Origin of the sequence: Cryobacterium sp. MDB1-18-1, assembly GCF_004402735.1 — a bacterium.
In the GTDB taxonomy this organism is placed as follows: Bacteria; Actinomycetota; Actinomycetes; order Actinomycetales; family Microbacteriaceae; genus Cryobacterium; species Cryobacterium glucosi.
In genome coordinates this window covers 1-56705 of record NZ_SOFR01000004.1, presented here as the reverse complement: position 1 = coordinate 56705, position 56705 = coordinate 1, and the positions used below count along the sequence as shown (strand labels likewise).

Genomic DNA, 56705 nt, shown 5'->3' with positions numbered 1-56705 from the left:
CTGGGCCTCGGCTCCCGCCGGGTCGAGCCGGCCCGATGCTCCGGAGGCTCCGGAGGCACCGGAGACTCCGGCGGCCGCCGCGCGCCAGTCCGCGAGGAGCTGCGCCTGCCGCTCCTGCCACGCCACCTTCTCCGCGGCGCTCATCCCGCGCCACCAGGCGTCGCCGCTCGCCCAGGCCGCGGCTCCCCAGCGCTGTTCGACCTCCTCCCTGTGTTCCGTGGGATCGAATCCGTCGAACATGTTCTCTGCCATGAGTTGTTCCTTTCTGTTCAGGGTGGTGATGGTGTCCTCGACCGAGCCGATCTGGCGATCGAGGCGGTCACGCTCGCCGCGCAGCCAGGCGAGGTGCGCGCCGAGGGCGCGGGCGGCATCCGTTTCGTGGTCGAGCACCTCGCGAATGGCGGGCAGCCCGAGCCCGAGGGCGCGCAGCATCAGGATGCGCTGCAGGCGCACGAGCGCCGCCGCGTCGTAGTAGCGGTAGCCGTTGGCGCCGATCCGACTCGGCGGGAGCAACCCGAGGTCACCGTAGTGCCGCAGCGTGCGGCTCGTCGTCGACGCGAGCCGCGCGATCTCCTGGATCGACCAGTCCATGTCCACTCCCCGTCCGTTGTGTTCTCCACGATAATTCTTGACGTTGCGTCAAGGTCAAGCGGGCTCCCGAATCCGATTCGGTACCATGTGGCATGCACGACACGACCGAGGCAACGGATGCCGCGGCGCGGCCCCGCGCGCGCCTGGCACTCCGGCTCGTGCCCGCGGCCCTGGTCTCTGCGTCCGCGGTGCTGCTCTTCGGACTGCACACGCCGGTCTCGATCCCCGCGGGCTACCTGCTTCTCGGACTCGCCCTCGCGACGGCCCTCGTCATCGACCGCCCGCTCGCCCGCGACCTCGCCCTCATCGCCCTCGGCCTGCTCCTGATCAGCACCATCTCGCTCGCGGCCAACATCGACTACCCGAACATGGCGCTGATGGGGGCCGTGCTCACGCTCGCGGTACTCCTGCCGTACCTGGTCTCGCGCTACCTCTACCGCGAGCGGGCGATCCGGTTCCCGATCCGCACCGGGCGACCCTGGACATCCGCAGCGCTCGGGTACCTCGTCGTCGTGATCGCGCTCGGCTATGCGATTCTGCCGACCTATTTCATCCGCTCCGGCGCCTTTCACAACTGGCCGACCGTCACCGCGCCGGACGAGATCGGGCGGCTCTTCGTTGGCGTCGGTTTCGTCGGAATCTGGGACGAGCTCTTCTTCATCTGCACCGTGTTCGCCCTGCTGCGTCGGCACTTCCCGGACTGGCTCGCGAACCTGCTCCAGGCGGTGATCTTCACCTCGTTCCTCTGGGAACTCGGCTACCGCAGCTGGGGCCCGCTGATCACCTTCCCCTTCGCACTCCTGCAGGGCTTCACCTTCGCGCTGACCAGGTCACTCGGCTACGTCATCGTCGTGCACCTGCTCTTCGACCTCGTCGTCTTCCTCGTGATCGTGCACGCACACACCCCGGCCTGGCTGCCGATCTTCCTCTACTGACGCGCACCCGCCCGCCCGCGCGCGCCCGCGCCCGCGACCGGAAAGGTGCTCGGGGGTTGCGCACCGCCGAAACGCGATATATCGTGAATCACACCAGACGCGATATAACGCGAAAAAGTTTCCGGCGTCCGCAACGGACGCCCACAGAAGGAGCACACAATGGCACTCGAAAAATGGCTGGTCGCCCCCGGGCAGACCCGGGTGATCGACGTCGAACTCGTCAACCGGCTCAAGGTCGGGCTGATCGGCGGCAAGGTCGACATCATCGGCCACGACGAACCGTTCACCCGCGTCGAGGTGCACAGCGTCAGCGGCAAGGACCTCCGCATCTCCCTCGACGGAGACACCCTCGAGGTCGACCACCCGCAGCTGCGCTGGGACAACTTCATCGAGGTCTTCGCCTCCTTCCGCGGCAGCGCCCGGGCGGACGTGAGCATCACCGTCCCGCGCGACGTCGCCCTCAAGCTCGGCGTCGTCTCGGCCGGCGCGCTCATCACGGGCCTCCGCAGCGACCTCAAGCTCAACACCGTCTCCGGTGACCTCGTCGTCGACGGCGTCACGGGCGACATCGAAGTCAACGCGATCAACGGCGAGATCTCGGTCAGCAACCACTCCGGCGACATCACCACGCACACCGTTTCCGGCGATGTCACCGCGAGCGGCAGCATCCGCCGGTTCAGCGTCGACGGCGTCGCGAGCAACGTGTTCCTCGACCTCGAGGGCTCACCGGACACCGTCAACACGAACACCGTGAGCGGCAACCTCACCGCACGCGTCGAGGCCGGCCTCCCGATCAAGTACCACCTCAACACCATCTCGGGGGTCCTCCAGCTCGACGACCAGACCGTGAAGGGCACCCTCGGCAAGGGCTACGAGTCGAGTACGGGCGTGCTCGCGGGCAGCTGGCTCGAACTGCACGCGAACTCCGTCTCCGGTGACATCTCGATCGTCCGGCGTCCGGCCGCGGCGGCGGATGCCCCGGCGAGCGCCCCGAGCGCAGCCGCCGGGTTCGAAGCGCCGGGCGAGGCCCCGGCGGACACCGCAACGGGGGCCTCGGCATGACTCCCGTCTTCGCCCACGGCAGCCTGCGGCTCTACCTGCTGAGCCTGCTCGCCGAGCAGCCGCGGCACGGTTACGAGCTGATCCAGGCGCTCAGCGACCGGTTCGGCGGCACGTATATCCCGAGCGCGGGCACGATCTACCCGCGACTGGCCAAGCTCGAGGAGGAGGGCCTCGTCACGAAGTCGACGGACGGCCGCAAGACCGTCTACGAGATCACCGACGCCGGACGCGCCGAGCTCCTCGCGCGCGGGGGCGACCTCGACGCACTCGAGGACGAGGTCACCGACTCGGTGCGCCGGCTGGCAGACGAGGTCCGGTCCGGGGTCGCCGCGGCGATGACGAGCCTGCGCACCGATCTCGCAGCTGCCGCCAGGCGGGCCAGGGACGACGCGGGCTTCGGAGCGGGCGGCCGGGCACGTGGGGGTTCGAGTCCCACCACCGGTTCCGCCGTTCCGGGCACGGCCGCGGGTGCCGATGCCAGTGCCAGTGCGAGCTACCCGGGCGCGGACGGCCCAGCGGATACCGCCGGTTCCGCCGGCGCGAGCGCGGGCTCGGCGGCTCCAGGCGGCCAGACCCCGCCGGCCGGGACCACGTCGGGCACCTCGACGGACCGTCGCCTCGAGTCCAATCGCGCCCTGCACGAGGCCGATCTCGTGCTCAACGAGTTCCGCCAGCAACTCCGCGCGGACCTGCGCAAGCAGGCCGTGCACGCCCGGGTGCCCGCCGCGACCGTCTCGGACCTGCGCGCCCGCCTCGCCGAGGTGCGCGCCGGCATCCTGGACGCCCTGCCCCGCTGACCCCCGCCTCGCCCGTCCGCGAGAGCGTACTTTTGGCCCTTAAACCAGTGTCTTAAGGGCCAAAATCGTACTCTCGCGGAAGGGTACGCACGTTTCTGGGGAAGGGTCGGGGGCGGCGTGCGGGATCAGGGGGCTGCGGGGGCGGGGTGGTGGATCTGGGTGCGTTCGCCCGAGCGGTCGATCTCGTGCCGGCTCATCAGCTCGCCGCAGATCGGGCAGGTCGCCTCGGCGCGCTCCGCCTGCTTCTGCTCGGTCGTCTCCGTCGTATACGGGCCGAGCGGCGGCGGCCCGATCCAGGGCAGCAGCGTGCGATTCAGCCAGGACACGGCGCCCGCGAGGCCGTGTTCGCCCGACGGCCTGTCGTCAGAATCGCCCGGTTCGCCGGTTCCTCGTCTCGATGCGCGTGTCATAATGGTTAGTGTACTAATCAATTACGATTAGTGCACTAATCAATTCCGTCGAGACGGTCGCGACGGGGAACAGCAGAGGCGCGGGACCAACCGATGACAGACGATTCCCCGGGCACGACCGGTTCCGCGACAGTGCCCGCGTCCGCGCCCGACCTGCTCCGCCTCGAGGACCAGGTCTGCTTCGCCCTCGCGATCGCGTCCCGCAGTGTGATCTCGGTGTACCGGCCGATCCTCGAGCCGTACGGCCTCACGCATCCGCAGTACCTCGTGCTGCTCGCCCTCTGGGAACGCAGCCCGCGTTCGGTCTCTGACCTCAGCGCCGAGCTGCGCCTCGAACCCGCGACCCTCTCCCCGCTGCTGAAGCGCCTCGAGACCGCCGGCCTCGTCGGCCGCAGTCGCAATGCGCACGACGTACGTGTGCTCGACATCACGCTGACGGATGCCGGTCGAGCACTCCGCGAGGACGCCCTCACGATCCCGCCGCGCATCATCGACAAGCTCGGCATGAGCCTGGATGAGCTCACCGCGCTGCGAACCTCGCTCTGGCGGGTGATCGACGCGGCACAGTCCCCCTGACCCGCGAAAGCGGGTGAATCGTCGCTTTCGCTGCGGCATACCGACGATTCACCCGCTTTCGCGGAAGGTGGGGATGCGCGGGGTGCGGGAAGCGGGGGTAACCCAACTCGCGGGCGGCTCGGCTTATTCCCGGAAGTTTGACAGTCGTGTCCAACGGAGTAGTGTCATCCCTCGTGACACCAGACGGCTCCCAAGCGCCAGAAACTCGCTCCGCGAAGCGGTGGATCATCGGCGAACCACTCTCGACCGAGCATCTCGAGGGTCAGCTGCTGCCCAAGCACCTCGCCCTGCCGATCTTCGCGAGCGACCCGCTGTCGAGCGTCGCGTACGCCCCGCAGGAACTCCTGATGATCCTGACCCTCGGCGGGCTCGCCTTCCTGAGCTTCGCGCCCTGGGTCGCGGCCTGCGTCGTGCTCCTGCTGGTCGTCGTCGTCGCGTCCTACCGGCAGCTGATCAAGGCGTACCCCTCCGGTGGCGGGGACTACGAGGTCGCCTCCAAGAACCTCGGCGAACGCGCAGGCCTGCTCGTCGCATCCGCCCTGCTCGTCGACTACGTGATGACCGTCGTCGTCTCGGTCGCGAGCGGCGTGGACAACATCATCTCGGCCGTGCCGCAACTCGTGAACTTCCGGGTCGAACTCGCCGTCTTCTTCGTCGTGATGCTCGCCGCCGTCAACCTGCGCGGCGTGCGCGAGTCGAGCAAGGCCTTCGCCTTCCCGACCTACCTGTTCATCGCGAGCGTGATCCTGATGGTCGTCGTCGGCCTCGTGCGGGTCATCTTCGGTGATGCGCCCGTCGCGGAGTCCGCGAGCTACGGCGTGCACGCCGAAAACCTTGCCCAGTCGGCGTTCATCCTGCTGCTGTTGCGCTCCTTCGCGAGCGGATGCTCCGCCCTGACCGGCGTCGAAGCGATCGCCAACGGTGTTCCGGCCTTCAAACACCCGAAGGTCAAGAACGCCCAGCGCACCCTCGTGCTGATGGGCGGCATCGCGATCGTGATGTTCATCGGCCTCACGACCCTCGCGCTGATCGCGAAGGTGCACTACGCGGAGAACCCCTGCGACCTGATCGGCTGGGCCGAGTGCGCCACGTCGCCGCAGCGAAGCCTGATCGCCCAGATCGCCGCGGCGACCTTCGGGAACAACTCGATCATGTTCTTCGTGCTGCAGGCCGCGACCGCCGCCGTGCTGCTGCTCGCCGCGAACACGGCGTTCAACGGCTTCCCGCTGCTCGGCTCGGTGCTCGCGAAGGACTCCTACGCACCGAAGTCGCTCAGCACCCGTGGCGACCGGCTGATCTACTCGAACGGCGTCGTACTCCTCGCCCTCTTCGCCTGCCTGATCCTGGTCGTCTTCCAGGCCAACCTGACGGTGCTGATCCAGCTGTACATCATCGGCGTCTTCGTATCCTTCACCCTCGGCCAGACCGGCATGGTCAAGCACTGGCTCACCCTGCTCAAGACGAACCCGCCGAACCGGGCCTCGATCATCACGAGCCTCTCGATCAACGGCTTCGGCGCCGCCCTGACCGGCGTGGTGCTCATCGTCGTGACGATCACCAAGTTCACCCACGGCGCCTGGCTCGTCTTCGTGATGATGCCGGTTCTGTTCACCCTGATGCTCGGCGTGAACCGCTACTACCGGGACGTCGCCAAGGAGATCGAAGTCGACCCTGACACGACCTTCGGCTCCACCGGTGACCACGCGATCGTGCTCGTCGGTAAGATGCAGAAGCCCGTGCTCAAGGCACTCGACTACGCGATCGCCGCCCGGCACGAGGGCATCGAGGCCGTGCACATCTCGATCGACGAAGAAGAGACCAAACAGTTGCAGCGCGACTGGGTCCGGCAGAACATCCAGGTGCCGCTGCGCATCGTCGAGTCTCCGTACCGGGACATCAGCTGGCCGTTGATCAGCTACATCAAGGAGCGCCGCGCCGCGCACGGCTCCGAGGTCGTCACCATCTACACCCCGATCTACATCGTCGGGCACTGGTGGGAGAACCTGCTGCACAACCACAAGGCCCGTCGCCTCCGCCAGAAGCTGATGCTCGTGCACGGTGTCACGATCGCGCTCGTGCCCTGGCTGCTCGACTCCTCCGAACTCATCTACGGCCGCCGGTCCCGCCCGATCCCGGGCCAGGACCGTCGCGGCGAGCCGGTGCGCCCGCGCCCGATCCCCCGGCGCCCGCTCGCCCCGGCGACCTCTGCTCTCGAGATCCAGGCCGCTGCCGCTGCGGCGGCAGCGGCGAAGAACGGCTCGGGTGCGGCATCCGCTGCCGGAGCCTCTGGCAAGGCGGGAGCCGCCGCGGGTCGCCCCGGGCAGCCCGCCCGCCCCGGCGCCCGGCGCCGGAAGCGCAAATAACCCGGTGCGGAACGCACTGGCCGTGTTCGCCGGCGGCATCATCGGCACGGCCCTGCGGCTCGGCATCGACCGTGCGCTGCCGCACAGCGACACCCAGTTCCCGACCAGCACCCTGATCATCAACACCGTCGGGGCGTTCGTACTCGGCTGGCTTGTCGCCGGCCTCTGGACCCGCCCCGCGGTTCCGGCCTGGCTCAAGCTCCTGCTCGGCCCTGGCGTGCTGGGCGCCTTCACGACGTTCTCGGCCGTGATGGTGTCCCTCGTCTCCCTCGGCGCGGCCTCGTCGTGGCCGCTCGCTGGGCTGTACCTGCTGGCGACGTTGCTGCTGGGGTTCCCGGCGGCCGCGCTCGGCGTCTGGCTCGGCGGGCGCATCCGTCACCACCCCGCAGCGGATGCAGGGGCCCGTTCATGAACGCCCTCGTCTTCGCCGCCGTGGTCGCCGGCGGCGGTGCGGCAGCCGTGGTGCGGTACTTCGTATCGCGCGCCCTCCCGGTGGGACCGGGCCGCCTGCCGATCGGCGTGCTGATCGTCAACGTGGCCGGGGCGCTGATCGGCGGCGTGATCCTCGGGCTCGCCGAGCGCGCCGCGCTCAGCAGCGACCTCCGGCTCGTGCTCCTGACCGGGGTCTGCGGCGGCCTGACGACGTTCAGCACCTGGAGCGTCGAGACGATCGACCTCGCACTCAAGGGCCGCTGGCGCTCGGCCGTGCTCAACCTCGTCGGCACCCTGCTTCTCGGCATCGCGGTCTGCGCCGCCGGCTACCTCCTCGCCCGCTGACCCTGCCCCCTCCCGACTCCCGCCCACGTCGCACCCGCCGTCAGGGAGGGTGCTCCGGGGCGAGCAGGAGGGCGGGTCAGAGCAGGGCGACGACCTGGCGGGCGATCACCCGGCCGGCCCGGTGCGCGCCGACCGTGCTCGCCTGCGGCCCGTACCCGGCGAGGAAGATCCTCGGGTCGGTCCAGCTCGCCCCTGATCCGACGACGAGCCCGCCGCCCTTGGCGCGGAGTTTCAGCGGGGCCAGGTGCCGCACCTCCGGACGGAACCCGGTCGCCCAGATGATCACGTCCGCTTCCGTGAAGCTGCCATCGGCCCAGCGCACCCCGGTCGGCTCGATGCTCGCGAACATCGGCCGGGCGGTGAGCACCCCGCGCTCGATCCCCGCGGCGATCCGGCGACTCACGGGCACGCCGGTCCCGCTCACGATGCTCGGCAGCGCGCGACCGGACCGGGCGGCCTCGTCCTGGGCGGCGACCGCGGCCGACGCCCCCTCGAGGTCGAGCTGATCGGTGTGCACCCAGTCGATCGGGCGCCGTGAGGCCCAGGTCAGTTCGGCGGCGACGTGTTCGAGCTCGAGCAGGAACCCGATGGCGGATGTCCCGCCGCCGACGACGACGACCCTCCGGCCGGCGAAATCCTCGGCCGCCCGGTAGCCCGAGGTGTGCAGCTGCTGTCCGGCGAAACTCGCTGCTCCCGGATAGTGCGGCACGAACGGGGCGCCCCAGGTTCCTGAGGCGTTGACGAGCAGGCGGGCGGTCGTCTCGTGGTCGCCGAACCCAGGCGACGCGCTTCGGATCACGAGGTCGGCACTGCGATTGAACACGGCGGTGACAGTGACGGGTCGAACGACCCTGAGGTCGAAGTGCTCCTCGTACCTGCGGTAGTACTCGGTGACGACGTCCCTGGCGGGGCGGTCACGGTCGGCCGTCGCAAAGCTCAGGCCGAGTTCGCTCATGCCGGGCAGGTCGTTCACCCGGTGCGCCGACCCGAGACGGAGTCCCGCCCAGCGGTGCTGCCACGCGCCGCCCGCGTCCGGGCCGCGGTCGAAGAGCACGAAGTCGCGCCCCGGGATCAGCTCGAATTTGCGCAGGTAGTAGGCGACCGCGAGGCCGGCTTGCCCCGCTCCGACGATGACGACGGGAACGCTCGCGTCACTCGACATCGCGTCCCCCCTCTTCACCAGCGTACGTCCGGCGTAAGATCACTGTGTGCGCCGCGGTTCGCCCTCCGAGCCACAAGCGGGCCTTCAGGCCCACCATGCTAAACTAGCGCCTAGTTTTCACCATTCCGTTCGGCAACTCCCGGGTGACTCATTCCTCACCTGGCCTGGCATCGTTAGGGGGTCTCGCATGGGGCGCGGCCGTCAAAAAGCAAAGCACACCAAGGTCGCCCGTGAGCTGAAGTATTTCAGCCCGGACACCAACTACAACGCGCTCGAACGCGAGCTCACGGGGCATCCCGTGGACGACGAGCGTCTCGACGAGGATCTGGCCAAGTGGCCGGAGTACGAGCCGGGTACCTCCGAGGAACCCGACCGATACGTCGACACCTACGCGACCGAAGACGAGCAGAAGCGCGCCTGACCGCCGTTCCCTGTACCGGGCGCCACTCTCGGCGCCCGTTTTGTCTGTGCAGGCATCCGCACCGCGCTGACCGCGCGGTACCCAGCGAGTTGGCAGCATTCGCTCATAGGCGCTGCGCGAAAGTGACCTTTCCGGTCGAGATTTCCCGGTCTACCGGTCGCTCTCGACCGGAAAGGTAACCCTCGGCACCGGCGGATGCCGCGGCGGATGCCGCGGCGCGGGCGCGTCAGGCCGCGTAGCCGCCGACCAGGCGCACAGCGCCGCCGTTGACGCCCTTGGCACCCTGCACGAAGCCGGTGAGGTCGTGCGGGGCCGTGGACACGCGTCCGGCGACCCAGGCCGGGATGCCGTCGGCCGCGAGGCTCGCGATGACCGAGGACGCGGCATCCGCTGCGACGACGGCGAACATGCCGACGCCGAGGTTCCAGGTGCCTTCAGAACTCTCCAGGGTGCTGCCCGTGAAGGCGCTCAGCACCCGGAACACGGGGGCGGGCGACCAGGTCGACCTGTCCACTTCGACCCACGCGCCGATCGGGAGGACCCTGGCGAGGTTCGCGGCGATGCCGCCGCCCGTGACGTGGCTGAGCGAGTGCACCGCGCCGGCGAGTTCGGGGTCGGCGAGCACGCTCAGCAGCGGTCCGGTGTAGAGCCGGGTCGGCTCGAGGAGTACTTCGCCGACGACCCCGCCGAGTTCGCCGGACGTGTCGGTGTAGCCGATGCCCCGTTCGGCGAGGATGTGCCGGACGAGCGAGAAGCCGTTGGAGTGCAGGCCGGAGGAGGCGAGCGCGACGACGACGTCACCCGCGCGAACGCGCTCGGCGCCGAGCACCTGGTCGCCCTCGACGACGCCGGTGGCCGCTCCCGCGACGTCGTAGTCGTCGGGGCCGAGGAGCCCCGGGTGCTCCGCGGTTTCTCCGCCGATGAGGGCGGTGCCGGTCTCGGCGCAGGCGCGGGCGATGCCGCCGACGATCTCGGCGATGCGCTCGGGCACGACCCGGCCGCAGGCGATGTAGTCGGTCATGAAGAGCGGGCGGGCGCCGACCACGACGATGTCGTCGACGACCATGCCGACGAGGTCCTGGCCGATGGTGTCGTGCTTGTCGATGGCCTGGGCGATCGCGACCTTGGTGCCGACGCCGTCGGTCGAGGTCGCGAGCAACGGGCGCTTGTACGCGGTGAGGAACGAGGCGTCGTAGAGCCCGGCGAAACCGCCGAAACCGCCGAGCACCTCTGCGCCGTGGGTGCGCGAGACGGCCGCCTTCATCAACGAGACGGCGAGGTCACCCGCCTCGGTGTCGACTCCGGCTGCCGCGTACGATGCGTTGCTCATTCTTGTCTTCCTGGATCGCCGATCATGAACTGTCCCTGGGTGCCGCGCACGGGGGTTCGCGTGCTCGCCCGCATCGAAGCCGGGTCGAGGAGCGGTTCGTATTCCGCGTCGGGGCCCGGGTCGCATCCGTCTGATGTGCGGGAGGCCTCTGCTGCGGCGACGGATGCGTCGCTCGCGACGACCGGCGAGCCTGCGGACGCCGTCGACCGCGTCGAATCGGTCGACCCGACCGGGGCGGTGCGCTCGAGCAGGTTCTTGCCGAGGTGCAGGGCGTCGGGCAGCGGGATCGGGTAGACGCCCGTGAAGCACGCGGTGCAGAGCCGCTCGCGCGGCTGCTCGGTCGCGGCGATCATGCCCTCAGGCGAGAGGTAGCCGAGGGAGTCGGCGCCGATGGCCTGGCGCACCTCGTCGACACCGAGGCCGGTCGCGATGAGTTCGGCCCGGGAGGCGAAGTCGATGCCGTAGAAGCACGGCCAGGTGATCGGCGGGCTCGAGATGCGCACGTGCACCTCGGCGGCGCCGGCCTCGCGGAGCATGCTGACCAGGGCGCGCTGGGTGTTGCCGCGCACGATCGAGTCGTCGACGACGATGAGGCGCTTGCCCTTGATCACGGCCTTGAGCGGGTTGAGCTTGAGCTTGATGCCACGCTGGCGGATCGTCTCTGACGGCTGGATGAACGTACGGCCGACGTAGGAGTTCTTGACGAGGCCCTGGCCGAACGGGATCCCGGATGCCTGGGCGTAGCCGATCGCGGCCGGGGTGCCGGACTCGGGGGTCGGGATCACGAGGTCGGCCTCGACGGGGTACTCGGCGGCGAGGCGGCGGCCCATCTCGACCCTGGCCTCGTGCACGCCGCGGCCGGCGATCGTGGTGTCCGGCCTGGCGAGGTAGACGTACTCGAAGACGCAGCCGGCGGGCTTGGACTCGGCGAACCGCTGCGAGCGGAGGCCGTTCTCGTCGATCGTGATGAGCTCGCCGGGTTCGACCTCGCGGACGAAGCTCGCCCCGACGATGTCGAGGGCAGCGGTCTCCGAGGCGACGACCCAGCCGCGCTCGAGCCGGCCGAGGACGAGCGGGCGCACGCCCTGGGGGTCGCGGGCGGCGTAGAGGGTGGTTTCGTCCATGAAGACGAGGCAGTAGGCGCCTCGCAGGCGCGGGAGCACCTCGAGCGCGGTGGCCTCGAGGGTGTGGTCGAGGTCCCCGGTGAAGAGGGCGGTGATGACGGCGGTGTCCGTGGTGTTGCCGCGGGCGAGTTCGCCCTCGACCTTCGGGTAGCGCTCGTGCACGAGCTGGAGCAGCTCGGCCGTGTTGGTCAGGTTGCCGTTGTGGCCGAGGGCGACGGTTCCGCTCGAGGTACGGCCGAGGGTCGGCTGGGCGTTCTGCCAGCTCGAGGATCCCGTTGTCGAATAGCGGGTGTGCCCGACCGCGATGTGACCGATGAGGGTGCTCAGCGCCGCCTCGTTGAAGACCTGGGCGACGAGGCCCATGTCCTTGTAGATCAGGATCTTGCTGCCGTCGCTCGTCGCGATTCCGGCCGATTCCTGGCCGCGGTGCTGCAGGGCGTACAGCCCGAAGTAGCTGAGCTTGGCCACCTCTTCACCGGGAGCCCACACGCCGAAGACGCCACAGGCATCCTGTGGCCCCTTCTCGCCCTGCAAGAGATCGTGACCGAGAAGTCCGTCGCCACCAGCCAAATCGATGCCTCTTAACTATCTTTACAGCGTATTGGCGCTGGATGTTGGGGGGTCGTCTGCCTCGGAGGGAGCGTTCGTCTCGCTCACGCCGTAGACGCCCAGTCTATCGACGACGATCGTCTGGACCGAGCGAACGGTGAATCGGTCGATCACGATCGCCACGAGCGCACCGAGCGCGAGGCCTACGACGACCCCGACGAGGAGGAGGAATCCGAAGACCTGGAGGAGTCCGAATTCGGCCGTCTGGGGGAAGCCGACGGTGAGGATCAGCGCGGTGACCGCCCCGAGGACGGCGCCGACGATCATGAAGTTGAGGTAGCGCGGGGAGCGACGTACGGTCGCCGCGGCCTGGCCGACGAGGACTTCGGGGACGGCCGCGCCCGGGGCGGGCTGCACGGGGGCGATGTCGTTCCCTGGCTGCTCGGTTGCGCTCATGGGGACATTCTCGCACGCGCGCCCCGGGAGTGCGCCGGGAGCCGGCACGGGGCGGGACGTGGCGCGGGTGCGACACTGGACGGGTGAACAGGATTGCGGTGCTCGGAAGCGCGAACATGGACCTCGTCGTGCGCCAGCCGCGACTTCCCCGGCCGGGCGAGACGATCTTCGGCCACGACTTCGCCCTTGTGCCCGGGGGTAAGGGACTCAACCAGGCGGTCGCTGCCGCCCGGCAGGGTGGCGCTGTCGACTTCCTCGGCGCGGTCGGACGCGATGCCTACGGGACGGAACTCCGGGCGCTGCTCGTGGCCGAAGGCATCCGCGTGGACGGTCTCGACACAGTCGACGGGCCGACAGGCACCGCGCACATCACGGTGCTCGATTCCGGCGAGAACTCGATCGTCGTCGTCTCCGGCGCGAACGCCGCCGTGACGGTACTCGACCCGGGGCAGCGCGCGGTGATCGCGGCGGCGGACTTCCTCGTGCTGCAGTGCGAGCTTCCGGTGTCAGCGCTCGTTGAGGGGCTCGCGGTCGCTCGGGCGTCGGGCACGTTCACGGTTTTCACGCCCGCTCCGGTCGTGCCGCTGCCTGCGGCGTTCCTCGCGGGCGTCGACCTGGTCGTGGCCAACCGTCTCGAGGCCGAGGAGCTCACGGGTGAAGCGGATGCCGCGCGCGCGGCAGAATCCCTGAGCGCGCGCCGCGGCTGGGCGATCGTCACCCTCGGCGACGAGGGGTGCGTTGTCGCCCGCGGCGGCGTCGCACTCGGGCTCGCGCCGGCCCGGCCGGTGCGCCCCGTGGACACCACCGGGGCCGGGGACACCTTCGTCGGCGCGCTCGTCGCCCGGCTCGCCGAGGGTTCCAGGGGTGCTGTGGCTGCTGCAGGTGCTGAAGTGGCTCCGGATGCCGCGGTCACGGGCGCCGCGGAATCCGGTACCGGGGGTGCTCGCGTCGGGGTTTCGGAGGAGGCGATGATCGACGCCATCCGCTGGGCGACGGTCGCGGCATCCGTTTCGGTCACCCGGGCCGGCGCGACGGCATCGATGCCGACCCGGGCCGAGGTGGCCGCGATCCTCGCCTGACCCCCTCGCGAGAAACGCGGGAGGCGCGGTTACGGGGTGAGGCGCAGCGGCAGGTGCGCGGCGAGGTCGGCGCGCTGTCCGCTCGCGTGGATGCGCCCACTCGCGAGACCGTCGGACCAGGCGAGCTCGCCGGTCGCGAGGGCGAGCCAGGTCGCGGCATCCGTTTCGACGACGTTGGGCGGGGTGCCCCGGGTATGCCGGGGGCCCGCGATGCACTGCACGGCGCCGAACGGCGGAACGCGCACCTCGAGGGTGTTGCCGTTGGCCTCTTCGGAGAGCAACTGCAGGGTGTAGCGCACGGCGAGCGCACGGATGTCCCTGCTCGCGCCCGCCGGGTCCGCCGCGTAGCCGCGCACCGCGGCGCGGCCCACCCCGTCGTCGATCCTCGCCTTGGCCATCCCCCCATTCTGCCGGTTTCCCGGCCAGGGACGCCCCGCGCCTAGTGGCCTAACTCCAGTGACCGGCATCCGGTAGCCTGAACCGGTGAGAATTCTGGTCCTCGGTTCCGGTGCCCGCGAGCACGCCATCATCACCGCGCTGCTCCGCGAGGAGCCCCGCCACGAGGTCGTCGCCGCGCCCGGCAACGCCGGCATCGCCGCCGCGGTGCCCGTCGTCGCCCTCGACCCGAACGTGCCCGGCGCCGTCACGGAGTACGCGATCGAGCACGGCGTCGACCTCGTCGTCATCGGCCCGGAGGCTCCCCTCGTCGCCGGCGTCGCCGATGCGCTGCGTGCGCAGGGCATCCCGGTGTTCGGCCCCGGCCGCGCCGCCGCGGCCCTCGAAGGCAGCAAGACCTTCGCCAAGCGCATCATGGACGAGGCCGGCGTCCCGACCGGCCGCGCCGAGCGCGCCGGCACCCTCGCCGAGGCGACCAGCGCCCTGGACGCCTTCGGGGCGCCATACGTCGTCAAGGCCGACGGCCTCGCCGCCGGCAAGGGCGTGCTCGTCACCGAGGACCGCCTCGCCGCCCTCGCCCACGCAGAATACTGGCTACAGCACGGCGGCGTGCTCATCGAGGAGTTCCTCGCCGGCCAGGAGGTCTCCCTGTTCTTCCTGAGCGACGGCCACACCGTGCTGCCGCTCTCCCCCGCGCAGGACTACAAGCGCCTCGCCGACGGCGACCTCGGCCCGAACACCGGCGGCATGGGCGCATACTCGCCGCTGCCCTGGCTCGACGCCGGCTTCGGCAGCGAACAGGCCTTCGTCGACGAGGTCCTCGATACGATCGCCCTGCCGACCGTCCGCAGGCTCGCCGCCGAGGACACCCCCTTCATCGGGCTGCTCTACTGCGGGCTGATTCTGACGGATGCCGGCATCCGGGTCATCGAGTTCAACGCGCGTTTCGGTGACCCCGAGACCCAGGTCGTGCTGCCCCGGCTGTTGACCCCGCTCGCGGGGCTGCTGCTCGCGGCGTCCACCGGCGGGCTCGGCGGGATGGCGCGGCCGGTGTTCTCGGCAGAGTCCTGCGTGACCGTCGTGCTGGCGAGCGAGAACTACCCGGAGACCCCGGTCACGGGGCGGGCGATCACAGGGCTCGATGCCGCATCCGCCGTCGACGGCGTCACGGTCGCGCACGCCGCGACGGCCCTCGTCGACGGAAGACTCGTCTCCACCGGCGGCCGGGTGCTGAGCGTTGTCGCGCTCGGCGACGGGTTCGCCGAGGCCCGCAGCCGCGTGTATGCCGCCCTCGCCGAGATCGCCCTCGAGGGTGCGCAGTTCCGCACGGACATCGCCGCCCGCGTCGTCGCCTGACCTGTAGCTCCGCGAAACGGCCTCCCCGCAGGCACGGCCGGAGGGGCGGGTTTGGCGCGCGGGCGGGCCGGTGCGGGAGAATGGGGCCGTGACCGCACTCGACCAGCCGACCGCATCCACCCCTCTCGACCTCCCGGGCTGGCGCCACGCCTATTCCGGCAAGGTCCGCGACCTGTACGTCCCGGCCGATCCGGCAGCGGATGCCGCAGCCCCCGACCTGAACGCCGCCTCCCGCGTGCTCGTGGTCGCGAGCGATCGCGTCAGCGCCTTCGACCACGTGCTCGAGCCCGGTATCCCGGGCAAGGGCGTGCTGCTCACGACGCTCAGCCTCTGGTGGTTCGGGCAGCTCGCCGGGATTCCCAACCACCTGCTGGCGAATACTGCCACCGCTGGTACAGACGACGCCGCGGGCATCCCGGCCGCCGCCGCGGGCCGCGCCATGCTCTGCAGGACCCTCGACATGTTCCCGATCGAGTGCGTCGTGCGCGGCTACCTCACCGGCTCGGGCTGGAAGGAATACCAGGCCAGCCAGACGGTCTGCGGCCTGCCGCTCCCGGCGGGGCTGCAGAACGGCGACCGCCTGCCCGAACCGATCTACACGCCCGCGTGGAAGGCCCCGATGGGCGAGCATGACGAGAACATCTCCTTCGAGCGCACCGTCGAGCTCGTCGGCGCCGACGTCGCCGCCGAGCTGCGCCGCCTCTCCCTCGAGATCTTCCGCCGGGCATCCGTCATCGCCGAACAGAACGGGGTGATCCTCGCAGACACCAAGTTCGAGTTCGGCGCCGACCGGGCGACCGGAGAGATCACCCTCGCCGACGAGGTGCTGACGAGCGACTCGAGCCGCTACTGGGACGCCGTACTCTGGCAGACCGGCACGACCCCCGAACAGCGGATGTCCAGCTTCGACAAGCAGATCGTCCGCGACTGGCTGAGCGCGCACTGGGACCAGACCGGCACACCCCCGGCGCTCCCGGAGGACATCATCGAGCGCACCGCCGCCCGCTACCGCGAACTGCTCACCCGGCTCGCCGGGGACACCCCTGTCGCCTGACCGACGCGCGCGGTCACAGGACTCGGCGCCCGGCGCCGCCGAATGTTACGCTCCCGACATGCGAATCAAGATGTGCAGCGTCCACGTGAAAGACCCCGCCACCGCGTTCGATTTCTACACGTCCGTCCTCGGATTCGAGAAGCTTCTGGCCATGCCGGAGCACCAGCTGTACATCGTCAAGTCCACGGAGGACCCGGACGGCGTCGGCCTCCTGCTCGAGCCGAGCGACAACAAGGTCGCCGCGAAGTACGCCCAGGGCATCCGTGCCCTCGGCCTGCCCGCGATCGTCTTCGGCAGCCCCGACGTCCGCGCCGAATACGAGCGCCTCGGCCGTCTCGGCGTGCAGTTCACGAGCGAACCGTACACGGATGCCTTCGGCACCTCCGTCCTCTTCGACGACACCTGCGGCAACCTGATCCAGCTGCACCAGGACTGACTTCCCCCGCCCGTCGTGGGCGGAATACCGGGGCGGGGGCATCCGTTGACGCAGGTGTGACCAGATCTGCATCAGAACTCCTGCCCGCGGCGACCGGAATGGGCGCCGTCACCCTGCGCGTCGGCAACCTCGACCGCATGATCGCGTACTACCGCGACGCCGTCACGCTGAGCCCGCTCAGCCAGGACGGCCCCATCGCCGTGATGGGGCGCGGCACGACCCCGATCGTGATCCTCCAGCACGCGCCGGAACTCGCAGCCCCCGAGCCCCGCTCGAGCGGCCTGTTCCACACCGCGATCCTGTTCGAGACCCAGGCGCAGCTCGCCGCGGCGGTCTACTCGGTCGCAACGAAGCATCCGGGCACCTTCACCGGCAGCGCCGATCACCTCGTCAGCCAGGCGTTCTACTTCACCGACCCCGAGGGCAACGGTATCGAGCTCTACTGGGACCGCGACCGCACCGAGTGGAGCTGGGCCCACGGCCAGGTCGAGATGGCCACCCTCGCCCTCGACCCCAACGTCTTCATCGGCGAGCACCTCACCGAGGAGGGCGTGTCCGATCCCGGTGCAGGCAACGCCATCGTGGGTCACGTGCACCTCTCCGTCGGCGACGTGCCCACCGCCCGCGCCTTCTACGTCGACCGGCTCGGCTTCGAGGCGACCGCGAACTTCGGCCCGTCCGCGCTCTTCGTCTCGGCCGGCGGGTACCACCACCACATGGCGATGAACACCTGGAACAGCGCCGGCTCGGGCAGGCGCCGCCTCGCCCTCGGCCTCGGCGAGGTCGACATCGTGCTGCCCGGTGCCGACGGCCTCGGTGCGCTCACCGAGCGGATGTCCCACTTCGGCATCGCGACCCGGCACGACGGGCAGACCCTCGGCTTCGACGACCCCTGGGGCAACCAGATCGTGGTGCGCACGGCGCTCCCCGCCTGACGAAGGCGGGCGCGCGGCCTACTGCTGGGGCTCGACCGGCGGATGCGCGCGGTCGCGACCCCAGAACTCGTCGAGCAGGTCGGCGGTCGCCTCCGGATTCTCGAGCTGCGGCGAGTGCGCGGCCTCCGGGATGATCGCATACCGGGCATCGAGCAGGCCGGCCATGCTCGCCTGCCAGTCCTGCGGCCAGGCCGGGTCGTCGACTCCGTGCGCGACGAGGGTGTCGAGACCGGTCGCGAGCAGCTCGCCGGTGGTGTCGTTCTCGTCGCTGAGGATCGCTGCCGCACCGAGCAGCTGGTCGTCGCTCGTTGCCCCCATCCGCAGACGGCGGAACGCTTCGTCGGCGGTCAGGGCTGCGTCCGGAAGACCGACGGTGTGCGGGTTGTCCTCGTTCCACCACGCCGCCGAACCGCGCTCGCGGACGATCGCCGCCTCGCGCTCCATCCGCCCCGCCCAGCCGTGCGGACCGGAGCAGAGCAGGGTGACGTCGAGGAAAGCCCCCGGCGCCAGGATCGCCGCGGCCCGGGTGACGACCCCGCCGAAACTGTGGCCGAGCAGGTGCACGGGTTCGCCGCCGCCGACGAGTGCGGCCACGGCGACGACGTCCCTGGCGAAAGCTTCGAGCGTGTAGTTCTCGGCGCCGGCGGGGGCCGCGGAGTCCGCCTGCCCGCGCTGGCTGTACGACCAGGCGTCCCAGCCGCGCTCGGCGAGCAGCGGCAGGAAGCCGCCGAAGTCCTCCTTCGAACCGGTGAAACCCGGCACGAGCAGCACGACACCGCGAGCGGATGCCTCCGGCCGCGCATGCAGGCCGTCACGCGCCCGACGGGAAGGTCGATGCCGACGTTGGCGACCGCATCCGCCAGCGGGACCGGCAGGGTGCCGAACCGCGGGACCCCTGGCCACCCGTCGAACGACCCGGCGGACGACCCGGCGGACGGGCTCGTACGGGCCTCGGCCGAATGCCGCCCGGTCACGGACGGGCCGGCGGACGGGCCGGCAGTCGGGTCGATCGTGCTCATGGTGCGCTCCATTCCGGCCTGACGGCCGGGCTGCCGCCGTGCTGCCGCGGATTCCCAGCCTAGGCGACGCTGGTCAGGACGGGAGGGTGCCCTCCGAGCTTTCGCGGAGCAGGACCTTCACGGGCAGGCGCGCCGTGATCGGCGGCTGGTCGGGGTGCTCGATCCGGCTGAGCATCGCCCGGATCGCCGTCCGCCCGAGCTCGACCATCGGCTGGTACACCGTCGTGAGCCGCGGGGTCGACAGGCGGCCGGTCTCGATGCCGTCGAAGCCGGTCACGATCACGTCCTCCGGCACCCGCACGCCCGCCGGCACGAGCACGTCGAGCATGCCGAGCGCGGTCCGGTCGTTCGCGCAGACGAGGGCCCGCGGCATCCGCCCGGTGGTGAGCAGCGTTTCGGCGAGCCGGCGGGCACGGATGCGGGAGAAGTCGCCCTGCAGGATCGTCGCGGCGGCGGGGTCGAGGCCCGCCCCCTCGAGAGCTTCGACGAAGCCCTGGTACCGCTCGGAGCTGTCGGGTGAGTCGGCGGGGCCGGCGACGAAGGCGAGGTCGGTGGTGTCGCCGCTCTCCAGGAGGTGCGCGGTGAGCGCCCGCATGCCTTCCCGGTTGCTGACGCTGACGTGGTCGAAGTCCATCTCGGCGCATCGGCGCGGGCCGCCGATCAGTACGACGGGGATCCGCCGCGAGACGTGCTTGAGGAGTTCGTCAGGGACGCTGCCGGCGAGCACGGCCACCGCGTCGACCCGCCCGGCGATGTCCCGCAACATGTCGGCGGGATTGGCATCCCTGCCGACGCCGACCATGAGGGCGAAACCGTGGCGCCAGGCCTCGCGCTCGCTGCCGCGCAGCACCCCGTCGAAGGAGAGGTTCGGCGGGGCGACCTCGCTGCCGCCGGCCCTGTCGACGACCATCGTGACCGACAGGTCCTGCACGAACGGGGCTTCTCCCCGGTCGTCCTCGTCGTCGATGCCGGGGAAGAACAGGCCGAGGACGCCGGTGCGCTGGGCCGCGAGGCACCGTGCACTGGCGCTCGGCACGTAGCCGAGGGCCTGCACGGAGTCGAGGACCCGCTCCCGGGTCGACTCGCGCACGTCATGCGGACGGCGCAGCACCCGGGACACCGTCGCGATCGACACCGCCGCGTGGGCGGCTACGTCGTAGACGGTCGCAATCTTCACTCAGCGTCCGGAACCGGCACCGGATGCCGCGCGCTTGGCGCGCCGGGTGAGCCCGTGCACCGCGGCCTGGAACTCGCGGGCGGCGAGCGGCCGGCCGGGCAGCCGGGGCCGGTCCGTGGCCGGCAGCCGCAGGCCGTCGAGCACGATCGCAAGCTGCCTGCGCCACTGGCCGGTGTGGCCGCCGCCGTGCGTGCCGAGGGAACCGACCATGGTGACCAGAACCGCGAGATCGACCGCGTCGACATCCGCCCGGAGTGCACCGTCCTTCTTGGCGCGGGCGACGAGGCCGGCGATCACGGCCTGGAACTCGGTGCCCTTGCCGCTGCCCGGGTCGATGACCTCCATGCGCTTGAGAATGTGCGGGAGCGCCGGATCGGCGACAAGCCACTCGGCGACACGCTCCATGTAGAGCTCGATGCCGGCCCAGGCCGTCGGAGCAGCGGCGATCTCATCGCGGACGGTCGCGAGTTCGGCAAGCGCGATGTCGTAAAGAGCGCGCACGAGGTCGTCCCTGGTCGGGAAGTTTCGGTAGAGCGTGGCCACGCCGACGTCTGCGCGGCGGGCGATCTCCTCGAGCGAGGCGTCGACCCCGTTCTGCGCGATGAGAGCCCGCGCCTCGACGATCAGGCGCTCTCGGTTCTGCCGGGCGTCGCGCCGACGCGGTTGAGCGCCGTCCTGCGGGGTCGGTTCGGACGAAGTCATGGAGACGATTGTAAGTCCCCCAGCTATGACGAGTCGGAGGGAATCCTCCACGTCGCCTGTGCCTGCGCCCGGAATCCCTCGTCCGGGATAGAATCTCGCCGGAGAACCGGGTCTCACATGCGAACCCGTGAATCTCGCCGGAGAACCGCAGTGGTCCGACCGACGGCCCGCAGCATCCCTGAGAACCGAGGACTCCCGATGACGCCTCCCCCCGATCCGAGCCGCACCGCCGGCGAGGGCACGGATGCCCACCTCGTCTTCGCCCGCCGGATGGACCGGATCGACGGGCTGGCCCACTACCGTCGGCAGTTCGTGGGCACCGAAGCCGGCACAGCGGCGGGTGCCGCGGCCGATCCGTTCGTCTACCTCGACGGCAATTCGCTCGGCCGGCCGACCCTCGCGAGTGTCGGGCGGATCACCGAGTTCCTGACCCACAACTGGGGAACCCGGCTGATCCGCGGCTGGGACGAGGAGTGGATGGAGCTTCCGTTCCGGATCGGCGACGAACTCGGGCGGGTCGCGCTCGGCGCGGCGCCTGGCCAGGTCTTCATCGGCGACTCGACGACCGTACTGCTCTATAAGCTCGCCCGGGCCGCGGTGGACTACCGCAGGGTCGGCTCCGAACCGGCGCGCACCGAGATCGTGCTCGACACCGACAACTTCCCCACCGACCGGTACCTGATCGAGGGCATCGCCGCCGAGCGCGGCCTGACCCTGCACTGGATCCACTCGGATCCCGCAGGCGGGGTCTCACTCGACCAGGTGCGCGCGGCGATCGGCCAGCAGACGGCGCTCGTGCTGCTCAGCCACGTCGCCTACCGCTCCGGGTTCCTCGCCGACATGCGCCGGATCACCGCGGCGGCGCACTCTGTCGGCGCCCTCGTGCTCTGGGACCTCAGCCACTCTGTCGGCTCCGTTCCCGTCGAGCTGGACCTCTGCGACGTCGACCTCGCCGTCGGCTGCTCGTACAAGTACCTGAACGGCGGGCCGGGGGCGCCTGCCTTCGGCTACGTGCGCCGCGACCTCCAGGACGTGCTCACCCAGCCGATCCAGGGCTGGATGGGCACGAAGGACGTGTTCACGATGGGGCCGGGGTATCACCCGGCCGACGGCATCCGCCGGTTTCAGAGCGGGACGCCGCCGGTCGTCGGCATGCTCGCGATGCAGGACACGATCGCGATGATCGGCGAAGCGGGCATCGAGGAGGTGCGGGCCAAGTCGGTCGCGCTCACCGAATTCGCGATCACCCTCGTCGACGAGTGGCTCGTACCGCTCGGCGTGCGGCTCACGTCGCCGCGCGACCACACCCACCGCGGCGGCCACGTCACGGTCAACCACCCGGCGATGCGGCAAGTCACGACGACACTCTGGGAACACGACGTCATCCCCGATTTCCGCGGGCCGGAGGGCTTGCGGATCGGGCTGTCGCCGCTCAGCACGAGCTTCGTCGAGACGCTCGAGGGGGTCGCGGCGATCCGCGACGTGCTGCGCGGGGTCCTGCTCGGGCAGGCGGGCCTCGCGCCGGGGACCGGGATCGCGGCGGGGTTCGGGCAGAGTGGCCCCGGCAACGGGCGGTAACAGCCGACCCGGGCCCGGGCCGTGTGGACTGTAGAATCGAGGCATCCACGCCCCCGACGTCTCGGAGTGAACCATGCCAACCATCGTCGTTGAAGTTATGCCCAAGGCCGAGCTGCTCGACCCGCAGGGAAAAGCCGTCGCCGGCGTCCTCGGCCGCCTCGGCAAGACCCGCTTCACGAGCGTTCGCCTCGGCAAGCGTTTTGAACTCACCGTCGACGGGCCCGTCGACGAGGCCGTGCTCGCCGAAGTGCGCGAACTCGCCGACTCCGTGCTCTCCAACGCCGTGATCGAAGACGTCGTCGGCATCCACGTCGTGGGCGCAGACAGCACAGTCGGGGTCTCCGCCTGATGCGCATCGGCGTCGTCACCTTCCCCGGATCGCTCGACGACCGTGACGCGCAGCGCGCGATCCGGATCGCGGGCGCCGAACCCGTCGCGCTCTGGCACGGCGAGCACGACCTCCGCGGTGTCGACGCGATCGTGCTGCCCGGCGGCTTCAGCTACGGCGACTACCTGCGCGCGGGCGCGATCGCGAGCCTCTCGCCGATCATGGCCGAGGTCATCGACGCCGCGAACAGCGGCATGCCGGTGCTCGGTATCTGCAACGGTTTCCAGATGCTCACCGAGGCGCACCTGCTCGAGGGCGGGCTGATCCGCAACGACCACGGCTCGTTCATCTGCCGCGACCAGCAGCTGCGCGTCGAGAACACCGACACCGTCTGGACCAGCGGCTTCGCGAGCGGCCAGGAGATCACCATCCCCCTGAAGAACGGCGAGGGCGGCTTCATCGCCTCCGCCGAGACCCTCGCAGAGCTCGAAGGCGAAGGCCGCGTCGTGGTGCGCTACGTCGGACTGAACCCGAACGGCTCCCTCAACGACATCGCCGGCATCACCAACGCCCGCGGCAACGTCGTCGGCCTGATGCCGCACCCCGAACACGCGGTCGAGGCCGGCTTCGGTCCCGACACCGCGTCCGCGATGCGCAGCGGCACCGACGGGCTCACGTTCTTCACCTCGGCGATCGAGCGGATGCTCGCGAGCGCGTAACCCGCACCCCGCAACGCCCGGTCCCGCAACGCCCGGTCCCACAACACCCGGTCCCGCGAAAGCGGGTGAATCGTCGTTTCCAGTGCCGCAGAACGACGATTCACCCGCTTTCGCGAACAGGGGCCTCGGTTTAGACGGCGGCGGATGCTTCCCACAGGTTGATGCCGGCGTCGACGGCGTGAGCGTCGATCGCGTCGAGCTCCGCGGCGGTGAACTCCAGGTTCTCCACGGCGGCGACGTTGGCCTCGAGCTGCGCGACCGAGGACGCCCCGATCAGCGCCGACGTCACCTCCGGGCGCCGCAGCACCCAGGCGAGGGCGAGCTGGGCGAGCGACTGCCCGCGCTCCCCGGCGATATCGGTGAGGGCACGGATGTGGACGAGCGTCTCGTCGCTGACCATGTCGCGTTTCATCGACCCGGCCCGCGCCGCCCGCGAGTCCGCGGGCACCCCGTGCAGGTACCGGTCGGTGAGCAGTCCCTGGGCGAGCGGAGAGAACGCGATGCAGCCGACGCCGAGGTCTTCGAGGGTGATCAGCAGGTCGTCCTCGACCCAGCGGTTGAACATCGAGTACGAGGGCTGGTGGATGAGCAGCGGCGTGCCGAGGTCGGCGAGGATCGCCGCGGCCTGCCGGGTGCGCTCTGGCGAGTACGAGGAGATCCCGGCGTAGAGGGCACGGCCGCTCGTGACGGCGGTGTGCAGCGCGCCCATGGTCTCCTCGAGCGGGGTGTCCGGGTCGGCGCGGTGCGAGTAGAACACGTCGACGTAATCGAGGCCCATCCGGCCGAGCGACTGGTCGAGGCTCGCGAGCAGCGACTTGCGGGATCCCCATTCGCCGTACGGGCCCGCCCACATGTCGTAGCCGGCCTTGGTCGAGATGACGAGTTCGTCGCGGTGCGGCCGGAAGTCCTGCTTCAGGTGAATCCCGAAGTTGCTCTCGGCGCTGCCGTACGGCGGGCCGTAGTTGTTGGCGAGGTCGAAGTGCGTCACGCCGAGGTCGAAGGCGCGGCGCAGGATCGCTCGCTGCGTCTCGAGCGGGGTGACCCCGCCGAAGTTCTGCCACAGCCCGAGCGAAACGGCCGGGAGCTTGAGGCCGCTCTTCCCGGTGCGGCGGTAGGGCATGGACTCGTATCTGGTGTCAGCCGGAAGGTAGGTCATCCCTTCATCGTGCCACGGTGCATCCGCTCGCGCAGGGGGTGCCCGCCGCGGAGGTCAGGACCCACCCTGTGCGTTGCCTCTTACAACGGATGCCGACGGTCCAGCAGCCGGAGCTGGGCCGCGGATCCGGTGAGCTCGCGTGCCACGAGGGCAGCAGCGCCGGCCTCCGGGTGACGCCCCAGTCTGCGGAGCAGCTCGGCCCGGGTCGCGTGGAACCAGAAGTAGTCGTCGAGGCCGCCGATCCGGTCGACCACGGCGAGCGCCGCGGCCGGGTCGCCGCTCTCGGCGAGGGCGGCCGCCCGGTTCAGCCGCACGACCGGGCTCGGGTCGAGGGCGAGCAGCACGTCGTACCAGGCGATGATGGCGTCCCAGTCGGTGGTCGCGGCATCCGCGGCCAGGGCGTGGCAGGCGGCGATCGCGGCCGTGACCGCGAACCGCTCCGGGCGGATGCTGCTGCCGCGGATCGCGGACGCGGCGAGCTCGATGCCTTCCGCGACGCGGGAGCGATCCCAGAGACTCCGGTCCTGGTCGGCCAGGAGGACGATGTCGCCGTCGCCGTCGAACCGGGCGCGTAATCGGGAGTGCTGGAGCAGCATCGTCGCGAGGAGTCCCTCGAGCACGGGTTCGCCCGGCATCAGCTCGACGAGCAGCCGCCCCAGCCGGATCGCTTCCTCTGCAACGGATGCGCCGGGCGGCCCGGATGGCGCGGTCGGCGGGGGCAGCGCAGCCGAGCCGGGCGGCGCCTGCGAGCCGGGCGGCACGGAGGACTCAGGCCGCGCCGACACGGGGGCAGGGGCATCCGCCGACCGGGAAGCGTAGCCCTCCGTGAACAGCAGGAACACGGTCGTCGCGACCGCGCCGAGCCGGCCGGGCAGTTCCCCCGCGTCGGGCACGCGGTAGCGGATGCCGGCGTCGGCGATCTTGCGTCGCGCCCGGGTGAGGCGCTTGGCCATCGTCGCCTCTGAAACGAGGAGCGCCCGGGCGACCTCTGCGACGCTCAAACCGCAGAGCACGTGCAGGCTGAGCGCAACCTGGGCCTCCTGCGCGAGCGCCGGATGGCAGCAGGTGAAGATCAGCCGGAGCTGGTCGTCGCGGACGATGCCGGGCGGGGTCTCGTCGGGTGCCCGTTGCACGGCCAGGATGATCGCCTCTCGTTCCTTGTTCGGCCGCGCGCCCTCCCGCCGGAGCAGGTCGATCACCCGCCGCTTGGCCGCAAGGGTGAGCCACGCGCGCGGATTCGGCGGCACGCCGAGTCGACGCCAGGTCTCCAGGGCGCTGATGGCGGCGTCCTGGACGGCGTCCTCGGCGAGGGCCAGATCACCGGTCAGACGGATGACGGTGGCCAGCACCCGGCGCCGCTCCGCGACCAGGAGCGCGGCGAGGGCCCCGGCCGGGTCGGTGCCACCGGCATCCGTCGCCGTCATCACATCAGGGTCGGGACCGTCGGACGCACCTCGACGACGCCGTTCCAGGCGGCGGGGATCGCGGCCGCGTGCCGGATCGCCTCGTCGAGGCTGTCGCACTCGAGCAGGTAGAAGCCGGTCAGGGCCTCTTTGGTCTCGGCGTACGGGCCGTCGCCGATCACGACGTCGCCGCCCTTGCCGCCGGTGACCCGCACGGTCGTCGCGGTCTGGGTCGGGTAGAGCGCGGCACCGCCGCGGATCACCGCCTCGGCATCGCGGCCGAAATCGCGGTACTCCTGCATCTCTGCCGCCTGCTCCGGGGCGGTCCAGTCGACGTCACGGGTGTAGGTCAGGGCAACATAGCTGGGCATGGTGACTCCTTCATCGGGGATTTCATCGAATGACCCATCGGGAACGGTGGGATCTACTCTAGGAACGAACGGGGCGGTCCCGAAAGGACATCGGCGGCCGAATCTCCGACAACTGTTCCCGCTGCGGTGAGAGCGGGATCGGAACGGGGGGTGCAGGGGAGGCAACCGGTAGACTGGGCGCGCCAAGCATCCGCTATCTCTGGGAGAACGCCACGTGACCGCAGTTACCACCACCCCCTCCCGCGGCATCGCCGACACCGTCGCGAACGCGATCGCCACCCCGGACAAGGACCAGCCCTTCGGCGCCCTCGGGCTGACCGAGGGCGAGTACCAGGAGATCCGCACGATCCTCGGCCGCCGCCCCACGAGCGGCGAGCTCGCGATGTACTCGGTGATGTGGAGCGAGCACTGCTCATACAAGAGCTCGAAGAAGTACCTGCGCCAGTTCGGCGACAAGGTCTCCCCCGCCATGAAGAAGAACCTCATGGTCGGCATGGGCGAGAACGCGGGTGTGCTCGACGTCGGCGAGGGCTGGGCCGTCACCTTCAAGATCGAGTCGCACAACCACCCCTCCTACATCGAGCCGTTCCAGGGCGCCGCGACCGGCGTCGGCGGCATCGTGCGCGACATCATCTCGATGGGCGCCCGCCCGGTCGCCGTGATGGACGCCCTCCGCTTCGGCCGCATCGACGACCCGGACACGGCGCGCGTCGTGCACGGCGTCGTGTCCGGCATCTCGTTCTACGGCAACTGCCTCGGCCTGCCGAACATCGGCGGCGAGACCTGGTTCGACTCGGTCTACCAGGGCAACCCGCTCGTCAACGCGCTCTCGGTCGGCGTGCTCCGCCACGAGGACCTGCACCTCGCCAACGCCCGCGGCGTGGGCAACAAGGTCGTGCTCTTCGGGGCCCGCACCGGCGGAGACGGCATCGGCGGGGCATCCATTCTCGCCTCGGACACCTTCAGCGCCGACGGCCCGACCAAGCGCCCCGCGGTGCAGGTCGGCGACCCCTTCGCCGAGAAGGTGCTCATCGAGTGCTGCCTCGAACTGTTCCGCGACAAGCTCGTCGAGGGCATCCAGGACCTCGGCGCGGCCGGCATCAGCTGCGCGACCTCGGAACTCGCCTCGAACGGCGACGGCGGCATGTACATCCAGCTCGAAAAGGTGCTGCTGCGCGACCCGACGCTCACCGCCGAGGAGATCCTGATGAGCGAGAGCCAGGAGCGGATGATGGCCGTCGTCACGCCGGAGAAGCTCGAGGGCTTCCTCGCGATGACCGCCAAATGGGACGTCGAGACGAGCGTGCTCGGCGAGGTCACCGACACCGGCCGGCTCGTCATCGACTGGAACGGCGAAGAGATCGTCAACGTCGACCCGCGCACGGTCGCGATCGACGGCCCGGTCTACGACCGCCCGGTCGCCTACCCGACCTGGATCGACGCGCTGCAGGCCGACTCGGCCTCGGCTCTGCCCCGGTCGACGGATGCCGCGGACCTGCGCGCGCAGTTCCTCTCGCTGCTGGGCTCGCCCAACCTCGCAGACCCCAGCTGGATCACCGACCAGTACGACCGCTACGTGCTCGGTAACACCGCGCTCTCCTTCCCCGACGACGCCGGCATGATCCGCATCGACGAGGAGTCTGGCCTCGGCTTCGTCATCGCGACCGACGCCAACGGCCGCTACTGCCAGCTCGACCCGTACCGCGGCGCCCAGCTCGCCCTCGCCGAGGCGTACCGCAACGTCGCAGCGACCGGAGCGGTGCCGGTCGGCATCAGCGACTGCCTCAACTTCGGCTCCCCCGAGAACCCCGAGGTCATGTGGCAGTTCGAACGCGCCGTCACGGCCCTCGCCGACGGATGCCTCGAGCTCGAGATCCCCGTCACCGGCGGCAACGTGTCGTTCTACAACCAGACCGGCGACCAGCCGATCTACCCGACGCCCGTCGTCGCCGTGCTCGGCGTGATCGACGACGTCGCCCGCCGCGTGCCGAGCGGCTGGCAGGACGACGGCCACAACATCTACCTGCTCGGCATCACCCGCGAGGAACTCGACGGCTCGGCCTGGGCCGATGTCGTGCACGGGCACCTCGGCGGTATGCCGCCGGTCGTCGACCTTCCCGGTGAGGCGCGGCTGGCCGGCCTGCTCAACGCGGCGTCGATCGAGGCGCTCATCGACAGCGCACACGACCTGTCTTCCGGCGGGCTCGCGCAGACTCTCGCCGAGGCCGTGCTCCGGTTCGGGGTCGGAGCCCGCGTGTGGCTCGGCGACATCTGCGAGCGGGACGGGATCGACGCATCCGTCGCCCTGTTCTCGGAGTCGGCCGGCCGCGTCATCGTCTCGGTGCCGCGCGAGGACGACGTGAAGTTCCTCGGCCTCTGCGAGGGCCGCAACTACCCGGTGCTGCGCATCGGCGTCACCGACAACACCCTCGATGCCCTCGAGATCCAGGACGTCTTCACGGTCTCCCTCGCCGACCTCCGCTCCCGCCACAGCTCCACCCTCCCCGCCCACTTCGCCTAGCCCGGGCCTCCCGCCCCCGCCGCTCCCCCGGGAACGGGCGTGTGGTGCGCGAGAGTACGAAAATGGCCCCTTCACGACATCCGAAGGGGCCATTTTCGTACTCTCGCGGTCCCTGGCCGCCGGACTGTGGATAGAACGCGCGCTCGTTCGTGGGAATCGGCATCATCGGGGGATGAAACGACGTCGCGAACTTCCCCCCGCGTTGCGTGGCCGACACTTCACCACCCGCAGTGGACGCCACGAGGGCGTATCGCGGAAGCGAATGAGGGGCGCGGACCTTGAGCAGCCGTTTCACGGCATCCGCTCACCACGATTGGGACCAGCAACGATCGCGACGCTCATAGCGGCATACTCCGAGCGGATGTCGACGGCCCAGTTCTTCAGTCACGTGACGGCAGCGCACCTGCACGGTCTTCCCCTCCCCCGGAGGTTCGCGACGTCCGGCGTCATTCATATCTGCGTCGACGACCCGGCGGAACGGCAGAGAGTGAGAGGGACCGTCGCGCACCACGCGCGACCAGGCACCGTACGCCTGGTCGATATCGGCGGTTATCGCGTGGCCGCACCGGTCGATGTCTGGCGCCAGCTCTCTGCCGTGCTCAATCTGGATGAACTCATTGTGATGGGAGACGCCCTGGTCGGAGGGAGGCGACCCCTCGCGACCATGGCCGAGCTGCGTACCGGCGTGGCGCGTCACGCAGGCAAGCGCGGCGCACGGCGGCTCAGAGAAGCGCTCGACTGGGTCCGCCCCGGCGTGCTCTCACCGCGGGAAACCGAGATCCGGCTCCTCCTGGTGCGGGCCGGCCTTCCCGAGCCGGAAGTGAACGCTCCCCTAACGGATAGGTCGGGACGGAGGATTGCGACGGGCGACCTCGTCTACCGGGAATATCGAGTGCTCGTTGAGTACGACGGCGAGCAGCATCGAACGGACGAAGAGCAGTATCACTGGGACATCGATCGGCTCGATGCGATCATGGAAGCCGACTGGCGGGTGGTTCGCCTGAACAAGACACATCTTCGACTCAAGAGCGCGTCGGCCGTGCGCAAGGTCGACACCGCACTTCGGGACCGCGGCTGGCGCCCCTGACCCATCCGGCCGTCGCATTCGCGCCGACCCAGCCCCCGGCATCCCTCACCCCTCCCGCGAGAGCGGAGAAACGGCCCCTTGGTGCGCCCTATGAGGGCACAATTCGTACTCTCGCGGCTGGGCGCCGCACTGACGGGTTCGCGAGAGCGGAGAAATGGCCCCTTAGCCGACCGCGAAGGGGCACAATTCGTACTCTCGCGGCTGGCTGCAGACGGCACGGGTCGTCAGGCGGCAGGGTACAGGCGGGAGGGTCAGAGGGGGAAGGGGAGGGACAGGAGGGACTCGGTGCGGGACCAGAGGTGGGCCGCGACCTGCGGGTCGAGGCTCGTGGTCGTGGGGCGCTGACGAGTAGGCAGGCCGCGGGTCAGGAAACGGGGGCCGTAGTACTCGCCGCCGCGGGCATCCGTGTCGAGGGTCGCGCGCACCGTCGGCCAGGCGCCGCGGTCCTTGCCCTGGGCGCCGATCAGGCCCTGCAGGTTGTCGGCGAAACGCTGCGGCCGGCTCGGCTCGTTGACCCCGCGGATGCCCGGCGTCAGCCCCGACACCGAGTAACCGGGGTGCGCAACGAGGCTCTGCACCCCGCCGGGGCCGCCGAGTCCGGCACGCCGGAGCCGCCGGTCGAGCTCGAAGCCGAACACCTGCATCGCGATCTTCGACTGCGCGTACGCGACCCAGCCGCTGTACCCCGTCTCGAGCTGCAGGTTGTCCAGGCGCGAGGCGACGAGCCGCGTCGCGAGCGAGCCGAGCGCGACGACCCGGCTGCCTGGCGTGCGCAACAGGGCAGGCAGGGTGAGCGCGGTGAGGTGAAAGTGCCCGAGGTAGTTCGTCTCGAGCACGATCTCGTTGCCGGCCGCGCTCGACTCGCGGGTCCGGGGCGGGTGCACGATGCCGGCGTTGAGCACGAGTCCGTCGAGGCGGGGCAGCTCGAGCAGCAGCACGGCGGCCGCGCGCACACTGTCGGCGTCGGCGACGTCGAGGTTGATCGTCGAAACGGATGCCCCGGGTACCCGTCCGCGGATGGCCGCGATCGCGGCATCCGCCTTCACGGGATTGCGGCAGGCCAGCACGACGTGCGCACCGGTCGCGGCGAGTTGTTCGCTTGTGAAATAGCCGAGGCCGGCGTTGGCGCCGGTGACGACGAAGGTCTTGCCGGACTGGTCGGGGAGGTGGCGCGGGTCCCAGCTCACGACGCCGGGCCTGCGGGTTCCGCAGTCGCAGGCGCCGGTGCACCGATCGCCGAATCGGGCATGACCCCGATGGCAGCGCCGGGTGCCTGCCCGTCTCCTACGCCCGGCTGGCCGCCCGCGATCGCCACGTGATGGTGGATGACCTCGGCGACGATGAAGTTGAGGAACTTCTCGGCGAAACCGGGGTCGAGCCTGGCCTCCTCGGCGAGCGCGCGCAGCCGCTGGATCTGTTGCAGCTCCCGCGCGGGGTCTGCGGCGGGGAGACCGTGCCTGGCCTTGAGTCGTCCGACCTGCTGGGTGAACTTGAAGCGCTCAGCGAGCATGTGGATAAGGGCGGCATCGATGTTGTCGATGCTCTGGCGGATGCCGTTCAATTCGTCGATCGCATCCCGCCCCGCACCGGCGGGCAATTCCTCGTGTTCGGCCATGACTGAACGATACCGTGCGCACCCCGGCGCGAAAGCGGGTGAATCGTCGTTATGGCTGCCGCAGACCGACGATTCACCCGCTTTCGCGGGCAGTGGTCACGCGGCTAGGCGAGGGCGCGGCGAGGCAGGGGCAAGCGGATGCGCTTCTGCGCGAGCAGGATGCCGAGCAGCACGAGGAGCGCGCCCAACGGCTCGTTCCAGGACAGCGTCTCGCCGAGCAGCAGCACCCCGAGCACGACGCCGACGACGGGCGTCACGTACGTCACCGTCGACGCGTTCGTCGGGCCCCAGGCGCGGAGCACGTTGATGTTCCAGATGTAGGCGAGCCCGGTGCCGAGGGCGCCGAGAGTGAGCAGGCTCAGGACGATCGCCGGGTTGAGCGACACCGGGTGCCAGGCCAGCACCGGCGTGAGCAGCAGCATGATCGCCCCGCCGAGCCCGATGTTGAGGAACGCGAACGTCGCCCCCGCGATCGGCCGCCCGCTCAGGAACCGGCGGGTGTACCCGAACGTGAAGCCGTAACACACCGCCGCGCCGAGGCAGGCGAGCTGGCCCCAGAGGTCCCCGGTGAGCGCCGCGTAGCGCCACGGCCCGATGATCACGAGCACGCCGGCGATGCCGACGACCACCCCGAGCACCTGCCCGCGCCCGAGCCGTTCGACGCGGAAGGCGAGGGTCGCCATCAGGGCCGTCATGATCGGTGTCACGGCGTTGTAGATGCTCGCGAGGCTCGAGGACACGTACTGCTCGGCCCACGCGAAGAGGAGATGCGGCACGACGCATCCGCTCACCGCGATCACGAGGAAGTGCAGCCACACGGCCGCTTCGCGCGGCAACACGGGGCCGTTGTTCACCCGGGGCCGGGTGATGAGCACGATCAGGCCGAGGGTGAGGCCGCCGAGCACGAGGCGCGACCAGGCGACCTGCCCGAAGCTCACTCCGGCGAGGGCGACCTTCATGAACAGGAAGCTCGAGCCCCAGACGACGCCCATGCCGAGGAACTGCAGCGCGACGACGGCGCGACGAGCAGGCTCGGCGGGAGCGGGTACTGCAGAAGTGGGGGCGTCGCGCGGGGCGGTGCTATCGGTCACCTGCCGACTGTAACGTGTGCGGCCGTCGGCGTCGGCCCCCTCTGAGCGCAACGTCTGGAACCCGCCGGTGAATGGCAGCATCCGCTCGTTCGAAGCGGCGCGCGACGACGTGAGACGACAAGAGACGACAAGAGCGGATGCGCCCCGCGCATCCGCTCTTGTCGGTTCAGACCCTTGCGGCCCGGCTCAGCTCAGCTCTCAGTTGATCAGGTCGTGGCGGGACACGATCGCTTCGCGGCCGGGGCCGACGCCGATCGCGGAGATGCGGGCGCCGCTCATCTTCTCGAGCGCGAGCACGTAGTCCTGGGCGTTCCGCGGCAGCTCCTCGAAGGTGCGGACGCCGGTGATGTCCTCGGTCCAGCCGGGGAAGTCCTCGTAGATGGGCTTCGCGTGGTGGAAGTCGGACTGCGAGACGGGCACCTCGTCGTGGCGGACGCCGTCGACGCTGTACGCGACGCAGACCGGGATGGCGGCGAGGCCGGTGAGCACGTCGAGCTTGGTGAGCACGAAGTCGGTGACCCCGTTGATGCGGGCCGTGTAGCGGGCGACGGGTGCGTCGTACCAGCCGCAGCGGCGCGGGCGGCCGGTCGTGGTGCCGAACTCGAAGCCCTTGGCGCGCAGGAACTCGCCGGATTCATCGAAGAGCTCTGTCGGGAACGGGCCGGCGCCGACGCGGGTCGTGTACGCCTTGACGACGGCGAGGACGCGGTCGATCCGGTTCGGGCCGATGCCGGATCCCGTGACCGCACCGCCGGACGTCGCGTTCGAGGACGTGACGAACGGGTACGTGCCGTGGTCGACATCCAGCATCGTGGCCTGGCCGCCCTCGAAGAGCACGGTCTTGCCCGCAGTGAGCGCCTGGTGCAGGAGCAGCGCGGTGTCTGCGACCATCGGGCGGAGGCGCTCGGCGTAGCTGAGCAGGTCGGTCACGATCTCGTCGACCGAGATCGCGCGACGGTTGTAGACCTTGACGAGCAGGTGGTTCTTCTGGGCGAGGGCGCCCTCGACCTTCTGGCGGAGGATGTTCTCGTCGAAGAGGTCCTGCACGCGGATGCCGACCCGGTTGATCTTGTCGGCATAGGTCGGGCCGATGCCGCGACCGGTCGTGCCGATCTGGCGCTTGCCGAGGAAGCGCTCGGTGACCTTGTCGACCGTGCGGTGGTACTGGGTGATGATGTGCGCGTTGGCGCTCACCTTCAGCCGGGAGACGTCGACGCCGCGGGAGATCAGCGCGTCGAGCTCCTCGAAGAGCACCTCGATGTCGACGACGACGCCGTTCGCGATGATCGGCGTGACGCCGGGGGTCAGGATGCCGGAGGGCAGCAGGTGCAGCGCGTACTTCTCGCCATCGATCACCACGGTGTGCCCGGCGTTGTTGCCGCCGTTGAACTTGACGACGTAGTCGACGCGGCTACCGAGGAGGTCGGTGGCCTTACCCTTGCCCTCGTCGCCCCACTGGGCTCCGACCAAAACGATCGCTGGCATTAGTTCTCTCCTCGGATGAAAAACGCCTCGGTGATCGGGGCCGGGTCATCGGCCCGGTAGCCGTCTGGCGTGATGGTTTCCTGGTCGATGCGCGCGATCGCGGTCGGATCGGCGTCGTTCAGGAAGACGGTGAGGCGGTCGAACTCGTCCTGCTCGTTGATCTCGGCGGCGGAGCGGCGCAACGCATACAGGGCGCGCAGCACCCCGCGGTTGGGCTCGTGGGTCCACGGGATCGGGCCGTGTCCGCGCCAGCCGGCCTTGCGGAGGGCGTCGAGGCCGCGGTGGTAGCCGACGCGGGCGAAGGCATAGGCCTCGATGGTGCGGCCTTCGAGGTGGGCGACATCCGCCAGCACCGCCCAGGCCAGGGAGGACGTCGGGTGCGCGGCGACGAGGGACGGCAACGCGTGGCTTTCGGTACTCCGGAGCGCCGCGATCACCTCCGGTTCCGCGGGAAGGAGGGTCTCGGGCTGGTCGATCAAGTTTTCGCCGGTCACACTCGATCCTAACGCGGTGAGCACTCTGAGCCCCACGGAACCTGCCGCCACCCCCGGGCTGATGCCCGGAAATGTCCCGGTTTCGCCATCGCGTCGCCGCGGCCGGGAGTGCGACCCGGAGTGCGACCGGGTGCGGGATCAGGCGAGCAGGCCGCCCGAGAGCGACTCGAGGATGGCCCCGGAGACCTCGTCGCGGTCGCGGTCGGGATCGAACACCAGCCATTCGAGGCCTGCCATGAGCACGGCGCCGAAGACGCTCGACGCCATCAACCCGCTCGTTCCCGCTGCCGCCGTGGCCGGACGGGCCTCGGCGATCGCCTCCGCGAAGACGGCGAGGGCCTCGTGCCGCAGGGCGAAGAGGGTCTTCTGCCAGGCCCTGTCGGTGCGGAAGATCTCGGCCGCCATGAGCTTGGCGAGTCCCGCGTTCGACTCGATCAGGTCGAGGAGCACCGCGATCAGCGCGACGAGCGCCTCCCGCCCGTGCAGCCCGTCACGCGCCGCCCGGAGGGAGTCGGAGAGCGAGCCGACCCCCTCCTCCAGCAGCGCCTCGAAGAGCTTGTCCTTCGAGCTGAAGTTGTAGTACAGGCTGCCCTTGGCGACGTGAGCGAGCTCGGCAACGTCGTCCATCGTGGTGCCGGTGATCCCGCGGGTGGCGGCCAGCTCCAGCGCGGCGTCCAGGATCGCCCGTTTTGTTCCCGTCGCACGTGGCATAGTCGGTCCCTTCGTCGCACTCGGTTCGGGTCGCAACCCTAGATGGTCAGTTCCGGGTGCAGCCGGGTGATCGTCCACATCCGCTGCCGAGACGCGCTCCAGGCGCTGATCGCGATCGAGCCGACCAGGATGCCTACGAGAACGAGCACGGAAAGCCACAGTCTAGAGTCGATCCCGCCCGTGATGAGCTGCCGCAGCCCGGTGACGACGTAGGAAGCGGGCATCCACGGGTGCAGGATCTGGAAGAACTCCGGCGTCGTCTCGACGGGATAGGTCCCGCCGGAGGAGCTGAGCTGCAGCATGAGCAGCACCAGGCTGATCACGCGGCCTGCCGCCGTGCCGAACAGGATGATGAACATCTGCTGCAGCGCCAGGAACGCGAGCGTTGTGAGGTAGATGAACGCGGACATGCCCAGCCAGTGCGCCGGGGTCAGCCCGATGCCGTAGACGAGCACCAGGACCATGATGATGACCTGGCTCAACCCGATCGCCATGGCCGGCAGGAAACCGGTCATCGTGGCACGCAGGCCCGAGGCGGCGCTGGCGAGCGCGCGGGTCGGCAGGGCACGCAGGATGAGCCAGGTGATGAGTGCACCGACGAAGGTGGCCAGGGCGAGGAAGAAGGGCGCGAAGCCCTCGCCGAAGCTGTCCGAGGCATTCTCCCACCGTTGATTGAGGTCGACGGGGTTCGCGATCACCGCGGCCTTCTCGGAGATCTGCGCGTCGGTGAGGCTGGGCGCGTCCGCGGCTCCGGTCGCGAGGGCATCGGCCAGGGTGTGGCTGCCGTCGGCGAGTTGCACGGTGCCGGACTGCAGGGCGGTGCCGCCCGCGACGAGCTGGCTGCTGCCGTCGACGAGGGTGCCGGTTCCGGCGGCGAGGCTGTCCGCACCGGTGGCGAGCGTGGCCGACCCGGTCGCGGCGGTGGCCGCGCCGGTGGCCAGCTGGCCTGCTCCGGAGGCGAGGGCCGCCGATCCGGAGGCCACCTGCGCCGATCCGGCTGCCACCTGGGCGGCCCCGGGTGCGCCGGCGGTCAGCGCGTCGGAGAGCGTCCCCATGCCGGTGGCGAAGTTTCCGCTCAGCGTCGCGTATCCCGAAACCTGGGTGGCGGCGCCCTGCGTCTTCGTGTTGAGGGTGTCGGCTCCGGTCGCGAGCTTCGTCACGGTCGGCAGGAACGCGGATGCCGGCGTGCCGGCCGGGGCAGCGGCCATGGCCGCCTCCAGTTTCGCGAGGCCGTCGTCGAGGTCCTTCGTCCCGGTTGCGAGTTGTCCGGTTCCCGTCGCGATCGAGGTCGCCCCCGCGGCGAGCTGGTCTGAGGAGTCCGAGAGGGTGGCTGCCCCCGTGGCCGCCGAGGCGAGTCCATCGGACACCTTCTGGGTCCCCGCGGCGACAGTCGACGCGCCGTCGGAGAGCTTCAGCGAGGAAGAGGAGAGCGTTGCCGCGCCCGAGGACAGCGTGCCTATCCCCGCGGCCAGCGTCGACGATCCGTCGGCCACCTGTGCCGCGCCGTCGTCAAGGGTGGACGCGCCGGCGGAGAGGTCGTTCAGCCCGGCGACGAGAGTGCCTGTGCCGGATTCGGCCGTGCTGAGGCCGTCTGCGAGCGTTCCGGCACCGGCCGCGGCGGTGCGGATGCCGTCACCGGCCTTGTTCACGGCCACGAGCATCGTGTTGACGGTCTGGTCCCCGATGTTCAGGGACACGGCGTCCCGCAGCTGGATCATGGCCTGCTTGCCGAGGGTGGAGGCGAGGAAACTGTTGCTGTCGTTGTAGTCGACGAGCACCTCGGCAGCGGTCGGGGTGTCTGTGCCTGCGGAGATCGCATCCGTGGAGAAGTCTGCGGGGATGGTGACGGAGAAGTAGTAGTCGCCGTCGGTCACCCCGGTGGCGGCGTCGGCCGCGCTGGTTTCGACCCAGCCCAGGTCGTGACCGTCGAGGAGCTTGCCGACGAGGTCGTTGCCCGCGGTCACGTCCGTGCCGTCACGGACGGCGCCCGTGTCGGAGTTGACGAGGGCGACCGGGAGCTTGCTGAGGTCCTTGTCCGGCGCCCAGAAGGCCCACAGGTAGAGGGCGCCGTAGATCAGGGGAATGAACATCAACACGACGAGCGCGATCTTGGGCAGGGTGCCCTTGCCGAATCGGCGCAGTTCGGTGCCCGTGGATAGGAAGGCGAACATCTAGCGAATCTCCTGGTTCATGTACTGGACGGTCGGTTCGAGTCCGAGTTCCGCCCACATTTCGTAGTCCGGTGCGATGGCCGAGGCGATCACGGGAGTGCCGGCTGCGACGATCGCGCCGAGCCGGGCCCAGAGCAGGCGGCGTGCCTCCGGGGAGTGCACCTGCTCGACCTGGTCGAAGAACAGCACGCTGGGCCGGCTCATCATGGCCAGCGACGCGCGGAGGAGCACCATCTCGACCTCGTCGAGGTCCCAGATCATCGTGCTCGCGGCCGGAACCGGGATGTCACCGAAGACCGGCGCGCAGATGCGGACGACCTCGGCGTCGTCGACCGCCCGGATGAAGGACCACCAGGGGGCGAGCCAGGCGTGGCGCTCGCGGATGGCCGCCCCGACGGTGACCGACTCTTCGAGGGAGTCGATGCCGTGGAACCCGGACACGCCGGTGCGGCGCTGGACCCGGCGGGCGCGGCGGGGAAGGTCTTCGCCGAGCACCGACAAGGTTCCGGAGGTTGGCCGCATCCGCCCGGCGAGGGTGAGGAGCAGGCTCGTGCGCCCACTGCCGGCCGGGCCGCAGATGACCGTGAGGCCGTCGTCGGCGCTGAAGCTGATCGGCCCGTAGACCAGGCCTCGTTTGTAACTGACAGTCAGTTCGTCCGCTACCAGTGTCGCCTGCACGTCGTTCCTTTCGTGGCGGTACTCGTTTTGTACCGACTAGTCAGTATAGATCCGTCGAACGCCCCGCGCAAGCAGGTCCGGCTTCGTCCACCTCGATCACCCGACGACCCCGCGTCTGACCAGAACTGACTAGTCAGTAAAAATCACGTGCTGGTGAATTAGAGTGGCCTCAGTCCCAGCGCCGCGATGCCTATTCCTTCCCCCCGGAACCCGTGCCGACGTCGTATGGGTTTCCTCTCACCTCCGGAGGCGCTCGCATGCGCGTTAACCTCTCGTCCGTCACCAAGGGCCCGAGAGACTCTGCCCTTCCGTCGACGACCCTGGAATTCAGCAGTGGCGCGGTCGCCTTCGCCCGGGCCGAGACCGAACGCCGTCCCACGGTCCTCGGCCTCATCGCCTCCGGCCGGATGCGCCCGGACAGCGGGACCGTCACGATCGACGGTCACACCGACTACGCCGCAATGCGTCGCCAGATCGCTCTCGTCGACGCCCTCGGCGTCTCGGAGCCCGCCGCGGACGTCATGGTCGAAGACGTCGTCGCCGAAGAGCTCATGTTCGCCGGCCTCCGTCGCAAGTCCACCCAGCACCTGCTCGCCGGGCTCGGCCTCGCCGACCGGGCGCGGAGCGACATGGGCGACCTCGCGCCCGACGACCGCATCCGATTGTTGACCGAACTGGCCGTGCTGCGCGACGGCGTGCTGGGGCTTGTGCTCACCTCTCCCGACCGCCACGGCGGCGATCCGCTCGGCTGGTGGGACATCGCCGGTGGACTGGCGGCGCGTGGCTATGCGGTGCTCGTCATCGCCGGCGACGCCTCGGCGCACGCCATCGCTGACCTCGAGCTCGCCAACCTGGAGCCGGACGGCATGCTGCCCGCCGGACTCACCCGCTTCCCCGTCACCATCCCCGGAGCCGATGTCCTGTGAAAGTTTTCGCCATGATTCGCGCCGAACTGGCGCGACTGACCGCAACCGTGATGTCCCGGGTCGCCCTCGCCGCCCTGCTGCTCGTGCCCGTGCTCTACGGCGGCCTGTACCTGTGGGCCAACCAGGACCCGTATGCGGGTCTCGACCGCGTGCCGGTCGCCCTCGTCGTCGCCGACACGGGGACGGTCATCGACGATGTGAGCCACAACTACGGCGACGACATCGCAACGCAGCTCACCGACGCCGGAGCCTTCCAATGGCACCGTGTCTCCGCGGCCACGGCCGCGGCCGGCGTCGCCGACGCGAGCTATGACTTCAGCGTGACCATTCCGGCCGACTTCTCCGAGGGCATCGCATCCTCGGCCACGTCGACACCGCGGAAGTCGGTGATCACCCTCACCACGAACGACACGAACAGCTATCTCGCTTCGACGATCGGCGGCCAGGCCGCGACGAAGATCCGGGAGGCCATCGTCTCGAAGGTCAATGAGGAAGCGGCCGACCGGCTCCTGATCGGCTTGTCCGACGTGCGCTCGAGCCTCGTCACGGCCGCGGACGGCGCGACCAAGCTGACGGATGGCGCGACGACCGCATCCGACGGGAGCGCAAGCCTCGCAACCGGTGCCGCCCAGCTCTCCAGCGGCGTGGGCGTGCTCGCCTCCGGCCTCGGCCAGCTCGCGACCGGAACGAGCCAGCTCTCGAGCGGGGCAACGAGCCTTGCCACCGGGACTGCGACGCTCGCGACCGGCGCCAGCCAGGTGTCTGCAGGGGCGACGAAGGTCTCCGGCGGCGCTGCAGACCTCGCGGCCGGAACGAAGAAGCTTGCCGACGGGACAGTCCCGCTCTCCACAGGAGCGGCCTCCGTGTCGGCAGGGACCAAGGCGCTGCTTGAGAAGGGCGTGCCTGCCCTTTCCGCGGCTACTGGCGATGCAGTCACGACACTTAACGCGACGACGACGACAGCTCTCGAATCGAGTCTGACCGCTATCAGGACACAGCTGACGTCGGCCAATCTCAGCACCGCCGATGTTGACGCTGCGCTCCTCCAGTTGACAACCGTCACTACCGGTATGAAGACCGCCAGCGCGCAGGCAGCCGGAGTCCAGGCCGGCCTCGACGGCCTCATCACGAAGGACGGAAAGCTCACGGCCCTCAACGCGGGTGCGGGTGGCGTCGCCACCGGCGCGGCAACCGTCGCTGCCGGCGCCGCCGCCGCCGCAACCGGTGCGGCAACCCTCGCCGCCGGCGCCGCGCAGACGGCCGCCGGTGCAAGCAACGTCGCGAGCGGCGCGACCGACGCCGCTACAGGGGCCGCAACGCTTGCGGCCGGGGCCGGAACGGTCAACGACGGTGCAGCATCCGCCGCCACCGGCGCGAGTACCGCGGCGACCGGCGCCGAAAGCATTGCGACCGGCGCGACGAGCCTCAACAGCGGGCTCGTCACCCTGCAGTCCGGCGCGGGCGTACTGCGCGACGGCCTCGCGAACGGGGTGACGAGCATCCCGAATTCGGACGCCCAGACCCGCACCCTGCAGGGCTCGACGATCGCCGACCCGGTGTCGCTCACGACCGCTGCCGTCACCTCCGCCGGGACCTACGGCGCCGGCATGGCCCCGTTCTTCGCAAGCCTCGCCGGCTGGATCGGCATCTACGCGCTGTTCCTGATCGTGAAACCGGTGTCACGCAGGGCGATCACGGCCCTGCACTCCCCGCTCAAGATCACCCTCGCCGGCTGGCTCACCCCCGGCCTCCTCGGCCTCGTGCAGATGGCGGCGCTGTTCGGCATCCTCGCCGGAATCCTGCACTTCGAGGTGCACAACCCGGTCGGCACCTACGGGATGATGGGGCTCGCCGCCCTCGCGTTCGCGGCGATCATCCTCGCGCTCAACGTGTGGCTCGGCAGCGTCGGCCAGTTCGTCGGCCTCGTGCTCATGGTGATCCAGCTCGTCACCGCCGGCGGGACCTTCCCGTGGCAGACCCTGCCGGCGCCGCTCGCCTGGCTGCACCACGTGGTGCCGATGAGTTACGCGGTCGACGGCATCCGCCAGTTGATGTACGGCGGCAACCCGGCCACGGCCTGGGCGGATGCCGGGGTGCTGCTCCTCTGGGTCGTCGGCGGCCTCGTGCTGGCCGCGGTCGGGGTGACCCGGATGACGCACTTCCGCACCCTGCGCGACCTGCGCCCCAGCCTGATCGGCTGACCGGCTGACCGGCCGGCTCAGTGGGTCGAGAGGGTCGACCAGCGGAGCAGCGCGGCGGCCCCGCTCCCGCCGGGCAGCTCCCCCGGCGACACCACGACCACGCGCGCGTCGGTGAGCAACGCGGCACGGACGAGCGCGTCTGCGGCAGGCACGGCTCCGAGAACGGCCGCGCCGAGGGCATCCGCTTCGGTCGACGCCACCCAGGGCTCACGGTCGAGCGCGAGCAGGGTCGCCTCGGGCAGCGCTCCCGAAGCGAGCAGCAGCACCTCGACCTGGCCCTGCTGCAGCTCACGCACGACGGCGGCGAAGTCGGCTTCGGCGAGGCCTTCGTCGCGCCCGGTGTCGAGACGTTCGAGGGCGTCGTACTCGTCCTGGGCGAGGATCGCGGCAAGGTGCCGGTCGAGGTCGGCTTCGAGCTCAACGGTCGTTGCGCCGCCGGGGCGGGTGTTCGTCGGCACCACGGCGAGGATGTCCCTGCTCGCGGGGGCGAGCTGGGCGACCAGCAGTTGCCGCGCGCGCACGTCCCCGGTGAGCATCAGGAGCTCCGCACCGCTCGTGCGCACCATTTCGTCGATCGCGTCGGCGATCTGGCCCTCGTTGCGCTTCCAGATCTCCTCGGTGTCGCGCTGGTACCGCGAGTTGGACAGGAATCCTCCCTGCACCTTGGTGATGTACTCGGTGTCGCCCTCGATCTCCTCCTCGGCGACCGCGCCGGTGCGGCTGAGCCGGAACTGCCGGATCTCGCCGCCGTCGCGCCCGACCTCGGCGATGATGTAGGTCAGGTCGCGCGGACGCTGGATGAGCAGCGGCAGCAGGCACGGCACCGGCCCGTGCGAGACGATCAGCTCGCCGAGCGGTTCACCGGGCAACAGCTCGTCGAGTTCGATGAGGCCGTCCCGCACCACGAGCAGCCGACTCACCTTGCCCGGCCTGCCGGGCGGTTCCTCGATCCGGTCGATCACGACGTCGGCGTCGGCCTCGGGGGCACCGGCATCGGCCAGTGCCTCGCGCACGGAGCGATGGCGCAGGCTCGAGGTGCGTCTCGGATCCTCACGATCCTGGGTGACGTCGACGTAAACGGTGGATGCGCTTCCGGGCCGGCGGTAAAGCTCCGCGAGGCCCTCGTTTCCAAAGTCAGCCATTGACCCGGGTCCCTTCTCGCTACCCGGGTTCCCCACATGCGGGAACCCTGTCTCGTCACGGTAGACCCGCCCCCGTGTACCCACAAGACACCCGGCATCCGCTCGCGAAAGCGGGTGAATCGTCGGTCTGGGCAGGCGGAACCGACGATTCACCCGCTTTCGCGGACGGACTTCGGGGCTAGACGGGGCTTTGCTGGTGCAGGGCCACGCACCAGCCGCCGTTCTGGAACACGTAGGTGGTCGCGGCGGACGTCTCGACGGTTTCGTCGCCGCGGCGGGTGACGAGCCGGTAGACGAGGATGCCCGCGCGATCGTTGATCCGGATCACGGCGGGGTCGTGCAGCTCGTAGCTGTCGAGCGGTGCGAGGGCCTCGAAGAACGCGGCCACCGCGTCCCTGGCGACCACGTTCCCCGGGAGCACCAACAGGGCATCGCGCGTCATTGTGCGCCAGTAGTAGTCCCCGGCGCGGCGGGCAAGGATCGCGTCCCAGCCCTCGTGCTCTTCGTGCAGCAGGCGGGCGGGCAGATCGTCAGTGATCGCAGTCATACTGCAACGCTAGCCCCTATTCGGCACGCTGGGCGCGGCGTCGGCGACTCGTGAGGACGAGCGCGGCACCGAGCAGGAGAGCGAGGAGGGCGAGCAGGGCGAGGAGCTCAACCGGAAGGTCGATTCCGGTGTGCGCGAGGGCCTTCAGAACGGTCGCGGAGTCGCTCGCCTGGGCCGCCGGGGCGGCCGGGTCGGCGTAGAGGCTGTGCGCGGTGACCGTGTTGACCACGGTCGGGAACGCAGTGGCCAGCACGGACACCGTGATCGTGACCGTGCGGGTCGCCCCGACGGCCAGCGCGCCGGCGAAGGTGCACGTGACCAGCGCCGCGTCGGACCCAGCGGCGCAGGTCACGGCGTCGCCGTGGCCGGAGACGTAGCTGAGCCCGGCCGGGAGCACGTCGACCACGGTGAATCCACCCGGGTCTGCCGTGGCTCCGGTGTTCGTGACCGCGACGAGGTAGTCCAGGTTCGATCCGATGATGGCCTGCCCGGTGTGGTGCTTCGTCACGGCGAGACTCACCAGCGGGGCGACGACGAGCGGATCGGTCGCCGAGTTGTTTGCCGGGTCCGGGTCGGGGGTGACCGCGGTGACGGCGGCGGCGTTCGTGACCGTCGGGAACGACCGTGCGTCGACGAGGGCGTTCAGGACGAGGGTCGGCGCGTCCGCGCCGGGGGCGACGGGCGTCGCGAGGGCGCACGAGACATCCGTCGAGCCGACGGGGGTCGACGCCGCAGCCGAGCACGACCACGCCGGGTCACTACCCGCGCTGTCGACCCAGGTGAGCCCGACCGGGAGGGTGTCGACCACCCGGACCCCGACGGCGCTGGACGGTCCCGCGTTGGAGACAGTGAGGGTGAAGGGGGTCGGAGCGCCGATCGCGCCTGAGCCGAAGTGGGTCTTCACGAGGGACAGGTCGGCGCTGCGGGCGAAGAGCACCCGCACGGGGCTCGGGTTGTTGACGAGCGTGGACTCCGTTGTCGGTGTCGCGGCGATCGCGGGGTTGTCGAGCGTGACGGCACCGAGAGTCGGGTCAGTGCTCACCGTGATCGAGAGCGCGGTCGCCGTGCCGCCGGCGGCGAGGCCGGTGCTGCCGTCACCGAGGGTGCAGGTGACGACCTGCGGGGCGCTGGCGGCAACGGCACTCGCGACACAGGTCCAGCCCACCGTGTTCGAACGGAACCGGAGCCCGGCCGGCAGGGTGTCGGTGATCGTGATCGGACCGATGGCGTCCGAGGTGCCGACGTTACGCAGCGCGAAGTCGAAGACGACGTCAGCGCCCGCGAGGGGGGTCGCCGTCGCGGTCGACTGGTTCAGCTCGAGGTCGGCGATCGCGACAACGGTCACGGGCACGGTGTCGGTGTCGGTGCGGGCGGATGAGCGGCTGTCGGTCCAGCCGACGGTCGCGGTGTTGACCGCGCGGGTGCCGTCAGGCACCGCTGCGGCAACGGATGCCGTGACACTGATCACGGAGTTCGTCACGCCGAGCTGGGCGCGGGTGCAGCTGAGGCTGGCCAGGACGCAGGTCCAGCCGGCACCGCTGATCGCGGTGGCGGTGAAACCGGCCGGCAGAGTGTCGGCGACCGTGAGCGCATCCGCGGTCGACGGACCGGCGTTGGTGACCGTCAGGGCGTAGCCGATGCTGCCACCGGCGGTGACGGTGCGAGCGGACGGCACGATCGTCTTGACGATCGTGACGTCGGCGTGCGTGGTCACGTCGGTCGGGTCGCTCGCGGTGTTGGGGTGCGCGTTCGGCGTTGGCTCGTCGAGGACCCCGGTCACGTCCGCGACGTTGGTGAAGCCGGCGGGCCCGGCGTTCGCCGGGATGCCGACGGTCACGGAGACGACGCCTGCCGTGGCTCCCACGGGAAGGATGCTCGTGCTCGTGCACGTCACATCCTGTCCGACGGGTGCAGCGCAGGTCCAGTCGGCGCCACCGTCCGCGCCCTGGGCGACCAGCCCTGCCGGGATGTGGTCGGTCACGACGGTGCCTGCCGGGGCGTCCGACGGACCGTAGTTGGTCACCGAGAGGGAGTACGTCAGGTCGGTGCCTGCCGTCACGGCGCCGGCGGGGTGGGTCTTGGTGATTCCCAGATCGGCCTTGCCGATCAGTCCCGTGTTCGTGTTGTCGCTCGCGTCGGGGGCGTTGTCTGCTCCTGCGGTCGCGGTGTTGACGACGGAACCGGTGAGGCCGCTCGGCACCGCGACCACGACGTCGACGGTCTGGGTGGCCCCGGCGCCGGGCTTCAGGGTGCCCGTGAGGACGCACCCGATGGTCGAGGGAGTGGTGCTGGTCTCGGTGCAGGTCCAGGCGCCGGGGGTACCGGCCGTGAGCCGCACGAAGGTCAGGCCGTTGGGCAGCGCGTCAGCGATCCGCACGTTACGGGCGTCGGCGCGGCCGGTGTTCGCGACGACGAAGCGGTAGGTCGCATCCGTTCCGGGCACGAGCTGGGCATCCTGCAGGGTCTTCGCGATCGAGAGCGTTGTTGCGCTCCCGACCGGGGTCGTCGGTGCGGAGCTGTTATTGGCCGGGTTCGGGTCGGGCGTCGTCCCGGTGACGGCAACCGTGTTGGTGAGGCTGCCGGTGAAGTCGGAGTCGATCGTGGCGGTCACGGTCAGGCGCGAGGTCGCGGAGAGCGCGAGGCCGCCCGCGGAGACACAGCTCACCGGGGTCGCTGCGGTGGTGCAGGTCCAGCCGGTTCCCGTGACCGAGACGGCGGAGAGGTGCCCGGGCAGGGTGTCGGTCACGGTGATCGGTCCGACAGAGGTCGACGGACCCGCGTTGGTGACGTCGATGGTCCAGGTCGCCGTGTCGCCGGCGGCGAAGACGCCACTGGCGAGCTTCGTGATGCCGAGGTCGGCGCTCGTGGTCACCGTGTTCGTCGCGCTCGCGGTGTTGTTGCCGAGGAGCGGGTCGAAGGTTCGGGCGGAGACGGTGGCGGAGTTGACGACGGCCGTGCCATTCGGCACACCGGATCCGGCGAGCATGGCGACCGTGATCGCCGGGAATGCGGCGTTTGCGGCGAGGGTTTCGTTCGCGTTGACACGTTCACAGCTGAAGGCGCCGGTCACGGCGTTCGGAACCGTGCAGCTCCAGCCGGTGCCGGTCGCCCCCGTGACGGTGATGCCGGTGGGCAAGGGCTGGGTGGGGGTGTCCGTGACCGTGAAGTTGTGTCCGGCGACGGCCCCGACCGCAGTGTCCGGTCCGGTGTTGCTGACGGTGATGCTGAAGGCATCCGGCGTGCTGCGCCCGGCGACGAGGGCCGAGCCGGCCGTCTTGGCCAGGGTGACGTCGGCCGCATCGATGTGCGCGTCAGCGGTCACCGGGCTCGCCGCGTACGGGGCGGGGCCGGCGTGACCGGTCGCACCGGTGGCATCCGTCGCGGAGGCCGAGAGGGTGTTGGTGTGGCGGATGCCCGCCCCGGCTCCCGGAGTGACGGTTGCCGCAGCGGTCGGCTGCGCGCTGTAGCGGATGCTGATGACGGTTCCGGGGGCCACGGCCGTGAACGCGGGCCAGGCCAGGGTCTGCACTCCGCTCGCGGTGGTCACCGTCGGGTCGCCGAGGGGCCCGGCCGCGCCGCTCCCGATCGAGACCGTGCCTGAACCGGCGAGGTACACCCAGTTCGCGGGAAGGACATCCGTCGGGGTGACGGTCGCCGCGGTGCCCGCTCCGGTGTTCGTGAGCGTCAGCGTCCAGCCGAACGGGGTGTTCACGTATGCGGTCGCACCGTTGGTCGCGGTCTTGGCGAGGTCAATGTGCGGGAAGCGCGGGGTGACCGCCGCCGTCGCCGTCGGCGGGTTGGCCGTGTAGACCCGGCCGCCAGCCGCCAGGGAGGCGTAGCTCGTCACGCTCACGCTGTTCACGATCGCGCTGCCGGTGAGGCTCGGTGACGCGGCCAGCCTGGCGTCGAAGGTCAGGGTGACGGACGCGTTCTTGGCGATGGTCGGCATCGTCCAGGTGATGGTCGTGCCGGAGAGCACACCATTGCCGGAGATATTCGTCACGCTCGCAGGGTCGATCCCGGCGGGAAGGGTGTCGACGATGGTCACGGCGAACGCGTCGGACGTCGTTGCTGTGTTCGCGTTGGTCGCGGTGACGGTGTACGTGAAGGCCTGGCCGGGTTCCGGAGTGGCGTTGGAGACGGTCTTGGCGATTCTGAGCACCGGTTCGAGCACGGTGACGCCCGCGGATCCGGCCGGGCCGGTGCGGTCGAAGCCCGCTGCGGCATTGGCCGGATCGGACTTGGCCGTGTCGTTCCAGCGCGGAGCGGCCGTGTTGGTCAGCAACGTTCCCGCGGTGTTGGCGGGCGCCGTGGTGACGGTGCCGGTGACCGAGACGGTGACGGTGCGGTCCTCGGTCGCAGCGACGACGTCCCCGAGGAGCCAGCCGATCTTCTGGCCGGACGGGGCGAGGGTGAACCCGGGGCCCTTGGGCAGCGTGGCGATGCAGTCGACGGCGGTGGCGGTGCGGCAGGCGACCGTGGCGGAGCCTGCGTTCGCGGTCACGCCGGCTGGCAGGGTGTCGATGATGGATGCGTTGTAGAAGTTGACGTTCTTGGGCAGGGTGACGGTGATCGTGTATGCGACCGCGCCGCCGACCGCAACGGCATTCGGGGTGGCCGTCTTGACCGTCGTGGCGCCTTCGACCGTGACGACGGCCGACGCGGCGGCAGAGACGACGCGCTCGACGAGGGCGTTGTTCGCCCCGTTGCTGCTCAGGGTCGAGCCGGTAACGCTCGCCGTGTTGGTGTACGTGACGAGCCCGGCGGAGTTGGGTGCGACCCGTGCCGAATAGGTGAGCACGGTGGTGGCGGGGGCCAGGAGTGCACCGGTGCCGGGGAGCACCCAGCCGAGCCTGGTGGTTCCGGTGGCGCACCCGTTGGTGCCGTCCCCGGGCACGCTCGTCGTCGTCGGCGAAGCGGCAGGGGAGAGGAAGGCAGTCAGGGTCAGTCCCGCGGGCAGGCAGTCGACGACGATGGAGTCGTAGGCTGCGGGGCGGCCGGCGGTGTTGCCGGCAGTGAGAGTGAAGGTCACGATGTCATTGCCCTGGGCGGTGGGCTTGTCGACGATCTTGGCGAGGGTCGGCAGTGGAGTCACGACCGTGATGGCCTTGGCCGCCGTGCGCGGGGTCACCGCGGTCCCGCCGAGGGTGGCGTTGCTCGCGAAGGTCGCGGTGTTGGTGAGCGTTCCGGAGGCCAGACCGACGCCGACGAGCACGCCGGGCAGCGTCACCGTGAAGACCTGGTCCACGGCGGTGGTGTTGTCGAAGGTTGCAGGGAAGGTCAGGGCGCCGTTCGTCGGGTCGAATGAGCCGCCGGCCGGCACGCTCGACACTGTCGCGACGGTTCCGACCGGAATGGTCAGTCCGGCCGGGAGCGCGTCGGAGAGCTTTCCGTTGTACACGGTCGTATGAGCAGGCACCGTGACGGAGAAGGTGTAGTCGACGAGCTCCCCCGCGACGGCCTGGTTGGCGGTGTTGCCGGTCGCCACGATCCGGGACACGCCGGTCTTGGCCACGGCGGCGTCGGCGAGGCGGATCTGCGCGGTGCTGTTGGCCGGGAGCGCATTCCCGTCGGTGTCATGGGCAGGGTTCAACGAGCCCTTCGGGAAGTAGACCGTGTCGCCGCCCGCGGTGTTCGGCGAGGTGAAGGCGACAACGGATGCCGTATTCGGGAATACCGTCGACACGCTCACGCCGGTGGGAACCGTCACCGCATAGCTGAGCCGGGTAGCTGCCGATCCTGGGGCGAGTGGACCCGGAACGGTCCAGACGATGACGCTGCGAGCGTTGGCCGGCACGGCATTTGTGGTCGGGTAGCCGGAATCACCGGGATTCAGACAGCTGCCGGCGGGTGTGATCGACGCGACGATCCACGTGGTGCAGGTGTAGCCGGCGGGGAGGGCGTCCCAGACCTGTACGGCAGCGACCGGCACATCGGTGCCAGCGGCGGCCGTTCCGGTGTTCGCGACGTCGAGGGCGTACGTCACGACGTCGCCCTCTTTGACCTTGACGTCTGTTGCCGGCGCGGCCGGGGCTGCACCGTTGACGGCGGAGATCTTCTTGGCGAGGGAGACGGTGGGGGCAGGGGCGATCGCGTAGTCGACCTGGTCACGGAGTGCGAGCACGGCCCCTGCCGTGGATTCCTGGCGGTACTTCATCAGGTTCGCGGTGATGTCGACGACGGCGGTCGGCGACGTCGACGTGACGATGGCGCTCACGAAGAGGGTCAGGGTTGCGCCCTTGGCGACGTAAAGGTCGGTCGATCCGTTGTCCGGCGTGCCGAGGTTCCAGGCGGCGGGCAGGGTGCCTGCCGGGGTTGCCGACTCTGTGCCGGTTGCGGGGGTCACGGCGACGGTGCTTCCTGACGCGGGCGCGAAGCCGTCGAAGCTCGTTCCGACCGGGGTGAAGTCGGTGATGCGGGCGTTGCGGGTGCGGGTTGAGCTTGCGAACGCCACGGTCAGCTGGAAGCAGACCTTGTCGCCGAGGTGGTAGGTCGGCACCTGGGTGTCTGTGTAGTTGGGCGCGTTGACCGCGGCGGCGCAGTCAACGGCGGTGCCACCGGCGGCCGGGCGGGGAAGCACCTTCTTGGTGATGGTCGGGCTGGATGACGCGAGGCCGGCCGACGAGTCGTCTGTGACCGGCGTGCTGCCGAGGCCGGCGGTGACGTCGGTTGTCGTGCCGGTGATCCCGACGGTGTTGAGGAAGCTGTCTCCCGCGACGGTCGGCCCGCTTTGGCTGTCTCCGGCGTAGGTCGAAGACATCAGGGCGTCGTAGCCGATCGTGCGACTCGTGTTCACCGGGAGGCTCGTCGGGTTCGGCGTGAGCACGACCGTGAAACTGCCGTCGGCGTTGGCGACGACGCTGTTGACGGTGGCGCCCGTCACCGTGCCGCCTCCGGTGCAGCCGGCCGGCAGCTGACCGGCCCGCGGACCGGTCACCACGACGGAAGCGGGCATGATCGGGCAGAGCCCGTTGGGAACGACGTCGGTGATCGTCATCGCGGAATCGGTGGTGTACTCACTCGATCGAAGCAGCAGGGTGAAGTGCGCGATGCCGTCGGCCACGAAGTCCGAGGAGTCCACGGATTTGACGATCGACAGGTCAATGGCTTTGACGGTCACGGAGTCGCTCGAGGTTGCGGCAGCATCCGCGGGAGTGGCGACGGGGCCGGTGTATGTGCCGGTGGCGACTGCGGTGTTCGTGAGGCCCTGGCCGGCGGCGGCTGGCGCCTCCTGGCGAGTCGATGCCCCGGTGTTGTTGTCCAGGTTGGCCGCCTGCAGGCGCGCGGCGGCGTTGGGCACCTGGCCGGCGGGCCACATCGTGTTGGCCTTCAGCGGGATCGCGGCCGAATAGGTGATGGTGCGGGTGGACCCGGCCGTGAGGGTGCCGAGGTTCCAGGTGACCTTCGTGAAGACCTGGCCGAGGAAGCCTGCTCGGTCGTTGACCGTTTCGACGAGCGCGGGAGTCGCGCAGGAGGGACCGCCGGTGGAGGAGCCGAGCGGGCCGCTGCCCGGGTATTCCTCTGTGCCTGCCGCACTGTTGTCGACACTGCCGCAACCGAGGAATTCGAGGCCGGCCGGGAGGTAGTCGACGAGCACGACGCCGGTCGTGGCGGCGACCCCGGTGTTCTTGGTGGTGATTGTGTAGACGGTGGCCTGGTCCTGTGCGCCGCGCATGAGTTCATGCTCGGGGCTCGGTTCGGTCTTGGTGACCTTGAGGGCGGCGACCTTCGTGGAAACGGGAGTGACGGCATCCGTGAATGCGAAGCTGCCTGCGACGACGACGCCGGTTGTCGGCGTGAACTTGGCGAGCAGTCGAGGGTCGGTCTGGCCGTAGACGGCGGCATTGCCGGGGATGGGAGATCCGACCAGGAAGACGGAGGGGTCTGGCGTGATCCCGAAGGTGAGGCCGGTGGTGCTTCCGTGCACGAGGTCGGCGATGTTCGGCCAGATCAGCACCTGGTGGGTGACCGCCGGCGGCCCCACGACGTCGGTGATCGTCACGATCGTCGGGTCAGGGAGGGCCGGGCCGCTTGCCCCTGCGGTACTGCCGGGGACATAGCTCGCTCCGGCGGGCAGCTGGTACCGGAATGCGAGGTTGTAGTAGTCCGTTGTGCCGCCGGCAGGAGCCGTCGCGGTGAGACTCACGGTCGCGTTTTCGCCCGCGAGGATGGTCGGCGTGCTGCTGGCCGTGAGGGTGACGATCCCGGCAGCGGTCGCCGGGGCGACAATGGCGCCGACGGTCAGGCCGACGGCGACGAGCAGGCCGGCCAGGACGCTGGCCGTGATCCGCATGTGCGCCCGGGCCGGGGCGAGGAAACCGTGGTCGAAGAGGATCTGACGCTTTTTGTGGCGCGGCACGATGGCAGGGCGGAAAAGCGGCATGACGGGTACTCCAGGGTAAGCAATGCGAGCAGCGAAGTTTCGGCGTACGCGGGGCATTTCGGGTGCCCGGGTACGCAGAAGCGTCCCTGTTGAGTACGTTTCCTAGAAGCTACCGGTTGCGCATCGCGCCGGTCAATCCCTCGGACGACCCCAGTGCGCGGCGGAGCCCACCCCAGAACGGGGCGGCACCGGTTCCGGCTCCGGCTCCGGCTCCGTGAGCGGGCTACTTGAAGCGGTGCTGAAGCACCCAGTCGTGCATTGCGACGGCGGCGGCAGCAGAGGCGTTGATCGAGCGCGTCGATCCGAACTGGCTGATCTCGAGCACGGCATCCGCCGCGGCGATCGCCTCGTCGGAGAGGCCGGGGCCTTCCTGGCCGAACAGGAGCACGCAGCGCTCCGGGATCGCGAAGGTTTCGATCAGCACGCTGCCGGGCACGTTGTCGATCGCGATGATCGGCAGGCCCTCGTGCGCCGCCCAGAGCACGAACGTGGCGACATCCGCGTGATGCAGCACGTGCTGGTACCGGTCTGTGACCATGGCACCGCGCTTGTTCCAGCGCTTGCGCCCGATGATGTGCACGGTGTCCGCGCCGAAGGCGTTGGCGCTCCGCACGATCGAGCCGATGTTCATGTCGTGCTGCCAGTTCTCGATCGCGACGTGGAAGGGGTGGCGCTTCTCATCGAGATCGGCGACGATCGCGGCCATCGACCAGTACCGGTACCGGTCGATCACGTTGCGGGTGTCACCGTGCTCGAGGAGCTCGGGGTCATAGAACGCCTCCTCCGGCAACTCGCCCTGCCACGGCCCGACCCCGTTCGTCGACAGCTCCACGGTCGGTGCGGCGGTCGGTACGGAAGCGGGGAGCAGCGGTTCAGTCACCGCTCCACCGTATCCCGCGCAGCACCTGCCCCCGCCCCGCGCGCGCGCTCGTGCCCAGGGCAGGGCGAGCGCGCGTATGATTTCGGTATGCCTAAAAATGCTGGCGGCACGGTAGCGGATGCGGCGCGGACGCCGGCAGCACCCGCCCGGCTGGCGATGTTGCTCGGTCCCGCCATGGTCGCCGGCGTTGCCTACCTGGATCCGGGCAACGTGGCGAGCAATATGACCGCGGGCGCCCGGTTCGGGTACCTGCTGGTCTGGGTGGTGCTCTCGGGCAACCTGATGGCGTGGCTGATCCAGTACCTCTCCGCGAAGCTCGGGATCGTGACCGGGCAGAGCCTGCCGGAGATCCTCGGCAGCCGGTTCAAGCATCCGTTTCTGCGGCGGTTGTACTGGCTGCAGGCGGAGCTCGTCGCGATGGCGACCGACCTCGCGGAGATCATCGGCGGTGCGGTTGCGCTCTACCTGCTGTTCGGGCTGCCGCTGCTGCTCGGTGGCGTGATCACGGGCACGGTCTCGATGCTCGTGCTGACCGCGCAGGCCCGGCGTGGGGCACAGAGCTTCGAGCGGATCATCGTCGCAATGCTGTGCGTGATCACGATCGGGTTCACCGCCGGGGTGTTCTTCGCCCCGCCGGACCCTGCGAGCGTGCTCGCCGGCCTCGTGCCGCGGTTCGAGGGCAGCAACTCGGTGCTGCTCGCGGCGTCGATCCTCGGTGCGACGATCATGCCGCACGCGATCTACGCGCACTCCGCCCTCGCCCGCGACCGGTTTCCCGGTGCCCACGACCGGCCGACCACGCACCGCCTGCTCTGGGCCACCCGCTGGGATGTGACCCTCGCGATGATCCTCGCCGGCACCGTCAACGTGGCCCTGCTCGTCGTCGCCGCCTCTGCGCTGCAGGGCATTCCGGGAACCGACTCGCTTCCGGGCGCGTATGACGCCCTGAAGTCGAGCCTCGGGCCGATCGTCGCGACGGTGTTCGCGATCGGCCTGCTCGCATCCGGGCTCGCCTCGACCTCCGTCGGCGCGTACGCCGGTGCCGAGATCATGCACGGGCTGCTGCAGCTGCGCTTGCCGCTGCTCGTCCGTCGCCTCGTCACGCTGATCCCGGCGCTCATCATCCTCGGCCTCGGCCTCAACCCGACCGAGGCCCTCGTGCTGAGCCAGGTCGCGCTCTCCTTCGGGATCCCGTTCGCGCTGATCCCGCTGGTCTGGCTGACCTCGCGGCGGAGCCTGCTCGGCGAATACACCAACCGCTGGTTCACGACGCTGGCCGGGATCATCACCGCCATCCTGCTGGTCACGCTCAACGTCGTCCTGCTCGTGCTGATCTTCACCGGAGCATAGGGAGCGGCTCATGAAACACAACGGCACGAGCACCCCGGCGTCTGAGGACTACCTCAAGACCATCTATGCGCACACCGAGTGGCAGCCGGAACCGATCACCCCGTCGGCTCTTGCAGCCCGGCTCGGGATCGCTCCCTCCTCGGTCACGGAGATGGTGAAGAAGCTCGCGGCCGCCGGCCTCATCACGCACGTGCCGTACGGGCCTCTCTCCCTCACCCCCGTCGGGCTGCTGCGCGCGAGCGCGGTCGTGCGACGGCACCGCCTCATCGAGACCTGGCTCGTGCGCGAGATGGGCTACGACTGGGATGAGGTGCACGACGAGGCCGAGATCCTCGAACACTCCCTCTCGGACCGGCTGCTCGACGCCATCGACGAACGCCTCGGCCGGCCGGCGGTCGACCCGCATGGCGACGCGATCCCCGCGGCTGACGGCTCCGTCACCGCGCGCGCCGGGCTCGTCGCGGCCGAAGCCGGCCCCGGCCTCGTCGGCGTCGTCCTGCGGATCAGCGACCGGGATCCCGTCGTGCTCCGAGGCCTCGCACGCGACGGCATCGGGCCGGGAACCGTGCTCGCGCTGCTGGGACCGGGCGTCGTGCGACTGCTGAACGGCAGCATCCGCCACCTGACCAATGCGGAGGCCGCGTCGATCTGGCTCGATGCGGAGCCCACCGACGAGCCCCGCGCGGAATCGAAGCGATGACACCGACCAAACCCCGGAACGCTACTCTGGAGGGGAACCCGAGGAGCGCCGAATGACACGCCGTGACGAGATCGAATGCTGGCTCACCGACATGGACGGGGTGCTGGTCCACGAGAACAGCCCGCTGCCCGGGGCCGCCGAGCTTCTGCAGCAATGGAGCGACGCGGGAACGCCGTTCCTCGTGCTGACCAACAACTCCATCTTCACGCCGCGTGACCTGAGCGCCCGGCTGCGCGCCTCAGGACTCAACGTGCCAGAGGAGCGCATCTGGACCTCGGCCCTCGCGACCGCCGACTTCCTGAAGAGCCAGATGCCCGGCGGAACGGCCTTCGTGATCGGAGAGGTCGGCCTGACGACGGCCCTGCACGAGGCCGGGTTCATCATGACGGAGACGAACCCCGACTACGTCGTCGTGGGCGAGACCCGCAACTACTCCTTCGAGGCCATCACCAAGGCCATCCGCCTGCTGCTCGCCGGTGCGCGCTTCATCGCGACGAACCCGGATGCGACGGGGCCGAGCGCGGACGGTCCGATGCCCGCGACGGGCGCCATCGCCGCTCTCATCTCGAAGGCGACCGGCATGGAGCCGTACGTCGTCGGCAAGCCGAACCCGATGATGTTCCGCTCGGCGATGAACAAGATCGGCGCGCACTCGGAAAACACCGCGATGATCGGCGACCGGATGGACACCGACATCGTCGCCGGTATCGAGGCCGGCTTGTACACGCTGCTCGTGATGACCGGGATCAGCGACGAGGCCGAGGTCAGCCGTTACCCGTTCCGCCCGGACGAGATCATCTCCGGCGTCGACAAGCTCGTGTCCCTCGAACCCGTCGAGTCCGACGAGATCTAGCCCACCAGCGTCACCCCGCGTCGCCCATCCGGTTGGCGCGTTCCGAATTCAGGAGTTGAGCGCGTCCCCACCCGAACAGGGCGGATGCGCGGCACTGGTCTGGGGCCCTGCTTCGGCACGCAGGGCTCGACTCCTGGATTCGGCACAGCGACGAACGAGGAGCCGGGAGTTCCTGCGGCTAAGCGGTCGGGCCGGGGCCGGCGAGGCTCCCGGTGATGCCGTCGCCGGAGGACCGGCTCACGAAGCAGAAGTACTGGTGCGGGGCGTCTGCCCACTGCTCGGCGGTGATCGGGTAGCTGCCCTGAACCTGCACATCGGGATACGCCGCCGCAGCGGTGAGGTCGATCACGCCGGGCGCGCTGCAGAGCAGGTTGATCTGCGCAGCAAGCGCCGCCTCGCCGGGGAACGGCGTGGTCGCGTCCCCGGGGAACAGACCGCGATAGACGAGCTGCGCCTGGTGCGGGGTCGCGCAGTCGGCGACCGTGAAGGTCTCCTCCCACGGGGAGACGTAGGGCTGCAGGCATTCGCCGCCGAACAGGGTCTGCCAGGCGTGCACGCCGACCGACTGCGCGGCGGTGGGCGCCGGGGTCGGCGTGGGGGTCGGCGTCGGGGTGGGGGTCGGCGTCTCCGAGGCTGTGGCCGCGACGGTCGAGACCGGGGAGCCCACGAGGCGCTGGCCGAGCAGGAAGAGGCCGACGAGAACCACGAGGACAAGCAGGCCGACCGCGGTCCAGATCAGGGGTTTCGGCAACCCGCTGTGCCCGGCGGATGCCCCGCCGGGGCCATGCCCTGAACCACCGTTCCCGGAGCCGCCCGAACCGGAGCCGCCGTTCCCGGAGCCCCCGTTCCCGGAGCCGCCCGAACCGGAGCCGCCGTTCCCGGAGCCCCCGTTCCCGGAGCCGCCGACGGTGGGACCATTCGTTCCGGGCCTCTTCGGTCCGGAACCAGGTGTCGCCTCTGAACCGTTTGTCCCTGATCCGCCCGTGCCTGCCGCGGCTGTTCCTGGGTCGCCGGGGGGCGTTCCCTTCGAGCGACGCGAAAAGAAGCCGGCAGCGGAGGCTGCGGGGGCGGGCGCATTCGCGACGCCCGGTGCAGCGAGAACCGTCGTCGGGGCAGCGGCCGTTGCGCCGGCGGCGGCGTCTCCGTCGGTGTCGGTGTCGGTGTCGGCGGCGGGCTGGAACAGTGCATCGAACGCGCTCAGCGCCCCCGCCGTCTCGCCGCCGACGACAGCCGGAGGGTCGGCCGGATGCCCGACAGAATCGGCGAGCGGAGCCTGAGGAGTGAAAACCTCGGTGTGGGCGAGTCCGGAATCGGCCCACGGGTCGCTCTCGACCGGGAAGGGAACGATCGGAGCCGGGAGCAGCGGCAGCGCCGCAGCCGGAGCCGCACTCGCTGACGCGACAGACGCCGCGGCAACCGCGGCGGCAGCACTCGCGGCGGCGGCCTCGAACACGGCGCGCTCGGCGGCGGCCTCGGTCTCGATCTCAGCTCGGGCCGCGGATGCGACGGCGTCCGCACGCTCGGCGGCAGCTTCGGCAGCAGCATGCTCTGCGGCGGCGGCGGCGGCGGCGGCAGCTCGCGATGCGGCTTCGACTTCGGCGGCACGCT

At 70.1% G+C, this 56705-nt stretch carries 48 protein-coding genes and 2 pseudogenes (1 of these 50 running past the window's edge); 24 read left to right on the top strand and 26 right to left on the bottom strand.

Annotated features, from left to right (window positions below; translation table 11 throughout):
• A protein-coding gene (locus tag E3O50_RS00795; protein WP_134559288.1) for a MerR family transcriptional regulator crosses the window boundary here: on the bottom strand, positions 1 to 591 show its 5' portion. It extends 210 nt beyond the left edge of the window; 591 of the gene's 801 nt are visible here — the first part of the coding sequence; its start codon is at positions 589 to 591; its stop codon lies beyond the left edge, outside the window.
• A gap of 92 nt (positions 592 to 683) precedes the next feature.
• Between E3O50_RS00795 and E3O50_RS00790 the strand changes: the two genes are divergently transcribed.
• From E3O50_RS00790 to E3O50_RS00780, 3 genes and pseudogenes are all read left to right on the top strand, one after another.
• On the top strand, positions 684 to 1526 hold the full coding sequence (locus E3O50_RS00790; protein WP_134559286.1) for a CPBP family intramembrane glutamic endopeptidase: 843 nt from the start codon (positions 684 to 686) through the stop codon (positions 1524 to 1526).
• Positions 1527 to 1685: 159 nt separating this feature from the next.
• Entirely contained in the window at positions 1686 to 2588 is a 903-nt protein-coding gene (locus E3O50_RS00785) for a DUF4097 family beta strand repeat-containing protein (RefSeq protein WP_134446242.1), read from the top strand.
• Positions 2585 to 2971: pseudogene (locus E3O50_RS00780) on the top strand (PadR family transcriptional regulator); the annotation flags it as partial. The gene E3O50_RS00785 and the pseudogene E3O50_RS00780, both read left to right, overlap by 4 nt.
• A 539-nt stretch (positions 2972 to 3510) precedes the next feature.
• Here the strand turns inward: E3O50_RS00780 and E3O50_RS00775 are convergent.
• The gene (locus E3O50_RS00775; RefSeq protein WP_134559284.1) at positions 3511 to 3795 is read right to left on the bottom strand and encodes a hypothetical protein; all 285 of its coding nucleotides are present in this window, start codon (positions 3793 to 3795) and stop codon (positions 3511 to 3513) included.
• 93 nt (positions 3796 to 3888) lie between these two features.
• Here E3O50_RS00775 and E3O50_RS00770 point away from each other — a divergent pair, with 93 nt between their 5' ends.
• The 4 genes from E3O50_RS00770 to crcB all read left to right on the top strand — a co-directional run bounded on the left by E3O50_RS00770 (position 3889) and on the right by crcB (position 7511).
• Positions 3889 to 4371, top strand: a complete 483-nt coding sequence (locus E3O50_RS00770) for a MarR family transcriptional regulator (protein ID WP_134559282.1) — start codon at positions 3889 to 3891, stop codon at positions 4369 to 4371.
• A gap of 173 nt (positions 4372 to 4544) precedes the next feature.
• Complete coding sequence (locus tag E3O50_RS00765) at positions 4545 to 6734, top strand: APC family permease (protein ID WP_166790657.1); 2190 nt, start codon at positions 4545 to 4547, stop codon at positions 6732 to 6734.
• A 4-nt stretch (positions 6735 to 6738) separates the two neighbouring features.
• The gene (locus tag E3O50_RS00755; protein ID WP_134446239.1) at positions 6739 to 7146 is read left to right on the top strand and encodes a CrcB family protein; all 408 of its coding nucleotides are present in this window, start codon (positions 6739 to 6741) and stop codon (positions 7144 to 7146) included.
• Complete coding sequence (gene crcB / locus E3O50_RS00750; protein ID WP_134559280.1) at positions 7143 to 7511, top strand: fluoride efflux transporter CrcB; 369 nt, start codon at positions 7143 to 7145, stop codon at positions 7509 to 7511. Before E3O50_RS00755 ends, crcB begins: the two co-directional genes overlap by 4 nt.
• 76 nt (positions 7512 to 7587) lie before the next feature.
• Here crcB and E3O50_RS00745 read toward each other — a convergent pair whose 3' ends face one another.
• Positions 7588 to 8673: an FAD-dependent oxidoreductase gene (locus E3O50_RS00745; protein WP_134446237.1), complete on the bottom strand. Its 1086-nt coding sequence runs from the start codon at positions 8671 to 8673 to the stop codon at positions 7588 to 7590.
• Positions 8674 to 8860: 187 nt separating this feature from the next.
• Here E3O50_RS00745 and E3O50_RS00740 point away from each other — a divergent pair, with 187 nt between their 5' ends.
• The gene (locus E3O50_RS00740; protein WP_134446236.1) at positions 8861 to 9094 is read left to right on the top strand and encodes a DUF3073 domain-containing protein; all 234 of its coding nucleotides are present in this window, start codon (positions 8861 to 8863) and stop codon (positions 9092 to 9094) included.
• A gap of 226 nt (positions 9095 to 9320) precedes the next feature.
• On the opposite strand, the gene purM is transcribed toward E3O50_RS00740, so the two are convergent.
• The 3 genes from purM to E3O50_RS00725 are packed head-to-tail and all read right to left on the bottom strand — an operon-like array spanning position 9321 to position 12553.
• Positions 9321 to 10424, bottom strand: a complete 1104-nt coding sequence (purM, locus tag E3O50_RS00735) for a phosphoribosylformylglycinamidine cyclo-ligase (protein WP_134559278.1) — start codon at positions 10422 to 10424, stop codon at positions 9321 to 9323.
• Positions 10421 to 12118 (bottom strand): amidophosphoribosyltransferase, encoded by a 1698-nt coding sequence (purF, locus tag E3O50_RS00730; protein WP_241975368.1) that lies wholly within the window; start codon positions 12116 to 12118, stop codon positions 10421 to 10423. Before purF ends, purM begins: the two co-directional genes overlap by 4 nt.
• Positions 12119 to 12139: 21 nt before the next feature.
• Positions 12140 to 12553, bottom strand: coding sequence for a hypothetical protein (locus E3O50_RS00725; RefSeq protein WP_174774615.1), 414 nt, complete (start codon positions 12551 to 12553; stop codon positions 12140 to 12142).
• Positions 12554 to 12636: 83 nt separating this feature from the next.
• Here E3O50_RS00725 and E3O50_RS00720 point away from each other — a divergent pair, with 83 nt between their 5' ends.
• Complete coding sequence (locus E3O50_RS00720) at positions 12637 to 13632, top strand: ribokinase (protein ID WP_134446234.1); 996 nt, start codon at positions 12637 to 12639, stop codon at positions 13630 to 13632.
• A 29-nt stretch (positions 13633 to 13661) separates the two neighbouring features.
• Here the strand turns inward: E3O50_RS00720 and E3O50_RS00715 are convergent, their stop codons facing one another.
• Positions 13662 to 14030, bottom strand: a complete 369-nt coding sequence (locus E3O50_RS00715; protein WP_134446233.1) for a sterol carrier family protein — start codon at positions 14028 to 14030, stop codon at positions 13662 to 13664.
• Positions 14031 to 14115: 85 nt separating this feature from the next.
• On the opposite strand from E3O50_RS00715, the gene purD reads away from it, so the two are divergent.
• The 4 genes from purD to E3O50_RS00695 all read left to right on the top strand — a co-directional run bounded on the left by purD (position 14116) and on the right by E3O50_RS00695 (position 17809).
• Positions 14116 to 15384, top strand: a complete 1269-nt coding sequence (gene purD / locus E3O50_RS00710) for a phosphoribosylamine--glycine ligase (RefSeq protein ID WP_134559276.1) — start codon at positions 14116 to 14118, stop codon at positions 15382 to 15384.
• An 88-nt stretch (positions 15385 to 15472) separates the two neighbouring features.
• On the top strand, positions 15473 to 16438 hold the full coding sequence (locus tag E3O50_RS00705; protein WP_134446231.1) for a phosphoribosylaminoimidazolesuccinocarboxamide synthase: 966 nt from the start codon (positions 15473 to 15475) through the stop codon (positions 16436 to 16438).
• Positions 16439 to 16496: 58 nt separating this feature from the next.
• Positions 16497 to 16874, top strand: a complete 378-nt coding sequence (locus E3O50_RS00700; protein WP_134446230.1) for a VOC family protein — start codon at positions 16497 to 16499, stop codon at positions 16872 to 16874.
• A gap of 98 nt (positions 16875 to 16972) precedes the next feature.
• On the top strand, positions 16973 to 17809 hold the full coding sequence (locus E3O50_RS00695; protein ID WP_134446377.1) for a VOC family protein: 837 nt from the start codon (positions 16973 to 16975) through the stop codon (positions 17807 to 17809).
• Between the two features lie 18 nt (positions 17810 to 17827).
• Here E3O50_RS00695 and E3O50_RS00690 read toward each other — a convergent pair whose 3' ends face one another.
• Complete coding sequence (locus E3O50_RS00690) at positions 17828 to 18712, bottom strand: alpha/beta fold hydrolase (protein ID WP_277870849.1); 885 nt, start codon at positions 18710 to 18712, stop codon at positions 17828 to 17830.
• Here E3O50_RS00690 and E3O50_RS18975 point away from each other — a divergent pair.
• Entirely contained in the window at positions 18644 to 18850 is a 207-nt protein-coding gene (locus tag E3O50_RS18975) for a hypothetical protein (RefSeq protein WP_166790655.1), read from the top strand. The genes E3O50_RS00690 and E3O50_RS18975 overlap by 69 nt on opposite strands.
• Before the next feature lie 51 nt (positions 18851 to 18901).
• Here E3O50_RS18975 and E3O50_RS00685 read toward each other — a convergent pair whose 3' ends face one another.
• Together E3O50_RS00685 and E3O50_RS00680 are read right to left on the bottom strand one after the other, a co-directional pair.
• Positions 18902 to 20005 carry a LacI family DNA-binding transcriptional regulator gene (locus E3O50_RS00685; RefSeq protein WP_134446228.1) on the bottom strand — a complete coding sequence of 368 codons (1104 nt, stop codon included), beginning with the start codon at positions 20003 to 20005 and terminating at the stop codon, positions 18902 to 18904.
• Positions 20006 to 20707, bottom strand: coding sequence for a TetR/AcrR family transcriptional regulator (locus E3O50_RS00680; protein WP_134446227.1), 702 nt, complete (start codon positions 20705 to 20707; stop codon positions 20006 to 20008).
• Between the two features lie 270 nt (positions 20708 to 20977).
• Between E3O50_RS00680 and E3O50_RS00675 the strand changes: the two genes are divergently transcribed.
• From E3O50_RS00675 to purQ, 3 genes are all read left to right on the top strand, one after another.
• Positions 20978 to 22285: an aminotransferase class V-fold PLP-dependent enzyme gene (locus E3O50_RS00675; RefSeq protein ID WP_241975186.1), complete on the top strand. Its 1308-nt coding sequence runs from the start codon at positions 20978 to 20980 to the stop codon at positions 22283 to 22285.
• 73 nt (positions 22286 to 22358) lie between these two features.
• The gene (gene purS, locus E3O50_RS00670) at positions 22359 to 22634 is read left to right on the top strand and encodes a phosphoribosylformylglycinamidine synthase subunit PurS (protein WP_134446225.1); all 276 of its coding nucleotides are present in this window, start codon (positions 22359 to 22361) and stop codon (positions 22632 to 22634) included.
• Complete coding sequence (gene purQ, locus E3O50_RS00665; RefSeq protein WP_134446224.1) at positions 22634 to 23332, top strand: phosphoribosylformylglycinamidine synthase subunit PurQ; 699 nt, start codon at positions 22634 to 22636, stop codon at positions 23330 to 23332. The genes purS and purQ overlap by 1 nt, the downstream gene beginning before the upstream one ends.
• Before the next feature lie 130 nt (positions 23333 to 23462).
• On the opposite strand, the gene mgrA is transcribed toward purQ, so the two are convergent.
• From mgrA to E3O50_RS00650, 3 genes are all read right to left on the bottom strand, one after another.
• The gene (gene mgrA / locus E3O50_RS00660; protein ID WP_134446223.1) at positions 23463 to 24488 is read right to left on the bottom strand and encodes an L-glyceraldehyde 3-phosphate reductase; all 1026 of its coding nucleotides are present in this window, start codon (positions 24486 to 24488) and stop codon (positions 23463 to 23465) included.
• An 80-nt stretch (positions 24489 to 24568) separates the two neighbouring features.
• Positions 24569 to 25912 (bottom strand): sigma-70 family RNA polymerase sigma factor, encoded by a 1344-nt coding sequence (locus E3O50_RS00655; RefSeq protein WP_134446222.1) that lies wholly within the window; start codon positions 25910 to 25912, stop codon positions 24569 to 24571.
• On the bottom strand, positions 25912 to 26262 hold the full coding sequence (locus tag E3O50_RS00650) for a YciI family protein (RefSeq protein ID WP_134446221.1): 351 nt from the start codon (positions 26260 to 26262) through the stop codon (positions 25912 to 25914). Before E3O50_RS00650 ends, E3O50_RS00655 begins: the two co-directional genes overlap by 1 nt.
• A 214-nt stretch (positions 26263 to 26476) precedes the next feature.
• On the opposite strand from E3O50_RS00650, the gene purL reads away from it, so the two are divergent.
• Together purL and E3O50_RS00640 are read left to right on the top strand one after the other, a co-directional pair.
• On the top strand, positions 26477 to 28783 hold the full coding sequence (purL, locus tag E3O50_RS00645) for a phosphoribosylformylglycinamidine synthase subunit PurL (RefSeq protein ID WP_134558111.1): 2307 nt from the start codon (positions 26477 to 26479) through the stop codon (positions 28781 to 28783).
• Between the two features lie 361 nt (positions 28784 to 29144).
• A complete protein-coding gene (locus E3O50_RS00640; protein WP_134558112.1) occupies positions 29145 to 29870 on the top strand; it encodes a hypothetical protein in 726 nt (241 codons plus the stop codon).
• 251 nt (positions 29871 to 30121) lie between these two features.
• Here E3O50_RS00640 and E3O50_RS00635 read toward each other — a convergent pair whose 3' ends face one another.
• The 8 genes from E3O50_RS00635 to E3O50_RS00600 form a co-directional block, all read right to left on the bottom strand.
• The gene (locus E3O50_RS00635) at positions 30122 to 31057 is read right to left on the bottom strand and encodes an SDR family NAD(P)-dependent oxidoreductase (protein WP_134558113.1); all 936 of its coding nucleotides are present in this window, start codon (positions 31055 to 31057) and stop codon (positions 30122 to 30124) included.
• Positions 31054 to 31485, bottom strand: a complete 432-nt coding sequence (locus tag E3O50_RS00630; RefSeq protein ID WP_134446217.1) for a chorismate mutase — start codon at positions 31483 to 31485, stop codon at positions 31054 to 31056. The genes E3O50_RS00635 and E3O50_RS00630 overlap by 4 nt, the downstream gene beginning before the upstream one ends.
• Before the next feature lie 104 nt (positions 31486 to 31589).
• The gene (locus E3O50_RS00625) at positions 31590 to 32477 is read right to left on the bottom strand and encodes a DMT family transporter (protein WP_134558116.1); all 888 of its coding nucleotides are present in this window, start codon (positions 32475 to 32477) and stop codon (positions 31590 to 31592) included.
• 297 nt (positions 32478 to 32774) lie between these two features.
• Positions 32775 to 34061, bottom strand: a complete 1287-nt coding sequence (locus tag E3O50_RS00620) for an adenylosuccinate synthase (protein ID WP_134446216.1) — start codon at positions 34059 to 34061, stop codon at positions 32775 to 32777.
• A complete protein-coding gene (locus E3O50_RS00615; protein WP_134446215.1) occupies positions 34061 to 34555 on the bottom strand; it encodes a DUF3151 domain-containing protein in 495 nt (164 codons plus the stop codon). The genes E3O50_RS00620 and E3O50_RS00615 overlap by 1 nt, the downstream gene beginning before the upstream one ends.
• Positions 34556 to 34693: 138 nt before the next feature.
• Positions 34694 to 35266, bottom strand: a complete 573-nt coding sequence (locus tag E3O50_RS00610; RefSeq protein ID WP_134446214.1) for a TetR/AcrR family transcriptional regulator — start codon at positions 35264 to 35266, stop codon at positions 34694 to 34696.
• Positions 35267 to 35304: 38 nt separating this feature from the next.
• The gene (locus E3O50_RS00605) at positions 35305 to 37437 is read right to left on the bottom strand and encodes a YhgE/Pip domain-containing protein (protein WP_134558114.1); all 2133 of its coding nucleotides are present in this window, start codon (positions 37435 to 37437) and stop codon (positions 35305 to 35307) included.
• Positions 37438 to 38115 carry an ATP-binding cassette domain-containing protein gene (locus E3O50_RS00600; protein ID WP_134558115.1) on the bottom strand — a complete coding sequence of 226 codons (678 nt, stop codon included), beginning with the start codon at positions 38113 to 38115 and terminating at the stop codon, positions 37438 to 37440.
• A gap of 257 nt (positions 38116 to 38372) precedes the next feature.
• Between E3O50_RS00600 and E3O50_RS00595 the strand changes: the two genes are divergently transcribed.
• Together E3O50_RS00595 and E3O50_RS00590 are read left to right on the top strand one after the other, a co-directional pair.
• A complete protein-coding gene (locus E3O50_RS00595) occupies positions 38373 to 39041 on the top strand; it encodes a hypothetical protein (RefSeq protein ID WP_174774568.1) in 669 nt (222 codons plus the stop codon).
• A gap of 11 nt (positions 39042 to 39052) precedes the next feature.
• Positions 39053 to 41242 carry a YhgE/Pip domain-containing protein gene (locus E3O50_RS00590; RefSeq protein WP_241980933.1) on the top strand — a complete coding sequence of 730 codons (2190 nt, stop codon included), beginning with the start codon at positions 39053 to 39055 and terminating at the stop codon, positions 41240 to 41242.
• A gap of 17 nt (positions 41243 to 41259) precedes the next feature.
• Here the strand turns inward: E3O50_RS00590 and E3O50_RS00585 are convergent, their stop codons facing one another.
• The 4 genes from E3O50_RS00585 to E3O50_RS00570 all read right to left on the bottom strand — a co-directional run bounded on the left by E3O50_RS00585 (position 41260) and on the right by E3O50_RS00570 (position 52182).
• On the bottom strand, positions 41260 to 42384 hold the full coding sequence (locus E3O50_RS00585) for a Vms1/Ankzf1 family peptidyl-tRNA hydrolase (RefSeq protein ID WP_134446210.1): 1125 nt from the start codon (positions 42382 to 42384) through the stop codon (positions 41260 to 41262).
• 178 nt (positions 42385 to 42562) lie between these two features.
• Complete coding sequence (locus E3O50_RS00580) at positions 42563 to 42931, bottom strand: DUF4440 domain-containing protein (RefSeq protein ID WP_134559075.1); 369 nt, start codon at positions 42929 to 42931, stop codon at positions 42563 to 42565.
• 16 nt (positions 42932 to 42947) lie between these two features.
• Complete coding sequence (locus tag E3O50_RS00575; protein ID WP_166790647.1) at positions 42948 to 51314, bottom strand: isopeptide-forming domain-containing fimbrial protein; 8367 nt, start codon at positions 51312 to 51314, stop codon at positions 42948 to 42950.
• Positions 51315 to 51537: 223 nt separating this feature from the next.
• Positions 51538 to 52182: a TrmH family RNA methyltransferase gene (locus E3O50_RS00570; protein ID WP_134559077.1), complete on the bottom strand. Its 645-nt coding sequence runs from the start codon at positions 52180 to 52182 to the stop codon at positions 51538 to 51540.
• 99 nt (positions 52183 to 52281) lie between these two features.
• Between E3O50_RS00570 and E3O50_RS00565 the strand changes: the two genes are divergently transcribed.
• The 3 genes from E3O50_RS00565 to E3O50_RS00555 are packed head-to-tail and all read left to right on the top strand — an operon-like array spanning position 52282 to position 55097.
• Complete coding sequence (locus tag E3O50_RS00565; RefSeq protein ID WP_134559071.1) at positions 52282 to 53544, top strand: Nramp family divalent metal transporter; 1263 nt, start codon at positions 52282 to 52284, stop codon at positions 53542 to 53544.
• Between the two features lie 10 nt (positions 53545 to 53554).
• A complete protein-coding gene (locus tag E3O50_RS00560; protein WP_134559069.1) occupies positions 53555 to 54244 on the top strand; it encodes a metal-dependent transcriptional regulator in 690 nt (229 codons plus the stop codon).
• 52 nt (positions 54245 to 54296) lie between these two features.
• Entirely contained in the window at positions 54297 to 55097 is an 801-nt protein-coding gene (locus tag E3O50_RS00555; protein ID WP_134446205.1) for an HAD-IIA family hydrolase, read from the top strand.
• Positions 55098 to 55275: 178 nt separating this feature from the next.
• Here the strand turns inward: E3O50_RS00555 and E3O50_RS18970 are convergent.
• A pseudogene (locus E3O50_RS18970) lies at positions 55276 to 56705 on the bottom strand (hypothetical protein); the annotation flags it as partial.

Coding starts and splice junctions, on each gene's coding strand:
- purM (WP_134559278.1), bottom strand. CDS start 10,424: ATGAGCAACGCATCGTACGCGGCAGCCGGAGTCGACACCGAGGCGGGT.
- E3O50_RS00695 (WP_134446377.1), top strand. CDS start 16,973: ATGGGCGCCGTCACCCTGCGCGTCGGCAACCTCGACCGCATGATCGCG.
- E3O50_RS18975 (WP_166790655.1), top strand. CDS start 18,644: ATGCCGACGTTGGCGACCGCATCCGCCAGCGGGACCGGCAGGGTGCCG.
- E3O50_RS00745 (WP_134446237.1), bottom strand. CDS start 8,673: ATGTCGAGTGACGCGAGCGTTCCCGTCGTCATCGTCGGAGCGGGGCAA.
- E3O50_RS00740 (WP_134446236.1), top strand. CDS start 8,861: ATGGGGCGCGGCCGTCAAAAAGCAAAGCACACCAAGGTCGCCCGTGAG.
- E3O50_RS00605 (WP_134558114.1), bottom strand. CDS start 37,437: ATGTTCGCCTTCCTATCCACGGGCACCGAACTGCGCCGATTCGGCAAG.
- E3O50_RS00585 (WP_134446210.1), bottom strand. CDS start 42,384: ATGGCTGACTTTGGAAACGAGGGCCTCGCGGAGCTTTACCGCCGGCCC.
- E3O50_RS00640 (WP_134558112.1), top strand. CDS start 29,145: ATGTCGACGGCCCAGTTCTTCAGTCACGTGACGGCAGCGCACCTGCAC.
- purS (WP_134446225.1), top strand. CDS start 22,359: ATGCCAACCATCGTCGTTGAAGTTATGCCCAAGGCCGAGCTGCTCGAC.
- E3O50_RS00655 (WP_134446222.1), bottom strand. CDS start 25,912: ATGACGGCGACGGATGCCGGTGGCACCGACCCGGCCGGGGCCCTCGCC.
- crcB (WP_134559280.1), top strand. CDS start 7,143: ATGAACGCCCTCGTCTTCGCCGCCGTGGTCGCCGGCGGCGGTGCGGCA.
- E3O50_RS00620 (WP_134446216.1), bottom strand. CDS start 34,061: ATGCCAGCGATCGTTTTGGTCGGAGCCCAGTGGGGCGACGAGGGCAAG.
- E3O50_RS00775 (WP_134559284.1), bottom strand. CDS start 3,795: ATGACACGCGCATCGAGACGAGGAACCGGCGAACCGGGCGATTCTGAC.
- E3O50_RS00680 (WP_134446227.1), bottom strand. CDS start 20,707: ATGACTTCGTCCGAACCGACCCCGCAGGACGGCGCTCAACCGCGTCGG.
- E3O50_RS00725 (WP_174774615.1), bottom strand. CDS start 12,553: ATGAGCGCAACCGAGCAGCCAGGGAACGACATCGCCCCCGTGCAGCCC.
- E3O50_RS00715 (WP_134446233.1), bottom strand. CDS start 14,030: ATGGCCAAGGCGAGGATCGACGACGGGGTGGGCCGCGCCGCGGTGCGC.
- E3O50_RS00555 (WP_134446205.1), top strand. CDS start 54,297: ATGACACGCCGTGACGAGATCGAATGCTGGCTCACCGACATGGACGGG.
- E3O50_RS00770 (WP_134559282.1), top strand. CDS start 3,889: ATGACAGACGATTCCCCGGGCACGACCGGTTCCGCGACAGTGCCCGCG.
- E3O50_RS00580 (WP_134559075.1), bottom strand. CDS start 42,931: ATGACTGCGATCACTGACGATCTGCCCGCCCGCCTGCTGCACGAAGAG.
- purQ (WP_134446224.1), top strand. CDS start 22,634: ATGCGCATCGGCGTCGTCACCTTCCCCGGATCGCTCGACGACCGTGAC.
- E3O50_RS00595 (WP_174774568.1), top strand. CDS start 38,373: ATGCGCGTTAACCTCTCGTCCGTCACCAAGGGCCCGAGAGACTCTGCC.
- E3O50_RS00610 (WP_134446214.1), bottom strand. CDS start 35,266: ATGCCACGTGCGACGGGAACAAAACGGGCGATCCTGGACGCCGCGCTG.
- E3O50_RS00650 (WP_134446221.1), bottom strand. CDS start 26,262: ATGCCCAGCTATGTTGCCCTGACCTACACCCGTGACGTCGACTGGACC.
- E3O50_RS00675 (WP_241975186.1), top strand. CDS start 20,978: ATGGACCGGATCGACGGGCTGGCCCACTACCGTCGGCAGTTCGTGGGC.
- E3O50_RS00565 (WP_134559071.1), top strand. CDS start 52,282: ATGCCTAAAAATGCTGGCGGCACGGTAGCGGATGCGGCGCGGACGCCG.
- E3O50_RS00785 (WP_134446242.1), top strand. CDS start 1,686: ATGGCACTCGAAAAATGGCTGGTCGCCCCCGGGCAGACCCGGGTGATC.
- E3O50_RS00700 (WP_134446230.1), top strand. CDS start 16,497: ATGCGAATCAAGATGTGCAGCGTCCACGTGAAAGACCCCGCCACCGCG.
- E3O50_RS00590 (WP_241980933.1), top strand. CDS start 39,053: ATGATTCGCGCCGAACTGGCGCGACTGACCGCAACCGTGATGTCCCGG.
- E3O50_RS00575 (WP_166790647.1), bottom strand. CDS start 51,314: ATGCCGCTTTTCCGCCCTGCCATCGTGCCGCGCCACAAAAAGCGTCAG.
- E3O50_RS00790 (WP_134559286.1), top strand. CDS start 684: ATGCACGACACGACCGAGGCAACGGATGCCGCGGCGCGGCCCCGCGCG.
- E3O50_RS00625 (WP_134558116.1), bottom strand. CDS start 32,477: ATGGGCGTCGTCTGGGGCTCGAGCTTCCTGTTCATGAAGGTCGCCCTC.
- E3O50_RS00630 (WP_134446217.1), bottom strand. CDS start 31,485: ATGGCCGAACACGAGGAATTGCCCGCCGGTGCGGGGCGGGATGCGATC.
- E3O50_RS00560 (WP_134559069.1), top strand. CDS start 53,555: ATGAAACACAACGGCACGAGCACCCCGGCGTCTGAGGACTACCTCAAG.
- mgrA (WP_134446223.1), bottom strand. CDS start 24,488: ATGACCTACCTTCCGGCTGACACCAGATACGAGTCCATGCCCTACCGC.